This window comes from Pararhodobacter zhoushanensis (genome assembly GCF_003990445.1).
GTDB lineage: Bacteria > Pseudomonadota > Alphaproteobacteria > Rhodobacterales > Rhodobacteraceae > Pararhodobacter > Pararhodobacter zhoushanensis.
Genome location: NZ_REEZ01000011.1, coordinates 109,117 through 154,288 on the forward strand (window position 1 = coordinate 109,117; position 45,172 = coordinate 154,288).

Sequence of the window (45,172 nt, forward strand, 5' to 3'; positions counted from 1 at the left end):
GCGGCGCGGATCGTCTCAAGCGCCTCGATCAGCAGCGGATCTTCCAGTTCCAGCGTTTCGTCGTCGTCATCGCTGAGCGGGGAATAGACCGCCGGGCGCACCCCTCGGTTCTGGCGGTACACGGCAGGCAGCGACCAATGGCTGAGCGCATGGCCCGAGCGCGAATCCGAGATCACAAGGCTCGAGTCACCAAGCGCGACAACGACATCACGTCGCTGCGCTTCGGGGCCTGCCCGCCAGACACCCGGCCCTTCGAGCCGGGCGTATTTATCAAGCGCCGTCATTGCCTCAACTGCCGCCCGGTTTTTGTTCTTTGGGTCACGCTCATGCTACCGCAGCCAGCACAGTCGCGCCAGAGCCAGCGCGTCACAAGGTTTTGGCCAAAGCGCGCAGTTCAAACTTCTGGATCTTGCCGGTCGATGTCTTGGGCAACTCGTGGAAAATCACCCGCTTGGGCGTCTTGAACCCGGCCAGCCGCTCGCGGCAAAAGGCGATCAGCTCGGCCTCGGTGGCCTGCGCGCCCTCTTTCAGCTCGACAAAGGCGCAGGGAACTTCGCCCCATTTGTCGTCAGGCTTGGCAACCACGGCGCACAGCGACACCGCCGCGTGATGGGCCAGCGCGCCCTCGACCTCGACCGAACTGACGTTTTCGCCGCCCGAGATGATGATGTCCTTCGAGCGGTCAGCGATCTTGATATAGCCGTCGTCATAGCGGAACGCGATGTCGCCGGAGTGGAAGTAGCCGCCCTTGAAGGCCTCGGCCGTGGCTTCGGGGTTGCGGAAATAGCCCTTCATCACGCCATTGCCCCGGTGCATGATCTCCCCCAGCGCCACGGTATCGCGCGCGACGGGGGCCATCGTGTCGTCCAGCACGGTGATCTCTTCCATGAACGGCATCAGCACCCCGGTGCGCGCCTTGACCGCCGCGCGGTCGGCCTGCGGCAGCGCATCGAACCCCTCATGCCAGGTGCATTCGGTGGCCGGGCCGTAGGTCTCGGTCAGGCCGTAAACCTGCGTGACGTTGAAGCCCAAAGGCTCGATCGCGGCCAGCGTCGCGGCGGGGGGAGGGGCACCGGCGGTGAAGACTTCGACGATATGGTCGAAGGGCAGGCGGTCCTCCTCCTTGGCGGCAACGATGGTGTTGAGCACAATCGGCGCGCCCCCAAAATGCGTGGCCTTTTCAACGGCGACGGCCTGATAGACCCCCTTGGCCGTGATGTCGCGCAGGCAGATGATCGCGCCGCCCATCAGCGGGATCATCCACGGATGGCACCACGCGTTGCAGTGGAACATCGGCACAATGGTCAGATAGCGCGGGTACAGCGTCATGCGCCAGCTGATCGGCTGGGCCATGGTGCTGAGATACGCGCCCCGGTGATGATAGACCACGCCCTTGGGCCGCCCCGTGGTGCCGCTGGTATAGTTCAGCGCCAGCGATTCCCATTCGTCTTGCGGCATGATCCAGTCGAACGACGGATCGCCCGAGGCAATGACGTCCTCATAAACCAGATGTCGCCCGGTTGCCGGGATACCGGCCTGCTCGTCCGGCACCTCGACAATTTTCGGCCCGCCACCGATGACCATCGCTGCGCGCTCGACCAGCTCGATCAACGAGCTGTCCACCAGCGCCACCTTGCAGCCGCTGTGCTCAAGGATATAGGCGACCGTGTCCAGATCGAGCCGCGTGTTGATCGAGTTGAGAATCGCGCCGCAAGCGGGCACGGCGAAATGCGCCTCGGCATGCGATGGCACGTTGGGCAGCAGCACTGACACAACCTGACCCGGCGCAACCCCCAGTTTCGCCAGACCCGAGGCCAGCCGCGTCACCCGCTCGAAGTATTGCGTATAGCTCCAGCGCTGGGTGCCATAGACCAGCGCCTCGCGGTTGGCAAAGATATCCGCCGCGCGGCGCAGATGCGACAGCGGCGTCAAAGGCACGTAATTTGCTGAACATTTCTCCAGCCCCGTCTCGTCTGCCAACCATCCCATCGCGCATTCCCCCCGTTCTGCTCGTCTCGCGTAAGGCGGTATTGTGACCTCAGTTCACGGCGGCGGAAAGGGGGCAACGCATTGGCAAGGGGCGGCTGCGTCCGGCCTGCGAAATGAGGCATAATATGTCGCCAATTCCGTGCAAAATTCGCAGATTAACCATATTTGGTCCCAGTCTTTGCCATTTCTCGACGTCCATATGGGGACATGGAACGCGGTGTCGTGTTCGCGAAAGGACAATGGAATGTTGCACAATTGGGTGGGTGGTATGCTGGGCCAGGGATGTTTTGTCCCGTATTCGTTTGCCGATCGCGGCAACGTTTGGTCCGAACACGAAGCAGCGCATCGGGTGCCGACGCAAAGCTGGCACGAGACGGGGGCGCTGGCCGAGGGGTTGATCGCGGGAACGCTGGTCGCCACCGAACTGGGCTGGCAACCGGTCGAGGATCTGCAGGTCGGCGACCGGGTGGTGACCTTTGACAACGGGATGCGGCCGCTTCAGTCGGTACGTGTCAGCACGCTGTGGACGGCTGCGGCTGCCGCGCCGACCGGGCTGTGGCCGTTGCATCTGCCCGCCGGTGCGCTGGGCAACCGCACTGCCATGCTGTTGCTGGCCGACCAGCCCGTGCTGATCGAATCCGACGCGGGCGAGGATCTCTTTGGCGATGCCTTCACCCTTGTGCCTGCGGGTGCTCTGGAAGGGTACAAGGGCGTCACCCGCACCGCTCCGGCGCGCGAGGTGACGATTGTCACGCTGGAATTCGCCGATGATGAGGTCGTCTATGCCAATGGCACGCTGCTGGTGCAGTGCCGCAATGGCCACCGTCCGACGGCCAGCACCCCCAACGCGACGTTGACGCTGGGCGACAGCAGCCCCTATCGGTGCCTGACCGAAACGCAGGGCCGCTGTCTGGTGGCAGCGATGCACACGACCGGCTGATCCCCGGCACTGCCTTGCGCGATCCCATGCAAAACGCCCGCCCCGGTCAGGGGGCGGGCGTTCTGTCATTCAGCCGTCAGCGGCCTCAGGCGACCTTGACTGCCGTCGCGCCGTAAAAGGTCTGGCCCTTGGCTGCCATGTCACGCAGCAGCGCGGGGCATTTGAACCGAGCGCCGAACTTGGCTTCAAGACCGTCGCAGATCTCGACCGCTTTCGCCGCACCGATGATGTCCAGCCAGCCGAACGGGCCACCCGACCACGGCGCAAAGCCCCAGCCCAGGATCGCGCCCACGTCACCCTCGCGGATGTCTTCCAGCACGCCCTCTTCCAGCGCCCGCACTGCTTCCAGCACCTGCGCCATCATCAGACGGTTCTGCACCTCTTCCAGCTCGGCACCCTCGATGACCGGATACTTCGCCTCGAAGCCGGGCCAGTAGCCCTGACGCTTGCCGCTCTCATCATAGTCAAAGAACCCGGCCTTGGACTTGCGGCCATAGCGGCCCTGATCGACCATCCAGAACACCACCTCATCAACGGCGTCATCGGGATAATCATTGCCCATCGCCGCCTTGGTCGCCTTGGCGATCTTGGCCCCCAGATCGAGCGAGGTCTCATCGACCAGCGTGATCGGCCCCACCGGGAAACCGAGCAACTTGGCGGCATGGTCCACCATCGGCAACGGCGTGCCCTCAGCCGCCAGACGCATCCCCTCATTGATATAGGGGATGATGCAGCGGTTGGCGTAGAAGAAGCGCGCGTCATTGACCACGATCGGCGTCTTGCGGATCTGGCGCACGAAATCCAGCGCCTTGGCCACCGCACGCTCGCCGGTCTTGGCCCCCTTGATGATCTCGACCAGCAGCATCTTGTCGACCGGGCTGAAGAAGTGGATGCCGATGAACTGCTCGGGCCGCTTCGAGGCCGCTGCCAGACTGGTGATCGGCAGGGTCGAGGTGTTCGAGGCAAAGATCGCCGTCTCGGGGATCACGGCCTCAGCCTTGGCGGTCACGTCGGCCTTGACGCCGGGGTCTTCGAACACGGCTTCGACGATCAGATCGCAGCCCTCAAGATCCGCATAATCGGCGGTGGTCTTGATCAGGCCCAGCACTTTGGCCTTTTTCTCTTCGGTGACCTTGCCGCGCTTCATGCCCTTGTCCAGCAGGCCCTCGGAATAGGATTTCCCCTTTTCCGCCGACTCGATGGCCGCATCCAGCAGCACCACCTCGATGCCCGCCAGCGCCGAGACATAGGCAATACCGGCACCCATCATGCCGGCACCCAGCACGCCGACCTTTTTCACCCGCTCATCGGGCACATCGGGACGGTTCGCGCCTTTCTCCAGCGCGCCCTTGTTGACGAACAGGCTGCGGATCATCGCGCTCGATGACGGGTCCAGCAGCACATGCGTGAACCAGCGCGCCTCGATCTTGAGTGCGGTGTCGAAGGGCACCTGCATGCCCTCATAGACCGCGCTCAACAGCGCCTTGGCCGCCGGGTACACGCCCCAGGTGTTGGCGTGAACCATGACCGAGGCGCCCACGAAGGTCGGGAAACCCGGCGCGGAATAGGGCGCGCCACCGGGGATCTTGTAGCCCTTGGTGTCCCAGGGCTTGACCAGATCGGCATCTTTCGCGCCCAGAACCCACTCTTTCGCGCGGGCGAGCAGCTGATCGGCGGGCACAACCTCGTCAATGATACCGGCCGATTTCGCCTTGGCCGGGGCCAGCGTCTTGCCCTCCAGCAGCAGCGGTGCCGCCGCCATCGCGCCCAGCTTCCACGCCAGACGGGTCGTGCCGCCGCCGCCGGGGAACAGGCCGACCTTGATCTCGGGCAGGCCGATCTGCGCGCGCGGGTTGTCCGCCGCGATGATGCGGTGACAGGCCAGCGGCAGTTCCAGCCCGATGCCCATCGCGGTGCCGGGCAGGGCGGCGACAATCGGCTTGCCGCCCTTCAGCGTCTTGGGGTCCATGCCCGCGCGCTCGATCTTGCGCGACAGATGGTGCATGCCCATGATCCCGTCGAACAGGCTTTGGGCGGCGTTGCCCTCGATGGTGCCGCGCAGCTCGGCCAGCAGGTTCAGGTCCATCCCGCCGGCGAAATCCGCCTTGGCGCTGGTCAGGATCACGCCCTTGACCGCGTCATCGGCCAGCGCCTTGTCGACGGCGGCCTCCAGCTGTTGCAGACCGGGCATGGTCATGACGTTCATCGACTTGCCGGGCAGATCCCAGGTGATGGTGGCAACGCCGTCGGCGTCCACGGCATAATGGAATTCGGTCATTCGTCGGTTCCTCCTTGCGGCGCGAGGTCACGGTGTCCCGCCCAGTCGCTGCCGTCGTGATAGGTATAACGGGGCTCGCCGCCCTCGATGATGAGTTTGAAATCGACCTCGGTGTATGTCGCCACCTCGCGCGGGGCCTTTGAGCCCACGACGAGGAAACTGGCCTGCGCATCGGTGCGGTTGACGAAGCGATGGCCGACCGGCTCGCCCGCCTTCCACGCCGCACAATCGCCGGGGTGCATCACGGTCTCGCCCGTATCCTCGGACAGGATCAGCTCGCCGGTCAGCACCATGGCGAATTCGTCTTCGTTGAGGTGCCAGTGGCGCAACGAGGCCACGCCACCGGGCTCAAGATAGACGATGTTCACGCCAAACTGCGTCAGACCCGCCGCCTGCCCCAGCCGGTGCGACGAGCGCCCGGCCATCTGGCTCGCGTAGGGTTCGGGATAGGTCGAACCCGTCCGCAGCGACAGCGTGCTGAGGTCGATCTTCGGCATGATGTTACATCCGCTCGATGATCGTGGCCGCACCCATGCCCGAGCCGATGCACAGCGTGGCCAGACCCGTGCCTTTGCCGGTGCGCTCCAGCTCATCCAGCAGCGTGCCCAGAATGATCGCGCCGGTCGCGCCCAGCGGGTGCCCCATGGCGATCGAACCACCGTTCACGTTGACCTTGCTGTGGTCGACGTTGAACGCCTGCTCGAAGCGCAGCACCACGGCGGCGAAGGCCTCGTTGACCTCGAACAGATCAATGTCCTCGATCGACATGCCGCTTTCGCGCAGGATCTTTTCGGTCACTGGCACCGGGCCGGTCAGCATGATCGTCGGATCGGTGCCGATCTTGGCGGTGGCGCGGATGCGGGCGCGCGGGGTCAGGCCGTATTTCTCGCCAAACTCCTTGTTGCCGATCAGAATGGCGGCCGCGCCATCGACAATGCCCGACGAGTTGCCGGCGTGGTGGATGTGGTTCACCCGCTCCAGCTCGGGGTATTTCATCAGCGCGATCTTGTCGAAACCGGGCATCACCTCGCCCATGTCCTTGAAGCTGGGCTTCAGCGCGCCAAGGCTCTGCATGTCGGTCTGCGGGCGCATGAATTCGTCATGGTCCAGAATGGTCAAGCCGTTGACATCCTTGACCGGCACGACGGTCTTGTTGAAGTAGCCAGCAGCCCAGGCGGCGGCGGCACGCTTCTGGCTTTCAACCGCCATGGCGTCAGCCATGTCGCGGGTGAAGCCGTATTTCGTGGCGATAATATCGGCGCTGATACCCTGCGGGACGAAGTAATTGTCAAAGGCGATCTGCGGATCGACAGCAATCGCGCCGCCATCGGTGCCCATCGGCACCCGGCTCATGCACTCGACGCCACCAGCGACATAGGCCATGCCCGCGCCGCCACGGATCTGGTTGGCGGCCATGTTGACGGCCTCAAGTCCGCTGGCGCAGAACCGGTTCACGCTGACGCCCGGAACGCTCTCGTCATAATCCGAGGCCAGCACGGCGGTGCGCGCAAGACAGGCACCCTGCTCGCCGATCTGGGTCACGTTGCCCCAGATGACATCCTCGATGGCGCGGGTGTCCAGATTGTTGCGGTCCTTGATCGCGTTCAGCGCGACGGCGGACAGACGCGCAGCGGTGACTTCGTGCAGGCTGCCATCCTTGCGGCCCTTGCCGCGGACGGTGCGGGCAGCGTCATAGATATAGGCTTCGGTCATGGTGGTCTCCTCAGGCCTGGGCCCGGTCGGCAGGCGAGCCGGGCATCATGTCATACGGGTGCTTCCAACCGGGCAGGGCAGCGAGGCTGCTCAGCCAACGGTCGATATTCGGCCAGTCCGCGCGGTCAAAGCCGAACGGTTCCGGGTAATAGAGATAGCCACAGCAGGCAGTGTCGGCGATGGTGACGTCGCTTCCCACAATCCAGTCGCGGCCCTCAAGATGGGTGTTGAGCGTGGCATAGGCGGCCTTGAGCCGCGCCTGGGTGAAGGCGATGACATCCTTGGGGCGCTTGTCCTCGGGCAGGAAGTTCGCCAGGAAACGGGTCATCCCGGCGGGACTGCTGAGCTTGTGGTTGTCCCACAGGATCCAGCGCAGAACTTCTTCCTGCTCGCCCGGCGCGCCGCCCAGCTTGCCCGTCACCTTGGCCACATGCAGCTGGATCGCGCCCGACTGGCTGAGCACCAGATCGCCCTCGACCAAAAGCGGCGCCTCACCCATCACATTGAGCGCACGGTATTCGGGCGTGCGGGTCTCGCCGCCGAAGAAATCGACATAGCGCGGGGTCCAGTCGTAGCCAGACAGCGCCATGGTCAGCGCGGCCTTATACGAATTCCCGGATTCGCCGAAGCAATAGAGCTGTGCCGTCATGGCGCTTTCCTTTCAGGCGGGGTGAGGGTGGAGGCGTTGAAAAGGGCGTATTTGAAACAAGGTGAAAGGGCGCGGTCAGGATTTGTTAACCTTTTCCGCCGAATACTGGCGTCACGGTACAGGCTGGCGAGCCGATGACCGTGCAAGGTGAAGCCACCCCGACCCGCCCGAGAGCTTCTGGCACAGGCGGGGAGGGGTGTGCGCCCATCATCTTGTCGCAAATACTCACGGGGGTTTCCAAAGGGGGCGCGTGCGCCCCCTTTGGCGAGGGAGCGCGAGGGGCGAGCAGCCCCTCGCACCCCGGCCCAACGGGAGGGGCGCGATCTTTGATCGTGCGCACGACGGGCGGGAGCCGTCACAGCGACCTCCCGATCAGTTCCTTCATGATCTCGTTCGTGCCGCCATAGATCCGCTGCACCCGCGCATCGGTCCACATCTCGGCCACCGCGTATTCCTGCATGAAGCCGTAGCCGCCGTGCAGTTGCACGCACTCGTCCAGCACCTGGCATTGCAGGTCCGACAGCCAGTATTTCGACATCGCTGCCATCTCGACCGTCAGCTCGCCCTTCAGATGCGCCTCGATGCAGCGGTCCAGAAAGCTGCGGGCGACGACGGCGTTGGTCTTGCACTCGGCGAGTTTGAAGCGGGTGTTCTGAAAGTTGATGATCGGCTGGCCGAACGCCTCGCGTTCCTTGCAATAGGCGATGGTCACTTCCACCGCGCCCTCGATCGCGCCGACCGCGCCGCAGCCGATGATCAGCCGTTCCTGCGGCAGCTGCTTCATCATCTGGTAAAAGCCCTGACCCTCGGCCCCGCCCAGCACATTTTCCGGCGGCACCGGCACGTTGTCGAAGAACAATTCGGACGTATCGCCCGCCTTCAGCCCGATCTTGTCCAGATTGCGCCCGCGCGTGAAGCCCTCGGCGCTGTCGGTCTCAACGACCATCAGCGACATGCCCTTCGAGCGCGCATTCGGGTCGGTCTTGGCGGCGACGATGATCAGGTTGGCGTGCTGGCCGTTGGTGATGAAGGTCTTCGACCCGCTCAGCCGGTACACATTGCCTTCGCGCACAGCGCGGGTTTTCAGGTTCTGCACGTCCGAGCCGCCCGAGGGCTCGGTCATCGCCAGCGCGCCGACCAGCTCACCCGTCGCCATCTTCGGCAGCCAGCGCTGCTTTTGCTCTTCGGTGCCGTAGTGCAGGATGTAATGCGCGACGATTCCCGAATGGATGCCCTGACCCCAGCTGGCCAGATTGACCCGTGCCGCTTCCATCAGGATCACCGCTTCGTGGCCGAAATCGCCACCCGCGCCGCCGTATTCCTCGGGGATCGAGGCGCAGAGCAGCCCCATCGCGCCCGCCTCGGCCCAGGTCGAGCGGTCCATTTCGCCCTGTTTGCGCCATGTGTCGAACTGGGGTGCCCATTTCTCGGTGATGAAGCCGCGCGTCATCTCGGCGAGCATCTTGTGCTCGTCGCTCATCCAGGCCGAAGGCATCAGCGGAAATGTCATAGGCGAGGCCCCTCCCAAGGCCGTGGCATGGTTATTTCTTGCGGGATTCCAGCTCGGAGTTGAACAGCCGCAGCCGGTGCGACAGGTTTTCCGAATGGGTCACGCTGTCGAAATGCTCAAACAGAAAGGACAGCGCCTCGCCCTCGTCCAGCCCCGCTTCGGCGGCGAAGCGCTTCAGGCGGCGATAGCCGTCTTCGCTCATCGCGACGGGAAAACGGCGGGTCAGGCGCAGGCGTTTGGGCATCATCCCTCCTCGGGCGCTTGAAAGCTCTGAACCTCGGCGACCAGCGCCGGGCTGGTCTCGTGCCCCGGCCCGGTCAGGCCGGGCAGCCAGTCGACGCGCGATTCCACGCTCGTATTCGCGACCGGCGCAAAACCGGTGCCGGTGGCCAGCGTGCCGGCCATCAGCTCGATACTGTCGCCGCTGCGGTAGTAGAGCGGCGTGCCGCAGGTGGCGCAGAACCCGCGCCACGCAACCGTTGAGGACGCCCATTCCCGCGGTGTCCCGTCCCAGGTCACGCGGTTGGCCTTGACCTCGACCAAGGGCGCGAAGGCATTGCCGGTGGCGCGCTGGCACATCCGGCAATGGCAGACGCAATCCTTGGCCGGGCCTGCCGCCACCGCGTAGCGGACGGCGCCGCATTGGCAGCCGCCACGGAACGCGGGATGGTCGGTAAAGCCCTTGGTCACGGCGTCCCTCCCGGGGATCAGAAGTTCTCGGCGGCCAGTGCCATCACCGGCTCGGCGCCCGACTGGATGCGCGCAAGGTGCATGCCGGTCGCGGGCAGTTGCCGGGCCATATAGTAGCGGCCGGTTGTCAGCTTCGTCTCGTGGAACGTGGCGTCTGACGTGCCATCCTGCAAGGCCTGAGCCGAGGCTTTGCCCATCATCGCCCACATCAGCCCCAGGCAGACATGGCCGAACATGTGCATAAAGTCGGTCGAACCGGCCAGCGCCGCGTTGGGGTTCTTCATGCCTTGCTGCATGAAGTACATCATCGCCGCCTGCAGATCCTTGGAGGCTGCTTTCAGCGGTTCCAGGAACGAGTCTTTCAGCGCCTCGTTGCCCTCGTTCTCCTTGATGAAAGTCTTCACCATCTCAAAGAAGGCCATCGCTGGCTTGCCACCCTCAGCCGCCAGCTTGCGGCCGACAAGGTCCAGCGCCTGCACGCCATTGGCGCCTTCGTAGATCATCGCGATCCGCGCATCGCGGGCGAATTGCGACATGCCCTGCTCTTCGATATAACCATGGCCGCCGTAGACCTGCTGCGCCTGCACCGTCATGGCAAAGCCGACATCGGTCTGGAAGCCCTTGATCACCGGGGTCAGCAGCGAGATCAGCCCTTCGGCCTCTTTGTCGCCCAGACGGTGCGCGCGGTCGATCAGATGCGCGCCCCAGAAGGTGAAGGCGCGCGCGCCCTCGACGAAGGACTTCTGGTCCATCAGCATGCGGCGGATGTCGGGGTGCACGATCAGCGGATCGGCGTTGCCGTCCGGGTTCTCAACCCCCGTGACCGCGCGGCCCTGCAGACGGTCGCGGGCATAGTCGACGGCGTTCTGATAGGCGGCTTCGGCCTGGGCATAGCCTTGCAGGCCCACGCCCAGACGCGCCTCGTTCATCATCACGAACATCGCGCGCAGACCCTTGTGCAGGTCGCCGACCAGATAGCCGGTCGCCTCGTCATAGTTCATGACGCAGGTGGCGTTGCCGTGGATGCCCATCTTCTCTTCGATCTTGCCGACCGACACGCCGTTGCGCGCACCAAGCGAGCCGTCTTCATTCACCATGACCTTGGGCACGATGAACAGGCTGATGCCCTTGGTCCCCTCGCCACCGCCCGGTGCCTTGGCCAGCACCAGATGGATGACGTTCTCGGCCATGTCGTGATCACCGGCCGAGATGAAGATCTTCTGCCCGGTGATCTTGTAGCTGCCGTCGTCCTGCGGCACGGCCTTGGTGCGGATCAGACCCAGATCGGTGCCGCAATGCGGCTCGGTCAGGTTCATCGTTCCTGTCCATTCCATCGAGATCATCTTGGGCAGATAGGTCTGTTTCAGCTCATCCGACGCTGCGGCAAGGATCGCGTTGATCGCGCCATGGGTCAGGCCCTGATACATGTTGAAGGCCATGTTGGCCGACACGAAAACCTCACCGACCGCCGTGCCGACCACATAGGGCAGGTTCTGGCCGCCGTATTCCTCGGGCAGATCCAGCCCGTTCCAGCCGCCCTCTTTGAGCTGCTCGAAGGCATCCTTGAAGCCGGTCGGGGTGTAGACCACGCCGTTTTCCAACCGGCAGCCTTCGGTGTCGCCGACAGCGTTCAGGGGGGCCAGAACGCCCTCAGCCAGCTTGCCCGCTTCCTCAAGGATCGCAGCGGTGAACTCGCGGTCAAGGTCGGAATAGCCGGGGATGCCGGTATCCGTGGCCTTGAGCATATCGTGCAGGATGAACTGCATGTCTTTCACGGGGGCGGTATAGCGGGGCATCTTTCTCTCCCTGGTCTGCCGGGGGGCGCGGGGCCCAACGACGGTTGGTTCTGGGTTCCGGGGCCGGGGCTTATTCAGCCGCCTGGCGGAATTCGGCGAGCTTTTCAGCGCCCGATTCAAGCTGCGCGCGCAGCTCGTCGATCGCTTCGGTTAATTCGTCGCGCTGCTGTTCCATCTGAGCCAGACGCTCGCGCGCAGCGACAACGGTGCGCTTGAGCTGTTCGCCCTGCTGGTCGCCCCGGTCATAGAGGTTCAACAGCTGGCGCATCTCTTCCAGCGCAAAGCCAAAGCGCTTGCCGCGCAGGATCAGCTTCAACCGACCCCGGTCGCGGCGCGTGTACAGACGCTTCTGGCCCTCACGCAGGGGGGTGATCAATTCCTTGGCTTCATAAAAGCGCAGCGTCCGGGGCGTCACGTCGAACGCCTCGCACATCTGCCGGATGGTCATCAAGTCCTGGTCCATACATCACCTCACAGCGCCGGAGATCGGCTCCGACACAGACTCACATAGCGCAAGTTTGTACAGGGTGAAGCAATCTTGACGTTAACGTAACTCACGACGCTGCGTCACAGGGTGACGTTTACGTCAGGTTCAGGTGACGCAAGGGCAATTCAGGTGAATTGGCACGTAATCGGCAACCAGAGCGCGAATCGGCCCTCAGCTCTCGGTCTCGGCCAGACGCGAGGCTTCTTCGCGCAGGGACTTCAGATCGTCGATGGTCACGGCCAGCTCCTCGCGCTGGCGCGCCAGCTCGCCCAGCTGGCGGTCGGCCATCTGCACGAAGGCTTCCAGCTGCGATTTGGTGCCATTCTGATCGTAGATCAGCAGCCATTGACGCAGCTCTTCAAGGGCAAAACCGAAGCGGCGGCCCCGCAGGATCAGCGTCATGCGCGCCACTTCGCGCGGGCCGTAGGACCGGTTGCGACCGTCCTTTTCGGGCGTGAGCAGCTCGATGTACTCGTAATAGCGCAGGGTTCTCGGGGTGACCTCGAACCGCGCACACATCTCTTTGAACGACAGTTTCGTCTCGCTCATCACCCGCCCAATGGCCTCCACGCCGATCACGTTACCTTAGCGTAAGTCGCGCACCGTTCGGGCGCAACCGCCCAATACCACACATGTGCAATAACTGTCGCAAGGCGCACCGTTGCGACGCGTTTCCCCGCGTGAGGACTTGCCTTGCCCGCCGCTTTTGCGCGATGCCTGTGGGAACGGGGCGGCAACGCCCGGAACCAGCAGGACTTGCGATGACCGACATCAGCCCCGCCCAGCGTTTCATCGAGGCGATCCCTCATTCCCGCGCCCTGAACATGCGGCTGGAATCCATCGGTGACGGCAAGGCCGAGATTTCCATGCCCTATGACGAGGCGTTGATCGGCGATCCGGCAACCGGCGTGATCGCGGGCGGGGCGGTCTCGGCGCTGATGGACACCTGCTGCGGGGCGGCGGTGATGTCCTATCCCGGCGCGCGCGGCACCGCGACGCTGGACCTGCGCATCGACTATATGCGCGCCGCCAAGCCCGGCCAGCGCATCACCGCCCGCGCCGAATGCTTCCACGCCACGCGCACCGTCGCCTTTGTCCGCGCCACCGCCCATGACGAGGACGAGGGGCTGCCCGTCGCCACCGCCTCGGGTGCCTTCACCATGGAGAGCGTCACCAAGGCCCGCGACAGCGCCAAGAAAGCGGAGGGCGCGCAATGACCCGTCCCGCGCCCGAGCCCGTGCAGGTCGTCAAGGAACGCCGCGACAACGCGCTGCGCACATTGGTCGGCGGCATCCCCTATCTGCGCTTTCTGGGCATCCAGTTCGACCGGCGCGGCGACGAGCTGACCGCCATCCTGCCCTTTGACGAAAAGCTGATCGGCAACCCGTTCCTGCCCGCCATCCACGGCGGCGTGACCTCGGCCTTTCTGGAAATCACCGCGATGATGGAACTCAGCTGGTCGATGCTGTGGGAGGATATGGAGAAAGGCGCGCTTGATCCCCGCGCGCTGGACCCCGCGCATCTGCCCCGCCTGCCCAAGACCATCGACTTCACCGTCGATTACCTGCGCTCGGGCCTGCCGCGCGATGCCTACGCCCGCGCCCGCGTCAACCGCTCGGGGCGGCGCTATGCCTCGGTCCATGTTGAGGCGTGGCAAGACAACCGCTCGCGGCTCTTTGCGCAGGCCACCGGTCATTTCCTGATCCCCAGCCGGGACCGACCCGCGTGAACGGTCCGAGCGACGGCCCGATCATCCCGCTGACCAACCGCCGCGTCCTCAGGATCGCGCTGCCTATCGTCGCGGCCAATGTCACCGTCCCCCTGCTGGGGCTGGTCGATACCGCCGTCATCGGTCAGCTGGGCCTTGCCGCGCCGATCGGCGCGGTGGGTCTGGGGGCGGTGATTCTGTCGGTGCTGTTCTGGATGTTCGGCTTTCTGCGCATGGGCACCACCGGCCTGACCGCGCAAGCCTATGGCGCGGGCGACAAGGACGAGGCCGGCGCGATCCTCAAACGGGGCCTCTTGATCGCCGGCGCCGCCGGGCTGGCGCTGGTCGCCCTGCAAATCCCGCTGTTCTGGGCCGCCTTCCAGCTTGCTCCGGCCTCGGATCAGGTCGAATCTCTTGCTTCCGACTATCTGCGCATCCGCGTCTGGGGCGCGCCCGCCACCATCGGCATGTACGCCCTGACCGGCTGGCTGATCGCGCTGGAGCGTACCCGCGCGGTGATGGCGCTGCAAATGATCACCAACGGTGCGAATATCGCGCTGGATGTCTGGTTCGTGCTCGGCCTCGGCTGGGGGGTCGAGGGCGTTGCCTCGGCCACGCTCATCGCCGAATGGTCCGGGCTGTGCTGGGGCCTGTATCTGTGCCGCGACGGCCTTGCGCGCAGCGGCGCGCGCATCTTCGATGCGGTCAGGCTGCGCCGCATGGCCTCGGTCAACGGTTACATCATGCTGCGCTCGATCTTGCTGCAGGCCTGTTTCACCGCCTTTTTGTTCCTGTCCTCGGGGCGGGGCGATCTTGCCATCGCCGCCAACCAGATCCTGCTGCAATTCCTTGAGCTGATGGCCTACCTGCTCGACGGCTTCGCCTTCGCCGCCGAAACGCTGGTCGGGCAGGCCGTCGGTGCCCGCGCGCGGTCGCGCCTTGCCCGCGCCGTGCGCCTGACCTTCGGATGGGGCATCGGTGGCGCGCTCTTGATGGCCGGTGTCTTCGCGCTTGCTGGTCCCGGCATCATCGACCTGATGACCACGGCGCCGGATGTCCGCGCCGAGGCCCGCCACTACCTGCCCTGGGTCGTCGCCGCCCCCCTGTTGGGCATCGCGGCGTGGATGTATGATGGCGTCTTTATCGGCGCGACCTTCACGCGTGAGATGCTCGTCACCGCTTTCTTCGCCGCCGCCGTCTATGTCGTGGCGGTGGTTGCGACCTGGGGGATGGGCAATCACGGGCTCTGGCTGTCGCTGATGATCTTCAACGTTGCGCGCGGTGCCTCACAGGCGCTGCTCTACCCCCGGATTTCACGCTCGCTGGCCTATGACACCTGACACCCTGACCCCCGACCAGATCGCCGCCCTGTTCACCCAAGCGGATGGCAGCTACCGCTTTGCCCGCTGGGGGCGGCCCATCGTGCCCATCGTCTTTGGCACCGACGACGCCACGCTGTCTGTGGTCAAAGGCGCGGTCGAGGCCGTCGTCGGCATGTCCGGGCACAAGATGGCCGAGCACGACCCCGAGCTGGGTGCCAACCTGATGGTGTTCTTCTTTCGCGACTGGGACGAGCTGCTCGCCGTCCCTGATCTGGACAAACTGGTCGAGGGGCTGGGCACGCTGGTTCCCCGCCTCAAGGCGCAGGCCGCCACCCAATACCGCGCCTTCCGCTTCGACCCCGAGGGCACCATCAAGGCCGCCTTCGTGTTTATCCGCATGGACGATGCGATGGCCGAGATCCCCGCCGCCGATCTGGCGCTGATGCAGGCGGTGCAGGTGATCCTGCTCTGGGCCGACGGGGCCCTGCGGGTCCACTCCCCCTTCGCCCGCGCGAACGACCTCACCGTCCTGCGCCCTGAGTTCGCCTCGGTGATCCGCGCCTGCTATGACCGGGTCATGCCGGGGGTGGCGACGGATGCGTCGCACGCTCTGCGGGTGGCGGCGAGGGTCGGGTGAGCGGGACGCTAAGCTTTCGGGCTCTCTCATTCGCAGGCTCCCGGTGCCCGAAATGATGAACCCAACCCGCCCGCTTATTGACCTCGCCTTCTAATAAAAGCGTTGGAATTTTGCGGGTCAGGGATCAGGATGCTTGTGATATTTTCGGAACAATTCTGATTGGATTGATTTCAAAGGCTAGAATCGGAAACAATTAAGCCGAGCCCATCCTGAAAAAACGGATTGGCCGCGCATTGCCGATTATCCTTGCCGTGCCAACCTCGCGACGGTGTCCAGGAAGGACACTCCTTATCCCGCAACGAGGATCTTTTGCCTTGGCGGCAACCATGCCCGCCAAGCCGGGCCCATGCCGCCGAACCGTTGCGCGCGAGGTGAGGGCGAGGGCAAGCGGCGACGTCCTGCCCGTCGCTTAGAGAGTTGGAATCACTCGATTGTGTTGCAACTCTTCTGAAAGTAGAGATCGCACCCTCCGCCCGATCCCCTGCGCCTCGAATAAACGCCTCCGGTGTCCGTTTCGCTGCACGGGCGCGCAGACCGGAACACTGGTCATGCCCGCATCGGCACGGTGTGCGATCTCCTTGAACGTGCAAAAATCAAGCGCAACGACGGCCCCCTTAAACTGCCAAAGACATGGTTCCGACCAGTCAAACTGGGTGTTTTTCAAGTCAGGCAGGGGAACCTTCGCGGAAACTCCCGGTTGGTAAATAGTCGCGTTGCAGTTGTGACGCATCCACTTCACAGATCAGGAGAGTAACGATGAATATCAGTAATCGAATGGCCATCGCTTTGACCCTCGTCGGTGCAAGCATCCCTCTGCCCGCGCTCAGCCAGAGCTTTTGCGAACAACCTGCCCGCAACCTGACACCTTCGCAACTGCGGCTGGTGCTCGCGGGTGACTGCGAGCAGGTGTTCGCGGGCGATCAGGCGGGGCGCGCCCCCGGTCAGCCGGGATCGGGCACTGACCCCGGTGGTAGCGGGACCGACCCGGATGAAGGCGGTCTTGCCGTGAATATTGGCGGCAACGGCGTCAATATCGGCGCGGGCACTGCGGCTGCCACGGGCAACGATGGCGGCATCAATGCAGGTGTCGGCTCAAGCGCGGCCTCGGACAATGGCGGGGGTATCAACGCTGGCATCGGCGACAATGCCGCGTCCGGGAATGACGGCGGTCTGAATGTCGGCGTCGGCGAAAACGCCGCGTCGAACAATCAAGGCGGCGTCAACGTCGATGTCGGTGGCGGCGGATCCGGGGCTGGCAGCGACAACGCCGGCGGCATCAATGTGGGCGTCGGCGGAGCGGAAGGGCTCGGCGTTTCCGTGAACGGGGACGGCGTCGGGATCGGCCTCGGGCGCTGACAAACCGGGCGGGGCGCACGCGCCCCGCCTGTCCTCGCGCCTTTGAGTGATGCTGCGCGCCAGTCGCACAGCGCTGCAAGGCGCGGGACTGAACACCTGCTGCCGACGCGGTTCATCCAAGAGCCGTTCATGAACGATGGCGTCCAAGCGAAACGGCCCATCCTTGAGTGGCGTTTATCTTAAACCTTGCCGAGCAGGCGATAGGTCACACCCGCAGGATTGTATTCGATGTTTCCATTGCCAAAGAAATAGCCGGGCCCAACCTGATGCAGCAGTTGAGAGCCAAACCCGCGTGACGATGGCGGGTTGACGGTCGGCCCATGGCTCTCTTGCCAGTCAAGCGTGAATTGCCCGTCGTCCGCACGGGTCCAGGAAATGCTGACGCTGCCTTCCTGCAGGGAAAGGGCACCATATTTGAGAGCGTTGGTCGCCAGTTCGAACAGGATCAGCGACAGACCAAGGGCTTGATCCGGCGCCAGAATAATCGGCGGGCCTTGCAACGAGAGCCGTTCGTCGCGGTCCAGATGCGCTGCCAGAGAACGGTTGATCACCTCGGTGATGTCGATCGCCACATCCGCTTGCAGCAATTGCTGAGCCTGTCCCAGTGCCCTGATCCGCGCCGTCACGGTCTCTCGCGCGTGCTTCAGGTCCGGCGACGAGCGCAGACTGGAAGAGACGACAGCAGAGGTGACAGCAAGCATGTTCTTGATGCGATGGGACAGCTCGCTCCGCATAGCGTCCTGAAGCAACCGTGCCTCGACACTCTGCGTTTCGTCGACAGCAACATTGATCATCCCACAGATGGTCCCGTCATCGTCGTGCAGGGGGCTGTAGGAAAATGTCCAGTACGTCTGCTCGTCGTAGCCATTCCGCGTCATGGTCAGCGGAAGTTCCCTGAAAAATGTACCTTCCCCAGCAAAGGCCTTGTCGATGAAGGGCAAAATGTCTGCCCAAATTTCCGGCCAGACATCTTTGGCAGCAGCGCCCAACGCCATAGTTTGTCGCGCCCCGAGGATGGGAGCATAGGCGTCGTTGTAGAGAAACGTCAGATCCGAGCCCCAGAAAATGCACGACGCGTGCTGTTGGCCAAGCATTATTCGAACCGCTGAAAGCAAGGACACCGGCCACGTCTCAATCGGGCCGAGCGGCGTGTTGCTCCAATCGAACGAAGAGGTTTTCTGCGCCATCATGCCGCTTCCGAGCACCGGCAGCGACCGTTCAGAAGACAAGAGGTCCCGCGACATGTTCCCAGACCTTTCATGTGACAACACATAGCTTTATGCGCATTCTTTGCCGGTTGAAAAGGGGATTTTCGAAGGTTTTTTCCACCTTTCGGAGGCGATTCGCATCATTCTGCCGAGCGGAGCGCGGGTTGCTCCGGTTAATCGTTCCAAGGGGGATTTGAGCTTGCGCTTGCTCTAAACTGCCGCGCTGTGTGACTTTTCCCGCTTCCATCAGGCAGTTTGCGATGCATGTGCTGTCGCTGGAATGCGGGCTTCGGGCAGCGACGAGGCAGCATTGGTTGGATTGCGAACCTCCGCTCAGGCCCGAACCTGTCCGGCTGATCACCAGCAGCCGGGTTCAGGGGTTTGGTGCACCATGACGCGCCCCTCCGGGATCCCCAAATCCTTAACAACTCCCTAAACGCTCCTGCTAACCCTCTGATCTTCCTGACCCCGCAAAGATGTCCCATCGTGGGACATCCTCGCTTCGGCCCGATATTCCCACCTGATTGCGTGTCTTTGCCAGCTTGGCACAATTGGGGGTTGACCCTGAGTCAATCTGGTCATTTCCTGCAGACTGTTTCGTAACGAATGCCGTTTCCAGGCTGCCAGGGCCTCGACTTACCCCCTTCGGACACCTGCCCCCACCGCACTTGATCCTTGGCGGATACGGCGGGGCTTCAGAAGATCAGGCCGATGCATACCTTCCCCGTGACCATTTACTACGACGAGACCGATCTCGGCGGGATCGTCTATCACGCGAACTACCTGCGGTTCATCGACCGCGCCCGGACCGACTGGGTTGGCGGGCTGGGCATCGATCAGAACGCCATGCGCGCCGCTGGCACGATCTTTGTCGTCCACCGGATCGAGGCCGACTTCCGCGCGCCCGCCCGGCTGGATGACCGCCTCGTGATCACCACCCGCCCGCTGTCCGTCAGCTCGGCCCGGCTGGTGCTGGATCAGCAGGTTTTGCTGGGTGATTGCTGTCTTTTTCAGGCCAAGGTGACCATCGTTTGCATCACAACCGACGGCAAGCCGCGTCGTTTGCCGCCCGCGCTGCGCACGATCGGCGAAAACGCGTAACATTCGCGTGCTGTCATTGGCCTTTGTCCGCGAAACGCGCTAGAATCGGCGCAAACGAGGGCCGTCTGAACGGCGCCCCCCAGAACGAGCAGGACTGAAGGCATGGATACCGCCACCCTGGCACAGGCCAGTGACATCGACTTTTCGCTGGTCGCGCTTTTCCTGCGTGCCACGTTTACTGTGAAGCTGGTGATGATCCTGCTGATCGTCGCCTCGTTCTGGTCGTGGGCGATCATCGTCCAGAAGCACCTGGTCTTCCGCCGCGCCCGCGCGCAGGCCGCTGCCTTTGATGCGACCTTCTGGTCGGGCGAGCCGCTGGATGCGCTGTATTCCCGCGTTGGTCCCAACCCCGCCGGCGGCCCCGAGCGCATCTTTGCCGCCGGTATGGCCGAGTGGCAGCGCTCGCATCGTTCGGACGGGGCGATGATCCCCGGCGCGGCGCAGCGCATCGACCGCTCCATGGATGTAGCCATCGACCGCGAGGCGCGGGTGCTCAACAGCAACCTGACCTTCCTCGCCTCGGTCGGCTCGGCCAGCCCGTTCGTGGGCCTGTTCGGCACCGTCTGGGGCATCAAGACCGCGTTCGAGGAAATCGCGCTGGCGCAATCGACCAACCTTGCCGTGGTCGCGCCCGGCATCGCCGAGGCGCTGCTGGCCACGGGTCTGGGCCTGCTGGCAGCGATCCCGGCCACGATCTTCTACAACAAGCTTACCGATGACAGCGACACCATTGCCTCGGGCTATGAGCAGTTCGCGGACGAATTCGGCACGCTTTTGTCGCGCAATCTGGATTCCTGAGCCATGGGTGCGCAAGCCATTCGCAAACAGAGCGGGTCCGGCACCCGCCGTCGGCGTCGCGGTCACGCGGCCAAGATGGCCGAGATCAACGTCACGCCGATGGTTGACGTGATGCTGGTGCTGCTGGTGATCTTCATGGTCGCCGCGCCCATGCTGGTGGTCGGCGTCCCGGTCGAGCTGCCGCGCACCGCTGCAGGCGCTCTGCCCGCGCAGCAAGAAGAGCCGCTGTCGATCACGCTGGGCGCTGACGGCTCGATCGCGCTGATGACCACCGATGTGGCCGAGGGCGATCTGCTGCCGCGCTTGCAGGCGATTGCCGCCGAGCGGACCGATGACCGCGTGTTCCTGCGTGCCGACGGGTCGATCCCCTACGCGCGGGTTGTGCAGGTCATGGGCGCGCTCAATGCCGGTGGGTTCCACAATATCGGCCTGGTCACCGAAACCGGCGGGCCATCCTTTGGGGCCCAGTCGGGTCAGTAAGCGCACATGGCTGCCTTTGCACAGGTACAAATGAACACGGGACACAAGGTCTCGGCCCTGCTGCATGGCGGGCTGATCCTGTGGATTCTGGTGTTCGATCTTTTCGGCGCCCCGGATGAGCCGATGATGCCCGATGTGACCGAGGTCTCGATCGTCTCGGCGCAGGAATTTGCCGAGCTGTCGCAGCTTGCGCCCGCGGCTCCGCCAGCCCCCACGCCGACGCCCGAACCGGCCCCGGCCCCCACGCCGATTCCGACGCCTGCGCCCATCGAGCCGCCCGCGCCGGTGGTCCCGCCTGCGCCGATCCCGGCGCCGACGCCTGCGCCTGCCCCCGCACCCGAGCCGGTACCAACGCCCGAGCCGCCGCAAGCCGCGGTGATCGCGCCGCAGACCACACCCGATTCCAGCCTGCGCCCCGTTCAGCGCCCGGCCGAGCGCGTCGCGCCCGAGGCCGCGCCAACGCCGCAGCCCGACGTCGCCATTGCGCCGCAGGACCGCGCAGCGGTGGTGCCCGATGCGACGGCGACGGTGATCGCCCCCGAAGCGCAGGAGGCCACGCAACGCGAGGCCGCCGCGACCGAAACGGTGACCGAGGCGACCGATATCAGCGAGACCGAACCGGTGCGCCGCACGGCGACCGCGCCTGAGGTCAGCATGCGTCCGCGTCAGCGCCCGACGCGCGCAGAGCAGGTCGCCGCGGCTCCCGCTCCGACGCCAACCCCTGCGCCAACACCGACGCCGACGCCAACGCCAACCCCGACGCCCCCGGCCGACCGCACGCCGATCCCGACGCCAGCGACCGAAGAACCGACCGAAAGCCCCATCTCGGGGGCAATCGAGGATGCACTGGCGCAGGCGCTCGGCTCGGCTCTGGACGAACCCACCGCCACGCTCAGCCAGTCCGATGCCGATATGCTGCGCCTCAATATCGAGGCCTGCTGGAACGTTGGCATCCTGTCGACCGAAGCGTTGAACGTGGTGATCACCATTGCGTTCGAAATGACGCCTGATGGACGCCCCGTTGAATCCTCGATCCGCGAGGTCGAGGCGTCAGGCGGTTCCATTGGCGCTGTGCGCGCGGCGTTTGACGCTGGGCGACAGGCCATCGTTCAATGTGGTATCAATGGTTACGGATTGCCTCAGGACCTTTATGATCAGTGGCGACTGGTCGAAATCACGTTCAACCCAGCACGGATGAGTACACGATGACCCAATTTTCCCGCCGCCCCGTGCTTGGACTTCTGGCCGGTTTCGCGGTTGCCCCCGGTATCGCGCGGGCACAAACGCCCTTGCGCATCGAGATCACCGAAGGCGTGATCGAGCCGGTGCCCTTTGCCATCCCCGATTTCGTCGCTGAAAACGCGGCGGGCGGGCAATACACCGCCGGGATCGCGCGGGTGATTGCCAACAACCTTAGCGGCACCGGCCTGCTGCGGGAAATCCCGCCGACCGCGCATGTCGGGCGGATCACCAGCTTTGACAGCCCGGTTCAGTTTGCCGACTGGCGCGCGATCAATTCCCGCGCGCTGATCACCGGCGCGGTGCGGGTGAACGGGCCGACGATCACGGTGAAGTTCCGCCTGTTCGACGTGGTCAGTGGCCAGCAGCTGGGCGACGGTCTGCAACTGGACGGGCGCACCGATGCGTGGCGGCGCATGGCGCACCGGGTGTCGGATCAGGTCTATATGCGCCTGACCGGCGAGACCGGCTATTTCGACAGTCAGGTGGTGTTCATCGCCGAAAGCGGCCCGGCCACCAACCGGCGCAAGCAGGTGGCGATCATGGATCAGGACGGCGAGAACACGCAGTACTTGACCGACGGCACGTCGCTGACCTTTGCGCCGCGCTTCTCGCCGACCGGCGACCGCATCCTGTTCACCAGCTACGAGACCGGCTTTCCGCGCATCTACCTGATGGACGTCGCGTCGCGCCGCCGACAGGTGCTGGGCGACCAGCCGGGCGAAATGACCTTCGCGCCGCGTTTCTCGCCCGATGGTGGCTCGGTGGTCTATTCGCTGTCCGTCGACGGGCGGACCGACCTTTACATGCTCAACCTTGCCAGCGGCCAGCGCTGGCAGCTGACGCAGACCGACGCCATCGACACAGCGCCCAGCTTCTCGCCGGACGGGCAACAGGTGGTGTTCGAAAGCGACCGCACCGGCGCGTCGCAGCTGTATATCATGGGCTTGCAGGGTGGCGGGCAGAACCGCATCAGCCAGGGTCAGGGGCGCTATTCCACGCCCGTCTGGTCACCGCGCGGCGATCTGATCGCGTTTACCAAGCAGCTCAACGGGCGCTTCCACATCGGCGTGATGCGCACCGATGGCTCGAACGAGCGGATCCTGACCCAGAGCTTCCTGGACGAGGGCCCGACTTGGTCGCCCAACGGTCGTGTCATCATGTTCGCGCGCGAAGAGGCCGGGAACAACCCGGTGCTGATGTCCGTCGATATCACCGGTCGCAACCTGCGCCGGGTGCCGACGCCGGGGCCTGCCTCGGACCCGAGCTGGTCGCCCCTTCTGCCGTAATCCTGAACCCCTGAACCCCTGAACCCACGCGCTGCGCCGCGTACCGTGAACACCGCCCGATTCCCCCGCGACGCGGCATCTGTTATGATGCGCGTCGGGCAGGACCGAACAACAAGGACTGAAAACGATGCAAATTCTGACCAAGGCCATTCTGGTCGTCGCCGCACTGGCATTGGCCGCGTGTAACAACCCCCGTGGCGGCGATTATGACGATCCCCTGACCAATGGCGGTGCCGGTGCTGGCGGTATCTCGTCGACGGCGCTGGGCGATCCCAACGATCCGACCTCGATCGCGTATTTCAACCAGACGATCGGCGACACCGTTCACTTCACCGTGGACAGCAGCGACCTGACCGCCGAGGGCGTCACCGTCCTGCGCACCCAGGCCGCGTGGCTGAACCGCTATCCGTCCTACGCGATCCTGATCGAAGGCCACGCCGACGAGCGCGGCACGCGTGAATACAACATCGCGCTGGGTGCCCGCCGTGCTGCGCGCGTGCAGCAGTTCCTGATCGGCGAGGGCGTGTCTTCGGGCCGCATCCGCACCGTCAGCTACGGTAAAGAGCGTCCGATCGAGGCTTGCGCCGCGCAGCGCTGCTGGGATCTGAACCGCCGCGCGACCACGGTCGTGTCGCGCTAAGAATGCCGGGGGCCGCAGGCTTTGGCCGGGCAGGGGGGCTTTCTGCCCCCCTCTTCGCGTGCCGCGAATTCACCCCCCGAGGATATTTTCAGACAGATGATGGGGCGGGGCTGTGACAGGCCCGGCCCCTTTGGCTGTCATGCGCGCGGGCTGCGAAGGCTTCGCGCGGCTTGGCGTTGCTGTGTCGGGCGGCGGCGATTCGGTGGCGGCGCTGGTGCTGGCGGTCGAGGCGCTGGGCGCGGCGCGGGTGGCGGCGGTGACGGTCGATCACGGCCTGCGGCCCGAGGCGGCGGCGGAGGCTGTGGGCGTTGCGGCGCTGTGCGCCCGGTTGGGCGTGGCGCATGACGTTCTGCGCTGGTCGGGGCCTGAGCGCGGCAATCTGATGGACGAGGCGCGCGCGGCGCGGCTGGCGCTGATTGGCGGTTGGGCGCGTGGGCGGGTGGACGCCGTGGTTCTGGCGCATACGCTCGATGATCAGGCCGAGACGGTGCTGATGCGGCTGGCGCGGGGATCGGGTGTGGACGGATTGTCCGGGATGGCCGAGCGGCGCGAGGCCGAGGGGGTGATCTGGCTGCGGCCCTTGCTGGGCGTGACGCGCGAGGCGCTGCGCAGCGAGTTGCGGGCGCGGGGCGTGGCGTGGGTCGACGACCCGAGCAACGACAACCCGCGCTATCAGCGGGTGCGGGCGCGCAAGGCACTGGCGGCGCTGGCCGATCTGGGGATCGGGGCCGAGGGTTTGGCGGCGACCGCCGGGCGCATGCGCCGGGCACGCGGCGCTTTGGAGGCACAGGCCCAGGCAGCGCTGGACGCGCTGGTGGGCGAGGATCGCGGGACAGTGATTATCGACGCGGGTGTGCGGGCGCTGGAACCGGAAATCAGGGACCGGGTGGTGGCGCATCTGCTGATGCAGCTCTCGGGCGCGACCTATCGCCCCCGGCTGGAGGATCTACAGCGGTTGCTGTCGGCGGGGCAGGGCACATTGATGGGCTGCGTGCTGACCGTTGAGGGCACTGGGCTGCGCCTGTCGCGCGAGGCGCAGGCGGTGGCCGGGCTGGTATGCCCCAGCGATCAGGTCTGGGACCATCGCTGGCGGGCGGAAGGCCCCGTCCCCGGCGAGATCCGCGCCTTGGGCGAGGCCGGGCTGTTACAGCTGAGCCAGCAGGCGCGGGCCGGCATGCATACACATTGGCGTGACACCGGCCTGCGCCGCGAGACCCTTGCCGCGCTGCCGGGGATCTGGCGCGAGGGCGCTTTGATCGCCGCGCCGCTGGCGTTTTGGCCCGGCGAATGGCGTCTTTCTGCGCGACCTGTCGCCGCGATTGTCACGCAGCGGGCATAATCGCATTGAAGTCACCCTGCGCATCACTATCTTAGAGGCTAACTGGCCAGACTTGGCCGAGAAGATTGGAGAGCTCCGTGGGCAACGCTCGCAATTTCGCGTTCTGGATCGTCCTGTTCTTCCTGATGATCGTTTTGTTTACGTTGTTCAACAACGGCAGCACGACGAGCACCGGGCGCACAGTCGGCTATTCGGATTTCCTGCAGCGGGTTGAGGCCGGCGATGTCAGCCGAGTCGTGATCGACGGTGAGACGTTGCGCGTGACCGACCGGCAGGGTCAGGCTTTCACCACCATCCGTCCTTCGGGCGAGAATCCCACCGACCGGCTGATCGCCTCGAACGTCTCGGTCGAGGCGCGCCCGCAAGAGCGGTCCGGCCTGATGTCGGCGCTGTCGGTCTGGCTGCCGTTCCTGCTGCTGATCGGCGTGTGGATCTTCTTCATGAACCGGATGCAGGGCGGCGGAAAAGGCGGGGCCATGGGCTTTGGCAAGTCCAAGGCCAAGTTGCTCACCGAAAAGCACGGACGCGTCACGTTTGACGACGTGGCCGGTATCGATGAGGCCAAGGACGAGCTGGAAGAGATCGTCGAATTCCTGCGCAACCCGCAGAAATTCAGCCGTCTGGGCGGCAAGATCCCGAAAGGCGCGCTGCTGGTGGGCCCTCCGGGTACCGGTAAGACCCTGCTGGCCCGCGCGATCGCGGGTGAGGCGGGTGTGCCGTTCTTCACCATCTCAGGTTCCGATTTTGTCGAAATGTTCGTCGGTGTCGGTGCAAGCCGTGTGCGCGACATGTTCGAGCAGGCCAAGAAGAACGCGCCCTGCATCGTCTTCATCGACGAGATTGACGCGGTCGGTCGCTCGCGGGGCGTCGGCTATGGCGGCGGCAACGATGAGCGTGAGCAGACGCTGAACCAGCTGCTGGTCGAGATGGACGGTTTTGAGGCCAACGAGGGTATCATCATCATCGCCGCGACCAACCGTCCCGATGTTCTGGACCCCGCGCTGCTGCGTCCCGGTCGTTTCGACCGTCAGGTGCAGGTGCCGAACCCCGACATCAAGGGCCGTGAGCGCATTCTGGGCGTCCATGCCCGCAAGGTGCCGCTGGGTCCGAACGTCGATCTGCGCATCATTGCACGCGGGACGCCGGGTTTCTCGGGTGCCGATCTGGCCAACCTGGTGAACGAGGCGGCGTTGACCGCCGCACGCAAGAACCGCCGTTTTGTCACGATGGATGACTTTGAAAGCGCCAAGGACAAGGTCATGATGGGCGCCGAGCGCCGGTCGATGGTCATGTCCGAAGACGAGAAAAAGCTGACCGCCTATCACGAAGCCGGGCACGCCGTTGTCGGCCTGCACGTCCCGCAGCATGATCCGATCCACAAGGCGACGATCATCCCGCGTGGCCGCGCTCTGGGTCTGGTGATGAGCCTGCCGGAACGCGACCAGCTGAGCGTGACCTACACCAAATACACGTCGAAAATCGCCATGGCGATGGGCGGCAAGGTGGCCGAAGAGCTGATCTTCGGCAAGGAAAACGTGACCTCGGGCGCGTCGAGCGACATCCAGCAGGTGAGCAAGATCGCCCGCGCGATGGTGACGCAGTTCGGCTTCTCGGACGCGCTGGGGCATATCGATTATGCCAACGAGCAGCAGTCTTATCTGGGCAATTACTCGGGTGGATCGAACGCCTCGCAAGAGACGCAGAAGAAGATCGACGAGGAAGTGCGCAAGATTGTCGATGAGGGCTATCAGACCGCCAAGCGCATTCTGACCGAGCATGCCGACGAGCTGGAATATCTGGCGCAAGGTCTGCTTGAGTACGAGACGCTGACCGGGGCCGAGATCACCCGCGTGATGCGCGGCGAAGGCCCTGGCCGGGATGAGGACGACACGTCCAACTCGGGCGGTACGCCGTCGGTCCTGTCGATCCCGCGCACCAAGCCACGTCGCGGCACGGATGACAGCGGGCTTGAGCCGAACCCCTCGGCCTGATCCGGTTGCTCTTGCAATCACCCCGGCACCGCGCGACGGTGCCGGGGTTTTTCTTTGCCTTGAGGTCTGCCCATGCCCGCGCTTGCCGCCACCAAATTCGAAGCCGAGATCGTCTGGCTGGGCGTGGTCACAGACCGCGCCGCCGCGCTGCCCTCAGCGCCGCTCGAGGCGATGGAACTGACCTTCGACGGCCCGCTGGGGGAGGCGCATGGCGGCATGACCCGGCCGTCGTGTTCGCGTGTGCTGGGCCTTTATCCGCGCAACACACCGATCCGCAATGTGCGGCAATTGTCGATCGTGTCCGAGGAAGAGCTGGCGGCGATTGCGCAAGAGATGGGGCTGGAAGCGCTGGACCCGACGCTGCTCGGCGCGACGATGGTGCTGCGCGGGGTGCCTGATTTCAGCCATGTGCCGCCCTCCTCACGGCTGCTGGCCGACAGCGGGGCCTCGCTGACCGTGGACATGGAAAACCGCCCCTGCACGCTGCCCGCCCGCCCCATCGAGACCCAGCACCCCGGCTACGGCAAGGCGTTCAAACCCGCCGCCGCGAATCGGCGCGGGGTGACCGCCTGGGTCGAGGCTGAAGGCCGCGTGGCGTTGGGCGACCGGCTCCGGCTGTTTGTGCCCGATCAGCCGGTCTGGTCACAAATGCCGCGCGCCCTTCGCCGATAACGGCTAGGATTTCCGATACGAAACCGTGTGCCCCGCAAAAACCGGCGGCGGCACTGCATTAGGAATGTATACATGCAACGCGGCTAGCTAAGTCAGGGTTACGCCACGCCGCAGAAGGGGAGACAGCGTTCATGACCTTCAAGACCGACATCGAAATCGCGCGCGCGGCTCACAAGAAGCCGATCCTTGAGATAGGCGAAGCACTGGGGATCCCCGCTGCCGAGCTTCTGCCCTATGGCCACGACAAGGCGAAAGTCAGCCAGAGCTTCATCAATGGTCTGGCGGATCGCCCCGATGGCAAGCTGATCCTTGTGACGGCGATCACCCCGACCCCCGCCGGTGAGGGCAAGACGACCACGACGGTGGGGCTGGGTGACGGGCTGAACCGGATCGGCAAGAAGACGGTGATCTGCATCCGCGAGGCCAGCCTTGGCCCCAACTTCGGCATGAAGGGCGGGGCGGCGGGGGGCGGCTATGCGCAGGTCGTGCCGATGGAAGAGATGAACCTGCATTTCACCGGCGATTTCCACGCGATCACCAGCGCGCATAACCTGCTCAGCGCGATGATCGACAACCACATCTATTGGGGTAACGGGCTGGAGATCGACGAGCGCCGCGTGATGTGGCGCCGGGTGATGGACATGAACGACCGCGCGCTGCGCGATGTGGTGACCAGCCTTGGCGGCGTGTCCAACGGCTTTCCGCGCCAGACCGGATTTGACATCACCGTCGCGTCCGAGGTCATGGCGATCCTCTGTCTGGCGAAGGATCTGGCCGATCTGCAGCGCCGTCTGGGCAATATCGTCGTCGCCTATACCCGCGACCGCACGCCGATCACCTGCCGCGACCTCAAGGCCGATGGCGCGATGACGGTGCTGCTCAAGGACGCGATGCAGCCCAATCTGGTGCAGACGCTTGAGAACAACCCGGCCTTCGTCCACGGCGGCCCGTTTGCCAATATCGCGCATGGCTGCAACTCGGCCATTGCCACGCGCACGGCGTTGAAGCTGGGCGAGTATGTCGTGACCGAGGCCGGCTTTGGCGCGGATCTGGGGGCCGAGAAGTTCTTTGACATCAAGTGCCGCAAGGCCGGTCTGACGCCTGCTGCCGCTGTCCTTGTCGCCACGGTGCGGGCGATGAAGATGAACGGCGGCGTCGCGCGCGCCGATCTGGGCGTTGAAAGCGTCGAGGCCGTGGAGAAGGGCTGCGCCAATCTGGGCCGTCACCTTGAGAATGTGAAAAGCTTCGGCGTGCCGGTGGTGGTGGCAATCAACCATTTCCATTCCGACACCGAGGCCGAGCTGCAGGCGATCAAGGATTTCGTCGCCACGCAGGGGGCCGAGGCGATTGTGTGCACCCATTGGGCCGATGGCTCGGCGGGGATGGAAGACCTGGCGCACAAGGTCGTGGCGATGGCCGACTCCGACGCGGCCAATTTCGCGCCGCTCTACCCCGACGACATGAGCCTGATGGACAAGATCGAGACCATCGCAAAGCGCATCTACCGTGCCGACGGGGTGATCGCCGATACCACGGTGCGCAACCAGCTCAAGACCTGGGAGGCGGCGGGCTATGGCCATCTGCCGGTCTGCATGGCCAAGACGCAGTATTCCTTTACCACCGACCCCAACGTGCGCGGCGCACCGACCGGGCACTCGTTCCCGGTGCGCGAGGTGCGCCTGTCGGCAGGGGCCGGGTTCATCGTGGCGATCTGCGGTGAGATCATGACCATGCCGGGCCTGCCGCGCAAACCGGCGGCGGAAACCATCGGCATCAATGATGACGGCTTTGTCGAAGGGCTGTTCTGACACATCCACAGCCGGGCAGGGGCAGCCCCCGCCCGGCGCTTAACTCCGAGGATAGCAGATGAAAACTGACGGGATCCGGGCAGCCCTGATCGACGGAAAGGCCATCGCCGCCAAGATGCGCACCGAGACGGCTGCCGAAGCGGCTGAGCTGGCGGCACTGGGCTGGCAGCCCCGGCTGGTGTCGATCACCGTCGGCGATGGTGCGGCCTCCGAGGTCTATGTGCGCAACCAGCAGCGCACCGCCGAGAATGCGGGGGTCGAGTTTGAGGCGCGCACTTACCCCGAGACCATCTCGATGGAACAACTGGTTGGCGTGCTGCAAGGCCTGAACGCCGATCCGCGCGTCAACGGCATCATCATCCAGCGCCCGCTGCCCGCGCATATCCCGGTGAAAACGCTGCAAAAAGCCGTGCATCCGCTCAAGGATGTCGAGGGGATGCACCCGGCCTCGATCGGCAATATCGTCTATAACGATCTGGCGCTGGGGCCCTGTACCGCCGTCGCTGCGGTCGAGATTCTGAAAACCCTGCCGCTGAAGATCGAGGGGCTGGATGTCACCGTCATCGGCCATTCCGAGATCGTCGGCAAACCCATCGCCTTTCTGCTGATGAGCCTTGGCGCGACGGTCACGGTCTGCCACCACATGACCCGCTCGGTCGCCATGCACTCGCGCGCGGCGGATGCGGTGTTCGTGGCGGTCGGCAAGCCGGGTCTGGTGACGGGCGACATGCTCAAACCCGGTGCGGCGCTGATCGACATCGGTATCAACCGGGTCGATGGCAAGACGGTCGGTGACGCCGATTTTGACAGCTGCGCCAAGGTCGCCGGGTGGCTGACTCCGGTGCCGGGTGGCGTGGGGCCGGTGACGGTGGCAACGCTGATGAAGAACGCCGTGCTGGCGACCCGGCTGCAAATGGCGCATTACCGCGCCGAATACGCGCTGACCGATGTCTGAGGCGCTGCCGCTGCCCGAGGCGGTGCAGACGATGGCCGAACTGCGCGGCTGCATCGACACGCTCGACGACCAGCTGATGGGGATTCTGGCCGCGCGGCTGGCCTATGTCGACCGGGCGGCGGTCCTGAAGGCACGCGAAGGGATTGCCGCCGCCGCGCCATCCCGCGTGCAAGCGGTGGTGGACCGGGTCCGCGCGCGGGCCGAGGTCACCGGCTTTGACCCCGATATCGCCGAAGCGATGTGGCGGGTGATGATCGAACAGCTGATCGCGCGCGAAGCGCGGGTCTTGGGACATAACGGGAGGGACGCATGAGCGCCACCATCATCGACGGAAAAGCCTTTGCGGCGACAGTGCGCGCACAGGTGGCCGAGCATGTTGCGCTGCTCAAGGCCGATCACGGGCTGACGCCGGGACTGGCCGTGGTGCTGGTCGGCGAAGATCCGGCGTCCGAGGTTTATGTCCGCTCCAAAGGCAAGCAGACGACCGAAGTCGGGATGAACTCGTACGAGCACAAGCTGCCGGCGGATACGTCTGAGGCTGATCTGCTGGCGCTGATTTTCCAGCTGAACGCCGACCCGGCGGTCAACGGGATTCTGGTGCAATTGCCGCTGCCGGATCATCTGGACAGCGATCTGGTGATCAATGCCATCGACCCGGCCAAGGATGTGGACGGGTTCCATATCTCGAATGTCGGGCTGTTGGGGACGGGTCAGAAGTCGATGGTGCCCTGCACGCCGCTGGGATGTCTGATGATGTTGCGGGCGCAGCTGGGCTCGCTGTCGGGCCTGAATGCGGTGGTCGTGGGGCGCTCGAACATCGTCGGCAAGCCGATGGCGCAGCTGCTGCTGGGTGACAGCTGCACGGTGACGATTGCGCATTCGCGCACCAAGGATCTGGCCGAGGTCTGCCGGGGCGCGGATATTCTGGTGGCGGCGGTCGGTCGTCCCGAGATGATCCCGGGCGACTGGATCAAGCCGGGGGCGACGGTGATCGACGTGGGCATCAACCGGATCGAGCGGGACGGCAAGAAGACGCTGGTCGGCGATGTCGCGTTTGCCAGCGCGGCCGCCGTGGCCGGGGCGATCACCCCGGTGCCGGGCGGGGTGGGGCCGATGACGATTGCCTGCCTGCTGGCCAATACGCTGACGGCGACGTGCCGGGCGAACGGGTTGGCCGAGCCGCAGGGGTTGACGGCCTGAGGGCTTGCACAGGGTGGGGTGAAACCCCACCCTACGGGCGCCGCGTAGGGTGGGATTTCATCCCACCGTCGCTTACGCTGCCAGGTGCTCGCGCTCCAGCCGGGCGTAGCTGGCTTCCATACCATCGGTCATGCCGGTGGCGAGCATCGCGTCCATGGTTTCGGCGGCCTCGACCGTCATCGTCATGACCATCCGGGTGCCAGAACCGTCGGCGATGAACCGGGTATCGACGGTGTTGTCGGGTGTCTGGTCGGGCAAGAACATGCGCTCGACATGCAGGATGCGGTGCGGTTCCTCGACCTCGAGCACGTCGGCGGTCATGTAGAAACCGTGGGTTCCGTCGGCGGATTGCCAATCATAGCGCAGGCTGCCGCCAGGGCGCATGTCGACCTCGCAGCGGCTCATCACCCAGCCGTCCGGTCCGACCAGCCATTGGCTCAGCAGCGCGGGGTCAGTGTGCGCCTCCCATACACGGGCCGGAGGCGCGGAAAAATGGCGGGTCACGGTGGCGACGGTTGGGCTGGTTCTGTCAAGTGTCAGGGGCATTGTCGGTCCTTTCCGGGGTGGCCAGCAGCGCGTCGAGCCGCGCGAAATTCATCTCCATCACGCGCTCAAGCTCGCTGATCCAGCCGCGCACCGGCGCCAGCGCCTGCGGGTTCAACCGGCAGGGACGCCGGGTGCCGTCGATGCGGCGCTCGATCAGACCAGCCTCTTCCAGCACCTTGAGATGGCGCGAGACGGCGGGTTGGCTGATCGGGAACAGCGCGGCCAGATCATTGACCGTCGCCTCACCCTGCGCCAGCCGATTGAGGATCGACAGGCGCGTGGGATCGGCGAGCGCCGCGAAGGTGGCGGGCAGAGGGGCGGTCATGTGCGTGATTCGTTATATAGCATGAAGCTTATATAATGAAGGACTTCAGCTCGCTCAAGCGCGTTGCGCAACCGGGATCATCGTGCCCTGCAACAGCGCGATGGATTTGCGGTTCTCGCCGGTCAACGCGAACACCTCGGCCCGCACCACCGTCAGCCGTTTGCCCGCGCGCACGACCTCGCCCACCGCTTCCAGGGCATCGCCGATGGCAGGGGACAGCAGGTTGATCTTCATTTCGACCGTCATCACGTCGCTCTCCAGCCCCATCAACGTCAGCGCGGCATAGCCGGCGGCGCTATCCCCGATGGTGAAGGCCAGCCCGGCATGCGCCGCGCCGTGCTGCTGTTTGAGATGCGGCGCGATGGGCGCGCGGATGACGCAGCGACCGGGGCCGGTCTCGATCAGCGCGGCCCCCATGGTCTGCATCATTGTCTGGCTGGCGAAACTCGCGCGCGCTGCGGCCTCGATCGCGGTGAAATCGTCCATGAATATCCCTCCCTGCTGCGCGCCAGCAAAGCGCGAAGCCGGGCGCAGGCCAACACCCGGCAGAAGGATCGTTACGTCACGCGCGGTTTAGCGGATGATTTCCTCATCCCTGACGAACATGTTCGACCAGGCGCGGTCTATCAGTTCGGGCGACATGTGATAGGGGCGCCCCTCATAGTCACAAATCGCGATCATCTGGTCGATCAGGAACACCGGCTGATAGTTCGCATAGACGTTGTCGATGGTGGGATACTTGGTCTGCAGCAGGTGGATCAGCGCGTCTTCGTTCAGCGGAATGCGCCGCTTGCGGGCGACCAGCGCAAAGATCTTGAGGAAGTCGGCCTGGTTCGGGCCGTCGATCTTGATCTTGAAAAAGATCCGACGCAGCGCGGCGGTATCGAAGATCGTATTGGGATGAAAGTTGGTGGAGAAAATGACCAGCGTGTCAAACGGCACGATGAATTTCTCGCCGGAAATGAGCGTGAGAATGTCATAGTTCATCTCAAGCGGAACGATCCAGCGGTTGACCAGCGCCTGCGGCGGCTCCTCTTGCCGGCCAAGGTCGTCGACGATGAACACGCCCCCCATCGCCTTGAACTGCAGTGGGGCCTGATAGGTGCGCGAGGCGGCATTGTATTTCAGCTCGAGCATATCGAGCCGCAGTTCGCCGCCGGTAATCACTGTCGGGCGCTCGCACAGTTGATAGCGTGGGTCGTGGCGTTGGCCGTGCAACCGCAGCGAGGTGCCGGTGCTGGCGTTGGCGGGGGCAACCTTGCGGTGGACGATGGGGTCATAGACCGCGATCACCTGACCCGAATGCACGACAGCACTGGGCACGTAGATGGTGTCGCCCAGGGCATCGCGGATCCCGTTCGAGATTGACGATTTTCCATTGCCCGGCGGGCCATACATCAGAATCGAGCGACCCGAGGTCACGGCGGGGCCCAAATCGCCCAGCAGTCCTTCGGGCAGGATCAGGTCGCCCATGGCGGCGGTCAACTGCTCGCGGGTGATCTTGACCTTGCGGATCGACTGGCGGCGCACCTGTTCGCCGTAGCTTTCAAGCGAGACGGGCATCGCGCCGTAATATTCCGAGATCGCCAGTGCCTGCTGGGCGCGCTGGCGTCCGGCGTCGGTCAGCTGATAGCCCATCTCGGTCGAGGTGGCGGTCGCCTGCAAGGTGCCCATCGCCTCGACCAGACGTTCGGCGCGGGCGCTGTCGATCAGCTGCTGGGTCTGGGCAAAGGACAGGCACACGATCCGCGAGACATCCGACACATGGGTCAGCGACATGCGGAACATGGTCTTGAGAAGGATGTCGCTCATCAGGGTAAGCGGCAGGCCCGTATCCTCCAGCGTCGCGGGCGGCGGCGGCGGGGGGATGCGGGACAGGGCGGGTGCGTCGTTCATGGGCGGGCCTCAGATCGCGGCGTCAGCTTCCATGCATGCTCGCCAAAGCCAGATAAAAGATTAACGCGGGCCCCAGAGCCAGCCCATAGGGAAATTCGCGGCGCTCCCAGCTGGCCCAGTCGGGGGTGGCGCGGCGGATGGCCGGGATCACCCGCATTACGCGGTGGACGACCAGCGCGGCGATGCTGACAGCGCAAAGCAGGACCAGAAAGCTGCGCACATCGCCAAGGGCGATAAAGGGCGCCATCGCGGCGGCGAACTTGGCGTCACCGGCACCGAACCCGCCGGTCAGGCTGAGCACGAAGCCGATCACCAGAACAACGACCAGATGCAGCCAGGACCACGCCCAGTCAACGAAGGGCAGGGTCAGCGCGCCGACCACGGCATAGACGGCGACAAGCGCCAGCACAGCCAGATTGGGAATGCGCATCGCCTTGAGGTCGCTCCAGGCGACATACAGGGCGACGGGCGTTGAGAAAATCAGCAGCCAGAGCGCGGCCGGGGCGGATTGCGTGAGCATGCGCCCCCCTTATTGCAGCGCGGCGAGGGCGTTTGCAGCGGCCTCGAAATGCTGCGGATGGGTGGCGATCGCGTCTTGCAGCAGCGCCCGCCCGGTCTGGACGTCGCCCTGACGGATCGCGGCCAGCGCCATGGTGTGCAGCAACTCGGCGCGCTCGATCTGTGTCATCTCGATCAGCGGCAGCTCATAATTGCGCTGGGCGGCGCGGGCCAGAACGAGGTTGTTCTTGGCGGTGAACAGGCTGCCATCCTGACGCAGCGCGTCGGTGAACAGGCGTTCCGCGCCGCGATAATCGCCGCGCGTCAGCTTGGAGAAGCCCCAGTTGTTCAGCACGCCTGCCGGCGTCGGCGTCAGGCCGGCGGCGATTTCATAAAAGCTGTCGGCGCGGTCCCATTGCTGGCGGCTGTCGGCGACCATGGCCTCAAGCCGGTAGCGGCCATAGGTTTCATGGGTGGGCGGGACGCTGTTGAGCATCGCTTCGGCCTGCGGCCATTGGTTGGCGCGGATATAGGCCTCGGCGGTGTCGATCCGGTCATCGAGGGTGGCGTCGGGGTGTTCGAGCACCTGCAGCCAAACCGGGATCGAGGCTTCGGCCTGACCGGCGCGCATCAGCGACTTGCCCAGACCCCGGCGAAAGATGACCCGGTCGGGGAATTGCTGCGACTGTGCGGTGAAATAATCGACGGCCTCGCGCGGATCAGAGACGGCGAGCATCATCTCGGCCATGTTTTCCTGATCAATCGCGGCCACACTGTCGATGGCGCGGGCCGTTTGGGCATGCATCGACTCGCCACAGGCGCCCAGCAGGCTGAGGCCCGCAAGGCACAATGGTGCTATCCACACCTTGCGCATGATCTGTCCTTCTTCACTGCTCGATGCTCAGGGCGTGGCGAGGAGGAGGAAGCGTCCATTCCCGCGTCTGACCAGAGCGAAATTATTATTGTTATTTTCGTCAGTATAGCTTGAATTTTCAAGATTTGCGAGAGCAAGCCGCAGGTTCTGACGGATTTCTTCAGAGCGACCCGAGTCCAGCGCAAAGGCCGTTCGGAACAAATGCGCCGCCTGTCCCCAGTCCGCCCGCTCGACCATGACGACGCCCAGATTGTTGATGGCCGGGACAAATTCGGGGTCGAATTCGATGGCGCGGCGGAACATCTGGTCGGCCTGACCCAGACGCCCCAGATGCAGGTTCGCCGACCCGATGGCGGACAACGCGTCCACCGTTGGCCCCTGTTCGGCCATCGAGCGGTAATAGGCCCTGAGCGCCAGTTCGTATTCGCCACCCTCCATCAGCCGGTGGCCGACAATCAGCCCGTCAACGTCCTCGGCCGCGCTTGAGGCGCGGCCGGGCAGACCATCGGGCGAAAACTCGCCGCTGGATTGGCAGGCGGACAACGCAATCAGCGCCGCCAGCCCGAAGATTTTTATCATAAACCGAAATCAGCCGTCGCAAGCATGGTAATGACTCCATGGACCGACGGGCCGATCAGGATGATCAGCAACGGCGGCACCGTGAACATCATTGTGCCCAGTGTCAGCTTCGTCGGCAAGACGTTGGCTTTCTCTTCGGCAAGCATCACACGCTTGTCACGCATTTCAGCCGCATAAACCCGCAGCGCATCAGCGACCGAGGTGCCATAGGTTGCCGATTGCACCAGCACCGTCACGAACGAGCGGATATCGGCGTTCCCGCAGCGGATGCCCATGTCCTTGAGCACCTCAAGCCGGTCCTTGCCTGCCTTCACTTCATGCGAGACGGTGTCGAATTCATCGGCCAGCGCAGGGTAGCCTGCGCGCAGTTCCTTGGCGACGCGGGCGATGGACTGGTCCATGGATTGCCCGGCCTCGGTGCAGATCAGCAGCATGTCCAGCGAATCGGGAAAGCCACGGGTGATCTGTTCTTGGCGCTCTTGCTGGCGTTTGTTCACCCAGTAGATCGGCGCGTAATAGCCCAGCAGGGTGGGGACCAGCACCGGCATTGCCGTGGCAAAGACCGAGGCACCCTCATTGGGGGGGAACACCAGAATATAGACCAGACCGATCAGCAGCCCGCCCATGCCCATGATCAGCTTGGCGGCGTGAAAGTCGCGCACGGCATTGCGGCCCAGATAGCCAGCCTGAATCATCTTCAGCTTGGCGTCGCCCATTTCGGATTCGTCAGTCGGTTCCAGAAAGGATTTGTACCGCTCAAGGCGTTTGTTCAGGGCAGTCTCGTCGCTGGAGGCCCGGCGCGACAGGTTGGTGCGGTCGGTGCCGGGTCCACGGCGCGACTGTTCCTTGAGCTTGGCCAGTGGGTCCGGCTTTGAATCGCCACGGCCCATCAGCATCAGCAGAACCAGCGTCACACCCCCGGCCACGCAGAGCGCGATGATGACAGGCAGGGACAGCAGATTGGCACTCATCTTGGTAACCCTTTACACCTGAATGTTGACCATCTTGCGCATGTACAGGACGTTGATGACCAGAAAGGCCAGCACGACCAGCGCGGTCGGGATGAACAAGGCGGTTTCCTTGACCTCATCATAGTAGTCGGGCTTGATCACACTGATCATGATCATCGCCCCGATGGGGAAGGCCGACAGGAACATACCGGACCATTTCGCCTCGGCGGTGATGGCGCGGACGCGGCGGAACAGTTTGAAACGCGCGCGGACGACCTTGGACAGACCATCGAGGATTTCGGCCAGATTGCCGCCCGATTGCGCCTGAATGGTCACCGACACAGCCAGAAACCGCAGATCCTGCATGTCCATCCGTTCGGCAAAGGCCAGCAGCGCCTCGCCCATGTCGCGGCCATAGGCGGCCTCGTCGGCGATCAGGCCCAGTTCGGTGCCCAGCGGGTCAGGGATTTCCTTGGCGGCAGCGGCCAGCGCGTGCACGAAGGGGTGGCCGACGCGAAGGCCGCGCACGATCAGGTCGATGGCATCCGGCAGTTGTTCTTCGATCAGCCCAAAGCGCTTTTTCGCCTTGCTCGATACCCAGAACCACACGCCGCCGATCCCCATCGCCGCCCCGACACCGGCACGCACCGCTACCGGCGCGCCGGTGAACAGCGACAACGCCAGAAAGGCGACGGTCGACACCAGAACCATGATCAGGATCAGCATCAGCGGCGAAAAGGCGATCTTGCCTTTTTCGGCCTTTTCCGCGAGCAGCGAATAGAAGGGGATCGCCGTCGATTTCGAGTGCTGGTTCGCTTCCTTGCGCAGCCGGTCGATGACCTCGGCCCGGTTGGTGTTGGCGTCCAGCATCTCAAGCCGTCGATTCATCCGGCTGCCCAAGCGGATCGAGCGGCCAAAGACCATGAGATAGATCGCCTCGACCAGCATCAGAATGCCGACAAAGATAGCGATATAGATGATTAGAATTGGTGAGATGGTCATCTCAGATCACCCCTTTTGCGCCTGAACGACGTCATACAGGCTCGAGGGCAGATCATAGCCCCAGCGGCGGAAGCGGTCGGCGTAATGCGAGCGCAGCCCACAGCCGGTGAAATGGCCCAGGATCTTGCCATCCGGCTCCAGCCCCGTGCGTTCAAAGCGGAACACTTCCTGCATGGTGATGATGTCGCCTTCCATGCCGGTCACCTCGGTGATCGACACCATCCGGCGCGAGCCGTCCTGCAGGCGCGATGCCTGCACGATCAGGTTCACAGCGCTGGCGATCTGGCTGCGCACGGCTTTGAGCGGCATCTCGATCCCGGCCATGGCGACCATGTTTTCCAGACGGCTGATGCCGTCGCGGGCCGAGTTGGCGTGGATCGTGGTCATCGATCCGTCGTGGCCGGTGTTCATGGCCTGCAACATGTCGATCACTTCCTCGCCGCGCGTTTCGCCGACGATGATGCGGTCAGGCCGCATCCGCAGCGCGTTGCGCAGACAGTCGCGCTGGGTCACCGCGCCCTTGCCCTCAACGTTGGGCGGGCGCGATTCCATGCGGCCGACGTGGACCTGTTGCAGCTGAAGTTCGGCGGTGTCCTCAATGGTCAGGATGCGTTCGGCGTTGTCGATAAACGAAGACAGCGCGTTCAGCGTGGTGGTTTTGCCCGAACCCGTCCCGCCCGACACGATCACGTTGAGGCGTGTGGCAACCGCGGCCTCAAGATACATCGCCATCTCTTCGGAAAAAGCGCCGAAGTTCACCAGGTCATTGATGCCCAGCTTTTCCTTTTTGAATTTGCGGATCGATACCAGCGACCCATCCACCGCGACCGGCGGCACCATCGCGTTGAAGCGCGAGCCATCGGCCAGACGGGCGTCGACATAGGGATTCGATTCATCGACGCGGCGACCGACGGCGGACACGATCTTGTCGATGATGCGCAGAAGGTGGCGCTCATCCTTGAAGGTCACATCGGTCAGTTGCAGCTTGCCATCGCGTTCGATGAACACGCGATTGGGCCCGTTCACCAGAATATCGTTAACCGTGTCGTCCTTGAGCAGCGGTTCCAGCGGGCCAAGGCCGCGGACCTCAAAGTAGAGATCCTGGTTCAGCGACAGACGCTCTTCGCTGGTCAGGGCAAAGTTGATCTCGCTCAGCGCCTCAGCCGAAATGGCGGCGATCTCGGCGCGCAGTTCCGCTTCGGACGCGGTGTCCAGTGCCGCCAGATTCAGGTTGTCCAGAAGCCGGGTATGCAGCTCGGATTTCACCTCAAGAATGCGCTGCTTGCGGCGACGATCCTTGTCGTTGGCGGCCGGCTGCGCCGCGATGGACGCGGCGGTCGACGCCTTGAAGCTGGGCCGGGGCGCCGTGGGGCGCGGCTGTGGTTTCAGCTCAGGCGCGGTCGAGGCCGAGACTTGTGCGATGCCATGAACCGGCACTGCCCGTGAATCGGGCGCGGCGGCCCCGGTGGTCGTGGTATCCTTGCGATAGCGCGAAAACATGTCACCCTCCTCAGGCGGCGGCGCGGCTTTCGTCGCGGTTCGATGCAGCGATGCTGGCGGCGAGCTTGCGAATTTCCTTAAGCAGCGGATTCTTCGGCGAGATTTCAGCCAGCGGCAGCCCATGGTCGTTGGCATGGGTGACTTGCGTCGTGCCATCGGGAAGCATCAGTTCAAATTCGATATCCAGACTTTCGGCCATGCGCTTGGCGCGGGCCTTGCCGGAAAGGTCGGTAAATTTCGGCGCGCGGTTCAGCACGTACCGCAGCTTTGACAGCGGCAGATCCTCAGCCTTCAGGGCGCGGATCAGCCGCAGGGCGTTCTGGGCCGAGCGCATGTCCAGCTCCATCGTGGTGAAGTACGAATCCGCCTCATTCAGGACGGTTTCGGTCCATTGCACGACGGTGCCGGGCATATCCACGATCACCACGTCAAAGTTTGCGCGTGCCATGGTCAACACTCGCTCGATATCGTCGGGCGTGATCAGATCCAGCGGCAGCATGTCGGCGGCTGCGGTCAGCACCTTCAACTTGTCGTTGAAGGTTTGCAGCGTGTTCATGAAAAAGTCGCGGTCCATCACCGCCGTGTTTGACAGCAGTTCGTAAACTTTCTCGGTCCGCGCGAGATCAAGATAGGTCGCAATCGAGCCGGTTTGCAGATCGAAGTCGAGCAGGCAGACTGTGGGCGCGGTCTTGCCGGAATTGGCGATCTCCCATGCGAGGTTCACCGCAAAGGTCGTCGCACCCGAGCCACCGGCCAGCGGCTGCACGGCATAGACCGATCCCATGGTCTGATTGGCCATCGGCTGAAGACGCGACTGCGGTGAGATGTTGGCGACGTCAATCGTCGGCTGGCGCAGGCGTTTGATGGCGTCATGCAGCGCCCCTTCGGGCAGCGGGTAGGGGACGAAGTCGCTGGCCCCCAGCCGCAGCAGCCGGTGCAGCGCGGTCGGGCCCAGCTCTTCGGCGATGAGCAGGACGCGAATGTTGAGCGTGTTGGCGCGCAGGATCACCGTTTCGACCATCGAAAGGTTCGCCTCATCGTCGTCATCCAGCGCGATGGCGATGAACTCCAGCGATCTGGCTTCGTTCTGATCGAGGTATTTCAACGCGCTGGGAAAGGTCAGGTCGCCCCAGCTTTCGCCCAGTTCCATTTCCATATCCTCGATCAGCAGATCGAAGTTCTGCACGTCCCGCGAGACGGTGCAGGCCCGGATCGGGGCCATGTGTTTGCTGCTGGTCGTTGCGCTCGACATGTTCGTTATCCTCCGGGGCCCGCGTTTTACAGGCGAATGCTACTCTGGCGGTCACACAAGCACCCGCAAACACAGCCGGGGCGCGAGACCTCAATCTCGTTGGTAATCTTGGCAATAATGGGGCTAAAAAACCGTAATTGTCGGGCTGACAGTCACCAAAGCAAACGCCCTGCCACCGGTGACGGGGCAGGGCGCTGCGCGGGGTGCCAGACTTGGGTTCCGGCGGGAGATATCAGGGGATAGCAGGGTCGCGCGTGGCGCTTTGCACGTATTCGCGGTGGACGATAAGTGCGTACTCGCCGTTCAGGATCAACGGGTGATCCTGAACAAAGCCCGAAACCTGCGTGACCGCGCGGCGGTTCTGACGCTCGCGGTTTTGTGTCGGGATCAGTGGCTGCGTTTCGCCGTTCGAGACGACGGCCTCGACCCGGCTGCGACTCACCCCGTTGCGGATCAGGAACGCAACAACGGCGCGCGCCCGGCGCAGGCCAAGACCGCGGTTATAGGCTTCAGAGCCGACCAGATCGGTATTGCCAAAGACGCGGAAGCGCACTTCGGGGAATTGCCGGATCCACGCCGCCTGCCGCCGCAGGATCACCTGCGCCTCGCCGTCCAGCCGCGCGCTGTCGAAGGCGAAATTCACGGTGCTGGGCACTTCACGCTCGAACCGCTCGGCCAGATCGACGGCATAGTCCAGCTGTCCGGTCATGATCAGCAGGTTATGCGCTGTCGGGTTGCCAAAGGCCCCTTCATCGACATTGCTGCCCACTTCCGAGGTCAAGGATCCGCTGCTGCAAGCCGTCAGCGCAGTGCCGCCAAGCGCCAGCAACAGGCTGCGGCGTGACAGAGAGAGGGGGGCTTGGGTCAGATGTTTCATCGCTTACTCCATCACATAGCCATAGCCGCCACGGAAATCCTGCCGCGACACTTCCGAGGCACCACCGCTGCCACCGGTCAACTGACCGTTCAGGAACAGTTGCCCTTCGTTGGGCAGGCGCACGCGGTCGGTCGGTAACAGCAGGGCCTCGCCCCGGGTCGGCGTGACCAGATGCGCGGTGACGAAGATCATCAACTCGCTCTGGTTGCGCTGGTAGTCGGCGCTGCGGAACAGGGCGCCCAGAACGGGGATATCCCCCAGCCACGGCACCTGAGAGGTGTTGCCCTGAAAGTCATCCTGCAACAGGCCGGCAATGGCAAAGCTCTGCCCGTCTCGCAACTCGACCGTGGTCGAGGTCTGGCGGCGGCTGAAGCCCGGAATGGTCACGCCATTGGTTGTCGTCGACGCTGCGCTGTCGAGGCTGGACACCGAGGCATCCATCGTCAGGTTGATCACGTCGCCATCGACAACGCGCGGCGTGAAGGTCAGCTCGACGCCAAAGGGGCGGTAATCGACGGTCACGGTGCCGGATGCGCCGACCACCGGCACGGGAACTTCGCCGCCGGCCAGGAAATGCGCTTCTTGCCCCGACAGAGCGGTCAGGCTGGGTTCCGACAGGGTGCGGGCCAGGCCGTTGGTTTCCATCGCTTCCAGCATGACCTGGAACTGCACGGCGCCAATGTTGAAGCCGCCGGAGATAAAGCCTTGAGGTTCCGAGTTCGCCCCGACGGCAATCGGACTGCCGCCCAGCACGGAATTGGCGGAAGTTGGCGTGTTGACCCTGCCACTGCCCAGCACGGTGCCACCCTGACCAATCGCCAGACTGGCGGCAAGGTTTTGCGCCGCGCCGCGCTGCACTTCGGAAAAGCGCACGCGCAGCATGACTTGCTGGGTGCCGCCGACGCTCATCAGGTTCGACACGCGGCCGGGCGCATAGCGTTCCGCAAGCTGCATCGCGGCGTCGAGCCGGGCACCCGAGGACACAACGCCCGACATGACAATGCCATCGTTTGCGGTGCGAACTTCGATGGGTTCGGCGGGCAGGATCTGCCGCAGCCGTTCGCGGAATTCGGCGACATCGGGGGTGACCTGCACTTCGACATTGGCGATCAGCTGGCCATTGGCTCCCAGAATCGTCAGCGTGGTGCGGCCGGGCGCCTTGCCCAGCACATAGATCGACCGGTCCGATAGTGTCGAGATATCGGCGATGCCGGGATTGGCGATCGACAATTCGACAAACGGCGTGTCGCTTTCAACAACGACCGCGCGGTTCATCGCGACGGCAAGCGTCTCTCCCCTGCCACCCGAGGTGACGCGAAGGGCCTGTGCGAATGCCGCCTGAGTCGTAAATGGGAAGTGCCCCAGCCCGGTCAGGGCCAGCGCCACCGCAAACGCGATGCTGCTCTTTCTGGTCATGTGACCCTGCCTCTTGATCACGAATGGTGGGTCATCTGACGGACCCCCTTGGCGCAAGAATGCTTGAATCCTGTTTTTATTGCAAGTTTCAATTGTTTGCGGCGTCTTTTTCGTGTGATTTCAGAAAACTGTCCGCAAGGTTTGGCGTCAAAAACACCAAAACCCCCCAGATTTAGGGGGGGCGGGTGTGGCGCTTTGGTCGCAACGGCGGGGGGTCAGTTGGTGCAGGGGATCTCGATCATCACGACATCCGAACCGCGGCGCGTGCGGACCGAGCAGCGCTGCTGTTCGAGCACGACCTGGGCTTCCTGACCCAACAGGCTGCGGGCATCGACCTGAAACTGGTCCACCGAGGTGGTGTCATCCAGACCGACCAGCGACAGCGACAGGCGGCCGGTAGACTGGCCTTGCGCCATCGTCGCGATGATTTCCGGCTCAGCCTCGATGGTGACCGAGCGCGGGATGCCGTTAAAGCTGCGATCCTGATCGCCGTTTTCATCCAGCGCGATGATCCGCACGCCGCTGGCGAGCAGGCGGGTAACTTCGCCCTGTTCGGCACCGCGACCGGTCCAGTAAATGTCGATGGCATCCGACGGTCGCAGGGTGCCCGAGATGCCGCTGTTCTGGTCAACCCGGATGGTAAAGGCGCGCATGCCCGGTGTCAGCATGGCCGTGATGCCAGCGGGCTGGCCGGGTGCGCTGACTTTGACGGCCAGCAAAGGCTCCATCGGTTCCATCGCGCGCAGGGCGACGCGGGGGCGGGTGGGGTCTGGGATCACGTCCTCCATCCGCTGCATCGCGCCCGGAGGCACGGCATCGGCTGGCCATTGAATGGCGCGCACGGATGCTTCGGTGATTGGCTCGCCATAGCGCAGCGGGCGGGTGGTAACCATCACGGTGACAGTCGGGATGCTGGGGGCCTGCGCTGCGCCCCGCGCTTGCGCGGCCACGAGGGCCTGCTGCGTCTGGGCGACATAGTTTTGCGCCATGTAGACGCCGAACCCCGCCAGAGCGAGCCCAATTCCAAGGATTGCGATCTGTACACCACGCATGGTTTGCTCCTGTACGCCAGCCGATACCACGTAGACCGCGGTCCCGGTCTCTTTGCACATGTTGCCAGTGTGTTTGGTGATCTGGGCAACAACGTGTCCGGAAACGGAAACAGTCCGGAAAAGTCGATAAAAGTTTCAAGAGCCGCCGGGCGGCTCTGTCGGGGTGGTTAGCCCATTGGTTCCGCGATCATCGCGTCCGGGCCCGGAGCGCCGTTGGTGGCCGGCGTGGGGCTGTTTGGAACTGTCATGGAATTCTCCAGACGCAAGGGGGAAACAAGGGCTCGTGCCTCGATGCAGAGCGCCAGGTGGTGGGTGTTTGGTGGCGCTCATTGTCGGTACAACGCTTGTGACGCGACTTCGCGGTGCTTGCGTGCACTTCTGATGGTAAAAATAAGGCAATCAGGAGGCGATTATGTGTATTGATGCCGTATTGGCGATAGTAATGCTTAATAGCGGTCGATTATTCAATTTATCGCACAATAAGCTTGGAGTGGTTCGCTTTAGTGACACGTCTTTGGCCCAATCTATCGGGGTCTAGGCTCAGGACCCATTAATCGTCTTGCGGACTGCTTGGCTGCGTGATTCATGCTCGCGAACTGATGGGGGCAAT

The 45,172-nt window shown here is 64.2% G+C and carries 46 protein-coding genes (1 of these 46 cut by a window edge); 19 read left to right on the forward strand and 27 right to left on the reverse strand.

What is annotated here, in order from left to right; translation table 11 throughout:
- Together EAE28_RS19250 and EAE28_RS19255 are read right to left on the reverse strand one after the other, a co-directional pair.
- Positions 1–284: the 5' end (the start) of a hypothetical protein gene (locus EAE28_RS19250; protein WP_127109358.1), read on the reverse strand. 739 nt of this gene lie to the left of the window's left edge; only the first 284 of its 1,023 coding nucleotides appear in the window; its start codon is at positions 282–284; the stop codon falls past the left edge of the window.
- A gap of 82 nt (positions 285–366) precedes the next feature.
- On the reverse strand, positions 367–1,989 hold the full coding sequence (locus tag EAE28_RS19255; protein ID WP_127109360.1) for an AMP-binding protein: 1,623 nt from the start codon (positions 1,987–1,989) through the stop codon (positions 367–369).
- Between the two features lie 244 nt (positions 1,990–2,233).
- Between EAE28_RS19255 and EAE28_RS19260 the strand changes: the two genes are divergently transcribed.
- Positions 2,234–2,929, forward strand: a complete 696-nt coding sequence (locus EAE28_RS19260; protein ID WP_164736707.1) for a Hint domain-containing protein — start codon at positions 2,234–2,236, stop codon at positions 2,927–2,929.
- 85 nt (positions 2,930–3,014) lie between these two features.
- Here the strand turns inward: EAE28_RS19260 and EAE28_RS19265 are convergent, their stop codons facing one another.
- The 10 genes from EAE28_RS19265 to EAE28_RS19310 form a co-directional block, all read right to left on the reverse strand.
- Positions 3,015–5,207 carry a 3-hydroxyacyl-CoA dehydrogenase NAD-binding domain-containing protein gene (locus EAE28_RS19265; RefSeq protein WP_127109364.1) on the reverse strand — a complete coding sequence of 731 codons (2,193 nt, stop codon included), beginning with the start codon at positions 5,205–5,207 and terminating at the stop codon, positions 3,015–3,017.
- On the reverse strand, positions 5,204–5,704 hold the full coding sequence (locus tag EAE28_RS19270; RefSeq protein WP_127109366.1) for a cupin domain-containing protein: 501 nt from the start codon (positions 5,702–5,704) through the stop codon (positions 5,204–5,206). The genes EAE28_RS19265 and EAE28_RS19270 overlap by 4 nt, the downstream gene beginning before the upstream one ends.
- A gap of 4 nt (positions 5,705–5,708) precedes the next feature.
- Positions 5,709–6,920: an acetyl-CoA C-acetyltransferase gene (locus EAE28_RS19275; RefSeq protein WP_127109368.1), complete on the reverse strand. Its 1,212-nt coding sequence runs from the start codon at positions 6,918–6,920 to the stop codon at positions 5,709–5,711.
- A 10-nt stretch (positions 6,921–6,930) separates the two neighbouring features.
- Positions 6,931–7,569 (reverse strand): glutathione S-transferase family protein, encoded by a 639-nt coding sequence (locus EAE28_RS19280; RefSeq protein WP_127109370.1) that lies wholly within the window; start codon positions 7,567–7,569, stop codon positions 6,931–6,933.
- A 355-nt stretch (positions 7,570–7,924) separates the two neighbouring features.
- Complete coding sequence (locus EAE28_RS19285) at positions 7,925–9,079, reverse strand: acyl-CoA dehydrogenase family protein (RefSeq protein ID WP_246022483.1); 1,155 nt, start codon at positions 9,077–9,079, stop codon at positions 7,925–7,927.
- Between the two features lie 31 nt (positions 9,080–9,110).
- Positions 9,111–9,323 carry a hypothetical protein gene (locus EAE28_RS19290; protein WP_127109372.1) on the reverse strand — a complete coding sequence of 71 codons (213 nt, stop codon included), beginning with the start codon at positions 9,321–9,323 and terminating at the stop codon, positions 9,111–9,113.
- Entirely contained in the window at positions 9,323–9,769 is a 447-nt protein-coding gene (locus EAE28_RS19295) for a GFA family protein (RefSeq protein ID WP_127109374.1), read from the reverse strand. The genes EAE28_RS19290 and EAE28_RS19295 overlap by 1 nt, the downstream gene beginning before the upstream one ends.
- Positions 9,770–9,786: 17 nt before the next feature.
- Positions 9,787–11,565, reverse strand: coding sequence for an acyl-CoA dehydrogenase C-terminal domain-containing protein (locus EAE28_RS19300; protein ID WP_127109376.1), 1,779 nt, complete (start codon positions 11,563–11,565; stop codon positions 9,787–9,789).
- Positions 11,566–11,635: 70 nt separating this feature from the next.
- Positions 11,636–12,028 (reverse strand): MerR family transcriptional regulator, encoded by a 393-nt coding sequence (locus tag EAE28_RS19305; protein WP_127109378.1) that lies wholly within the window; start codon positions 12,026–12,028, stop codon positions 11,636–11,638.
- 195 nt (positions 12,029–12,223) lie between these two features.
- Positions 12,224–12,601: a MerR family transcriptional regulator gene (locus EAE28_RS19310; RefSeq protein ID WP_127109380.1), complete on the reverse strand. Its 378-nt coding sequence runs from the start codon at positions 12,599–12,601 to the stop codon at positions 12,224–12,226.
- A 212-nt stretch (positions 12,602–12,813) separates the two neighbouring features.
- Here EAE28_RS19310 and EAE28_RS19315 point away from each other — a divergent pair, with 212 nt between their 5' ends.
- The 5 genes from EAE28_RS19315 to EAE28_RS19335 all read left to right on the forward strand — a co-directional run bounded on the left by EAE28_RS19315 (position 12,814) and on the right by EAE28_RS19335 (position 17,075).
- Positions 12,814–13,269 (forward strand): PaaI family thioesterase, encoded by a 456-nt coding sequence (locus tag EAE28_RS19315; RefSeq protein ID WP_127109382.1) that lies wholly within the window; start codon positions 12,814–12,816, stop codon positions 13,267–13,269.
- Entirely contained in the window at positions 13,266–13,781 is a 516-nt protein-coding gene (locus EAE28_RS19320; RefSeq protein WP_127109384.1) for a PaaI family thioesterase, read from the forward strand. Before EAE28_RS19315 ends, EAE28_RS19320 begins: the two co-directional genes overlap by 4 nt.
- Positions 13,778–15,100, forward strand: a complete 1,323-nt coding sequence (locus EAE28_RS19325; protein ID WP_127109386.1) for an MATE family efflux transporter — start codon at positions 13,778–13,780, stop codon at positions 15,098–15,100. Before EAE28_RS19320 ends, EAE28_RS19325 begins: the two co-directional genes overlap by 4 nt.
- Positions 15,090–15,719 carry a hypothetical protein gene (locus EAE28_RS19330; RefSeq protein WP_127109388.1) on the forward strand — a complete coding sequence of 210 codons (630 nt, stop codon included), beginning with the start codon at positions 15,090–15,092 and terminating at the stop codon, positions 15,717–15,719. Before EAE28_RS19325 ends, EAE28_RS19330 begins: the two co-directional genes overlap by 11 nt.
- A 774-nt stretch (positions 15,720–16,493) precedes the next feature.
- Entirely contained in the window at positions 16,494–17,075 is a 582-nt protein-coding gene (locus EAE28_RS19335) for a hypothetical protein (protein ID WP_127109390.1), read from the forward strand.
- A 179-nt stretch (positions 17,076–17,254) separates the two neighbouring features.
- Here EAE28_RS19335 and EAE28_RS19340 read toward each other — a convergent pair whose 3' ends face one another.
- Complete coding sequence (locus tag EAE28_RS19340) at positions 17,255–18,319, reverse strand: sensor histidine kinase (protein WP_220443968.1); 1,065 nt, start codon at positions 18,317–18,319, stop codon at positions 17,255–17,257.
- A 675-nt stretch (positions 18,320–18,994) separates the two neighbouring features.
- Between EAE28_RS19340 and ybgC the strand changes: the two genes are divergently transcribed.
- From ybgC to folD, 13 genes are all read left to right on the forward strand, one after another.
- On the forward strand, positions 18,995–19,384 hold the full coding sequence (gene ybgC, locus EAE28_RS19345) for a tol-pal system-associated acyl-CoA thioesterase (RefSeq protein WP_127109392.1): 390 nt from the start codon (positions 18,995–18,997) through the stop codon (positions 19,382–19,384).
- Between the two features lie 102 nt (positions 19,385–19,486).
- A complete protein-coding gene (gene tolQ / locus EAE28_RS19350; protein WP_127109394.1) occupies positions 19,487–20,182 on the forward strand; it encodes a protein TolQ in 696 nt (231 codons plus the stop codon).
- 3 nt (positions 20,183–20,185) lie between these two features.
- The gene (locus EAE28_RS19355) at positions 20,186–20,662 is read left to right on the forward strand and encodes an ExbD/TolR family protein (RefSeq protein ID WP_127109396.1); all 477 of its coding nucleotides are present in this window, start codon (positions 20,186–20,188) and stop codon (positions 20,660–20,662) included.
- A gap of 30 nt (positions 20,663–20,692) precedes the next feature.
- On the forward strand, positions 20,693–21,871 hold the full coding sequence (locus tag EAE28_RS23865; protein ID WP_164736708.1) for a hypothetical protein: 1,179 nt from the start codon (positions 20,693–20,695) through the stop codon (positions 21,869–21,871).
- The gene (tolB, locus tag EAE28_RS19380; RefSeq protein WP_127109406.1) at positions 21,868–23,190 is read left to right on the forward strand and encodes a Tol-Pal system beta propeller repeat protein TolB; all 1,323 of its coding nucleotides are present in this window, start codon (positions 21,868–21,870) and stop codon (positions 23,188–23,190) included. Before EAE28_RS23865 ends, tolB begins: the two co-directional genes overlap by 4 nt.
- Before the next feature lie 127 nt (positions 23,191–23,317).
- Positions 23,318–23,830 carry a peptidoglycan-associated lipoprotein Pal gene (gene pal, locus EAE28_RS19385; RefSeq protein WP_127109408.1) on the forward strand — a complete coding sequence of 171 codons (513 nt, stop codon included), beginning with the start codon at positions 23,318–23,320 and terminating at the stop codon, positions 23,828–23,830.
- A 112-nt stretch (positions 23,831–23,942) separates the two neighbouring features.
- Positions 23,943–25,169 carry a tRNA lysidine(34) synthetase TilS gene (gene tilS, locus EAE28_RS19390; protein WP_127109410.1) on the forward strand — a complete coding sequence of 409 codons (1,227 nt, stop codon included), beginning with the start codon at positions 23,943–23,945 and terminating at the stop codon, positions 25,167–25,169.
- A 77-nt stretch (positions 25,170–25,246) separates the two neighbouring features.
- The gene (ftsH, locus tag EAE28_RS19395; RefSeq protein ID WP_127109412.1) at positions 25,247–27,160 is read left to right on the forward strand and encodes an ATP-dependent zinc metalloprotease FtsH; all 1,914 of its coding nucleotides are present in this window, start codon (positions 25,247–25,249) and stop codon (positions 27,158–27,160) included.
- 72 nt (positions 27,161–27,232) lie between these two features.
- Complete coding sequence (locus EAE28_RS19400; RefSeq protein WP_127109414.1) at positions 27,233–27,832, forward strand: MOSC domain-containing protein; 600 nt, start codon at positions 27,233–27,235, stop codon at positions 27,830–27,832.
- A gap of 131 nt (positions 27,833–27,963) precedes the next feature.
- Positions 27,964–29,640 carry a formate--tetrahydrofolate ligase gene (locus tag EAE28_RS19405; protein WP_127109416.1) on the forward strand — a complete coding sequence of 559 codons (1,677 nt, stop codon included), beginning with the start codon at positions 27,964–27,966 and terminating at the stop codon, positions 29,638–29,640.
- 58 nt (positions 29,641–29,698) lie between these two features.
- Entirely contained in the window at positions 29,699–30,595 is an 897-nt protein-coding gene (locus EAE28_RS19410; protein WP_127109418.1) for a bifunctional 5,10-methylenetetrahydrofolate dehydrogenase/5,10-methenyltetrahydrofolate cyclohydrolase, read from the forward strand.
- Positions 30,588–30,908 carry a chorismate mutase gene (locus tag EAE28_RS19415; RefSeq protein ID WP_127109420.1) on the forward strand — a complete coding sequence of 107 codons (321 nt, stop codon included), beginning with the start codon at positions 30,588–30,590 and terminating at the stop codon, positions 30,906–30,908. The genes EAE28_RS19410 and EAE28_RS19415 overlap by 8 nt, the downstream gene beginning before the upstream one ends.
- The gene (gene folD, locus EAE28_RS19420) at positions 30,905–31,795 is read left to right on the forward strand and encodes a bifunctional methylenetetrahydrofolate dehydrogenase/methenyltetrahydrofolate cyclohydrolase FolD (protein ID WP_127109422.1); all 891 of its coding nucleotides are present in this window, start codon (positions 30,905–30,907) and stop codon (positions 31,793–31,795) included. The genes EAE28_RS19415 and folD overlap by 4 nt, the downstream gene beginning before the upstream one ends.
- Before the next feature lie 72 nt (positions 31,796–31,867).
- Here folD and EAE28_RS19425 read toward each other — a convergent pair whose 3' ends face one another.
- The 14 genes from EAE28_RS19425 to cpaB all read right to left on the reverse strand — a co-directional run bounded on the left by EAE28_RS19425 (position 31,868) and on the right by cpaB (position 44,562).
- A complete protein-coding gene (locus EAE28_RS19425; RefSeq protein ID WP_127109424.1) occupies positions 31,868–32,341 on the reverse strand; it encodes an SRPBCC domain-containing protein in 474 nt (157 codons plus the stop codon).
- Entirely contained in the window at positions 32,325–32,666 is a 342-nt protein-coding gene (locus EAE28_RS19430; protein ID WP_127109425.1) for an ArsR/SmtB family transcription factor, read from the reverse strand. The genes EAE28_RS19425 and EAE28_RS19430 overlap by 17 nt, the downstream gene beginning before the upstream one ends.
- A gap of 54 nt (positions 32,667–32,720) precedes the next feature.
- The gene (locus EAE28_RS19435; protein WP_127109427.1) at positions 32,721–33,152 is read right to left on the reverse strand and encodes a PaaI family thioesterase; all 432 of its coding nucleotides are present in this window, start codon (positions 33,150–33,152) and stop codon (positions 32,721–32,723) included.
- 87 nt (positions 33,153–33,239) lie between these two features.
- Entirely contained in the window at positions 33,240–34,562 is a 1,323-nt protein-coding gene (locus EAE28_RS19440) for an ATPase (RefSeq protein WP_127109429.1), read from the reverse strand.
- A 22-nt stretch (positions 34,563–34,584) separates the two neighbouring features.
- Positions 34,585–35,082 carry an A24 family peptidase gene (locus EAE28_RS19445; RefSeq protein ID WP_127109431.1) on the reverse strand — a complete coding sequence of 166 codons (498 nt, stop codon included), beginning with the start codon at positions 35,080–35,082 and terminating at the stop codon, positions 34,585–34,587.
- A 9-nt stretch (positions 35,083–35,091) separates the two neighbouring features.
- Positions 35,092–35,934 carry a tetratricopeptide repeat protein gene (locus tag EAE28_RS19450; RefSeq protein ID WP_127109433.1) on the reverse strand — a complete coding sequence of 281 codons (843 nt, stop codon included), beginning with the start codon at positions 35,932–35,934 and terminating at the stop codon, positions 35,092–35,094.
- Positions 35,935–35,961: 27 nt separating this feature from the next.
- Positions 35,962–36,513 (reverse strand): tetratricopeptide repeat protein, encoded by a 552-nt coding sequence (locus EAE28_RS19455; RefSeq protein WP_127109435.1) that lies wholly within the window; start codon positions 36,511–36,513, stop codon positions 35,962–35,964.
- The gene (locus EAE28_RS19460; RefSeq protein WP_127109437.1) at positions 36,510–37,484 is read right to left on the reverse strand and encodes a type II secretion system F family protein; all 975 of its coding nucleotides are present in this window, start codon (positions 37,482–37,484) and stop codon (positions 36,510–36,512) included. The genes EAE28_RS19455 and EAE28_RS19460 overlap by 4 nt, the downstream gene beginning before the upstream one ends.
- A 12-nt stretch (positions 37,485–37,496) precedes the next feature.
- Positions 37,497–38,465, reverse strand: coding sequence for a type II secretion system F family protein (locus EAE28_RS19465; protein ID WP_127109443.1), 969 nt, complete (start codon positions 38,463–38,465; stop codon positions 37,497–37,499).
- A gap of 6 nt (positions 38,466–38,471) precedes the next feature.
- A complete protein-coding gene (locus EAE28_RS19470) occupies positions 38,472–39,965 on the reverse strand; it encodes a TadA family conjugal transfer-associated ATPase (protein ID WP_164736709.1) in 1,494 nt (497 codons plus the stop codon).
- Positions 39,966–39,975: 10 nt separating this feature from the next.
- Positions 39,976–41,217, reverse strand: a complete 1,242-nt coding sequence (locus EAE28_RS19475; RefSeq protein ID WP_127109445.1) for a CpaE/TadZ family protein — start codon at positions 41,215–41,217, stop codon at positions 39,976–39,978.
- Positions 41,218–41,449: 232 nt separating this feature from the next.
- On the reverse strand, positions 41,450–42,094 hold the full coding sequence (locus EAE28_RS19480) for an OmpA family protein (protein WP_127109447.1): 645 nt from the start codon (positions 42,092–42,094) through the stop codon (positions 41,450–41,452).
- A 3-nt stretch (positions 42,095–42,097) separates the two neighbouring features.
- The gene (locus EAE28_RS19485; RefSeq protein WP_127109449.1) at positions 42,098–43,510 is read right to left on the reverse strand and encodes a type II and III secretion system protein family protein; all 1,413 of its coding nucleotides are present in this window, start codon (positions 43,508–43,510) and stop codon (positions 42,098–42,100) included.
- Between the two features lie 215 nt (positions 43,511–43,725).
- Positions 43,726–44,562 carry a Flp pilus assembly protein CpaB gene (cpaB, locus tag EAE28_RS19490; RefSeq protein ID WP_127109451.1) on the reverse strand — a complete coding sequence of 279 codons (837 nt, stop codon included), beginning with the start codon at positions 44,560–44,562 and terminating at the stop codon, positions 43,726–43,728.
- Between the last annotated feature and the right edge of the window lie 610 nt (positions 44,563–45,172).

Coding starts and splice junctions, on each gene's coding strand:
- EAE28_RS19255 (WP_127109360.1), bottom strand. CDS start 1,989: ATGGGATGGTTGGCAGACGAGACGGGGCTGGAGAAATGTTCAGCAAAT.
- EAE28_RS19260 (WP_164736707.1), top strand. CDS start 2,234: ATGTTGCACAATTGGGTGGGTGGTATGCTGGGCCAGGGATGTTTTGTC.
- EAE28_RS19265 (WP_127109364.1), bottom strand. CDS start 5,207: ATGACCGAATTCCATTATGCCGTGGACGCCGACGGCGTTGCCACCATC.
- EAE28_RS19270 (WP_127109366.1), bottom strand. CDS start 5,704: ATGCCGAAGATCGACCTCAGCACGCTGTCGCTGCGGACGGGTTCGACC.
- EAE28_RS19275 (WP_127109368.1), bottom strand. CDS start 6,920: ATGACCGAAGCCTATATCTATGACGCTGCCCGCACCGTCCGCGGCAAG.
- EAE28_RS19280 (WP_127109370.1), bottom strand. CDS start 7,569: ATGACGGCACAGCTCTATTGCTTCGGCGAATCCGGGAATTCGTATAAG.
- EAE28_RS19285 (WP_246022483.1), bottom strand. CDS start 9,079: ATGACATTTCCGCTGATGCCTTCGGCCTGGATGAGCGACGAGCACAAG.
- EAE28_RS19290 (WP_127109372.1), bottom strand. CDS start 9,323: ATGCCCAAACGCCTGCGCCTGACCCGCCGTTTTCCCGTCGCGATGAGC.
- EAE28_RS19300 (WP_127109376.1), bottom strand. CDS start 11,565: ATGCCCCGCTATACCGCCCCCGTGAAAGACATGCAGTTCATCCTGCAC.
- EAE28_RS19305 (WP_127109378.1), bottom strand. CDS start 12,028: ATGGACCAGGACTTGATGACCATCCGGCAGATGTGCGAGGCGTTCGAC.
- EAE28_RS19310 (WP_127109380.1), bottom strand. CDS start 12,601: ATGAGCGAGACGAAACTGTCGTTCAAAGAGATGTGTGCGCGGTTCGAG.
- EAE28_RS19315 (WP_127109382.1), top strand. CDS start 12,814: ATGACCGACATCAGCCCCGCCCAGCGTTTCATCGAGGCGATCCCTCAT.
- EAE28_RS19320 (WP_127109384.1), top strand. CDS start 13,266: ATGACCCGTCCCGCGCCCGAGCCCGTGCAGGTCGTCAAGGAACGCCGC.
- EAE28_RS19330 (WP_127109388.1), top strand. CDS start 15,090: ATGACACCTGACACCCTGACCCCCGACCAGATCGCCGCCCTGTTCACC.
- EAE28_RS19335 (WP_127109390.1), top strand. CDS start 16,494: ATGGCCATCGCTTTGACCCTCGTCGGTGCAAGCATCCCTCTGCCCGCG.
- EAE28_RS19340 (WP_220443968.1), bottom strand. CDS start 18,319: ATGTCGCGGGACCTCTTGTCTTCTGAACGGTCGCTGCCGGTGCTCGGA.
- ybgC (WP_127109392.1), top strand. CDS start 18,995: ATGCATACCTTCCCCGTGACCATTTACTACGACGAGACCGATCTCGGC.
- tolQ (WP_127109394.1), top strand. CDS start 19,487: ATGGATACCGCCACCCTGGCACAGGCCAGTGACATCGACTTTTCGCTG.
- EAE28_RS19355 (WP_127109396.1), top strand. CDS start 20,186: ATGGGTGCGCAAGCCATTCGCAAACAGAGCGGGTCCGGCACCCGCCGT.
- EAE28_RS23865 (WP_164736708.1), top strand. CDS start 20,693: ATGAACACGGGACACAAGGTCTCGGCCCTGCTGCATGGCGGGCTGATC.
- tolB (WP_127109406.1), top strand. CDS start 21,868: ATGACCCAATTTTCCCGCCGCCCCGTGCTTGGACTTCTGGCCGGTTTC.
- pal (WP_127109408.1), top strand. CDS start 23,318: ATGCAAATTCTGACCAAGGCCATTCTGGTCGTCGCCGCACTGGCATTG.
- EAE28_RS19400 (WP_127109414.1), top strand. CDS start 27,233: ATGCCCGCGCTTGCCGCCACCAAATTCGAAGCCGAGATCGTCTGGCTG.
- EAE28_RS19405 (WP_127109416.1), top strand. CDS start 27,964: ATGACCTTCAAGACCGACATCGAAATCGCGCGCGCGGCTCACAAGAAG.
- EAE28_RS19410 (WP_127109418.1), top strand. CDS start 29,699: ATGAAAACTGACGGGATCCGGGCAGCCCTGATCGACGGAAAGGCCATC.
- EAE28_RS19415 (WP_127109420.1), top strand. CDS start 30,588: ATGTCTGAGGCGCTGCCGCTGCCCGAGGCGGTGCAGACGATGGCCGAA.
- folD (WP_127109422.1), top strand. CDS start 30,905: ATGAGCGCCACCATCATCGACGGAAAAGCCTTTGCGGCGACAGTGCGC.
- EAE28_RS19425 (WP_127109424.1), bottom strand. CDS start 32,341: ATGCCCCTGACACTTGACAGAACCAGCCCAACCGTCGCCACCGTGACC.
- EAE28_RS19430 (WP_127109425.1), bottom strand. CDS start 32,666: ATGACCGCCCCTCTGCCCGCCACCTTCGCGGCGCTCGCCGATCCCACG.
- EAE28_RS19435 (WP_127109427.1), bottom strand. CDS start 33,152: ATGGACGATTTCACCGCGATCGAGGCCGCAGCGCGCGCGAGTTTCGCC.
- EAE28_RS19440 (WP_127109429.1), bottom strand. CDS start 34,562: ATGAACGACGCACCCGCCCTGTCCCGCATCCCCCCGCCGCCGCCGCCC.
- EAE28_RS19445 (WP_127109431.1), bottom strand. CDS start 35,082: ATGCTCACGCAATCCGCCCCGGCCGCGCTCTGGCTGCTGATTTTCTCA.
- EAE28_RS19450 (WP_127109433.1), bottom strand. CDS start 35,934: ATGCGCAAGGTGTGGATAGCACCATTGTGCCTTGCGGGCCTCAGCCTG.
- EAE28_RS19455 (WP_127109435.1), bottom strand. CDS start 36,513: ATGATAAAAATCTTCGGGCTGGCGGCGCTGATTGCGTTGTCCGCCTGC.
- EAE28_RS19460 (WP_127109437.1), bottom strand. CDS start 37,484: ATGAGTGCCAATCTGCTGTCCCTGCCTGTCATCATCGCGCTCTGCGTG.
- EAE28_RS19465 (WP_127109443.1), bottom strand. CDS start 38,465: ATGACCATCTCACCAATTCTAATCATCTATATCGCTATCTTTGTCGGC.
- EAE28_RS19470 (WP_164736709.1), bottom strand. CDS start 39,965: ATGTTTTCGCGCTATCGCAAGGATACCACGACCACCGGGGCCGCCGCG.
- EAE28_RS19475 (WP_127109445.1), bottom strand. CDS start 41,217: ATGTCGAGCGCAACGACCAGCAGCAAACACATGGCCCCGATCCGGGCC.
- EAE28_RS19480 (WP_127109447.1), bottom strand. CDS start 42,094: ATGAAACATCTGACCCAAGCCCCCCTCTCTCTGTCACGCCGCAGCCTG.
- EAE28_RS19485 (WP_127109449.1), bottom strand. CDS start 43,510: ATGACCAGAAAGAGCAGCATCGCGTTTGCGGTGGCGCTGGCCCTGACC.
- cpaB (WP_127109451.1), bottom strand. CDS start 44,562: ATGCGTGGTGTACAGATCGCAATCCTTGGAATTGGGCTCGCTCTGGCG.